53 protein-coding genes and 1 riboswitch (1 of these 54 running past the window's edge) are annotated in these 57671 nt (G+C 47.8%); of the genes, 41 read left to right on the top strand and 12 right to left on the bottom strand.

The genetic code is table 11. The features are described 5' to 3' along the window. Nucleotides 1-63: 63 nt before the first annotated feature. The 12 genes from NG792_RS18685 to atpC all read left to right on the top strand — a co-directional run bounded on the left by NG792_RS18685 (nt 64) and on the right by atpC (nt 12933). The gene (locus NG792_RS18685) at nt 64-303 is read left to right on the top strand and encodes a hypothetical protein (protein WP_261236381.1); all 240 of its coding nucleotides are present in this window, start codon (nt 64-66) and stop codon (nt 301-303) included. 34 nt (nt 304-337) lie between these two features. Then, nucleotides 338-1048 carry a hypothetical protein gene (locus tag NG792_RS18690; protein ID WP_261236382.1) on the top strand — a complete coding sequence of 237 codons (711 nt, stop codon included), beginning with the start codon at nt 338-340 and terminating at the stop codon, nt 1046-1048. A gap of 132 nt (nt 1049-1180) precedes the next feature. After that, on the top strand, nt 1181-1900 hold the full coding sequence (locus tag NG792_RS18695) for a hypothetical protein (protein ID WP_261236383.1): 720 nt from the start codon (nt 1181-1183) through the stop codon (nt 1898-1900). A gap of 183 nt (nt 1901-2083) precedes the next feature. Beyond that, nucleotides 2084-3433, top strand: a complete 1350-nt coding sequence (locus tag NG792_RS18700) for a four-carbon acid sugar kinase family protein (protein WP_261236427.1) — start codon at nt 2084-2086, stop codon at nt 3431-3433. Between the two features lie 103 nt (nt 3434-3536). Further along, nucleotides 3537-5306, top strand: coding sequence for a glycosyltransferase 61 family protein (locus NG792_RS18705; protein WP_261236384.1), 1770 nt, complete (start codon nt 3537-3539; stop codon nt 5304-5306). A gap of 186 nt (nt 5307-5492) precedes the next feature. After that, nucleotides 5493-6452, top strand: coding sequence for a septum site-determining protein MinC (gene minC, locus NG792_RS18710; RefSeq protein ID WP_261236385.1), 960 nt, complete (start codon nt 5493-5495; stop codon nt 6450-6452). A 172-nt stretch (nt 6453-6624) separates the two neighbouring features. After that, nucleotides 6625-7422, top strand: coding sequence for a septum site-determining protein MinD (minD, locus tag NG792_RS18715; protein WP_261199038.1), 798 nt, complete (start codon nt 6625-6627; stop codon nt 7420-7422). A 33-nt stretch (nt 7423-7455) separates the two neighbouring features. Beyond that, nucleotides 7456-7851 (top strand): cell division topological specificity factor MinE, encoded by a 396-nt coding sequence (minE, locus tag NG792_RS18720; RefSeq protein WP_261236386.1) that lies wholly within the window; start codon nt 7456-7458, stop codon nt 7849-7851. Nucleotides 7852-9172: 1321 nt separating this feature from the next. Beyond that, nucleotides 9173-9352, top strand: a complete 180-nt coding sequence (locus NG792_RS18725) for a hypothetical protein (protein WP_261199036.1) — start codon at nt 9173-9175, stop codon at nt 9350-9352. Between the two features lie 255 nt (nt 9353-9607). Continuing rightward, on the top strand, nt 9608-10507 hold the full coding sequence (locus NG792_RS18730; RefSeq protein ID WP_261236387.1) for a choice-of-anchor L domain-containing protein: 900 nt from the start codon (nt 9608-9610) through the stop codon (nt 10505-10507). Between the two features lie 465 nt (nt 10508-10972). Continuing rightward, nucleotides 10973-12421 carry a F0F1 ATP synthase subunit beta gene (gene atpD, locus NG792_RS18735; RefSeq protein ID WP_261199034.1) on the top strand — a complete coding sequence of 483 codons (1449 nt, stop codon included), beginning with the start codon at nt 10973-10975 and terminating at the stop codon, nt 12419-12421. A gap of 104 nt (nt 12422-12525) precedes the next feature. Next, on the top strand, nt 12526-12933 hold the full coding sequence (atpC, locus tag NG792_RS18740; RefSeq protein ID WP_261199129.1) for an ATP synthase F1 subunit epsilon: 408 nt from the start codon (nt 12526-12528) through the stop codon (nt 12931-12933). 99 nt (nt 12934-13032) lie between these two features. Here the strand turns inward: atpC and NG792_RS18745 are convergent, their stop codons facing one another. The 4 genes from NG792_RS18745 to NG792_RS18760 form a co-directional block, all read right to left on the bottom strand. Further along, entirely contained in the window at nt 13033-13338 is a 306-nt protein-coding gene (locus tag NG792_RS18745) for a DUF7734 family protein (protein WP_261199033.1), read from the bottom strand. Between the two features lie 10 nt (nt 13339-13348). Beyond that, on the bottom strand, nt 13349-13480 hold the full coding sequence (locus NG792_RS18750) for a hypothetical protein (protein WP_261199032.1): 132 nt from the start codon (nt 13478-13480) through the stop codon (nt 13349-13351). 8 nt (nt 13481-13488) lie between these two features. Beyond that, nucleotides 13489-14106 carry a DUF3177 family protein gene (locus tag NG792_RS18755; RefSeq protein ID WP_261236388.1) on the bottom strand — a complete coding sequence of 206 codons (618 nt, stop codon included), beginning with the start codon at nt 14104-14106 and terminating at the stop codon, nt 13489-13491. 176 nt (nt 14107-14282) lie between these two features. Then, entirely contained in the window at nt 14283-14504 is a 222-nt protein-coding gene (locus NG792_RS18760; protein WP_261199031.1) for a Calvin cycle protein CP12, read from the bottom strand. Nucleotides 14505-14779: 275 nt separating this feature from the next. Here NG792_RS18760 and NG792_RS18765 point away from each other — a divergent pair, with 275 nt between their 5' ends. The 4 genes from NG792_RS18765 (at nt 14780) to NG792_RS18780 (ending at nt 19531) form a co-directional block, all read left to right on the top strand. Then, the gene (locus tag NG792_RS18765) at nt 14780-14923 is read left to right on the top strand and encodes a hypothetical protein (RefSeq protein WP_261199030.1); all 144 of its coding nucleotides are present in this window, start codon (nt 14780-14782) and stop codon (nt 14921-14923) included. 51 nt (nt 14924-14974) lie between these two features. Beyond that, on the top strand, nt 14975-16195 hold the full coding sequence (locus NG792_RS18770; RefSeq protein WP_261199029.1) for an FIST signal transduction protein: 1221 nt from the start codon (nt 14975-14977) through the stop codon (nt 16193-16195). A 606-nt stretch (nt 16196-16801) separates the two neighbouring features. Next, entirely contained in the window at nt 16802-17812 is a 1011-nt protein-coding gene (locus NG792_RS18775; RefSeq protein ID WP_261236389.1) for a hypothetical protein, read from the top strand. A gap of 21 nt (nt 17813-17833) precedes the next feature. After that, nucleotides 17834-19531: a hypothetical protein gene (locus tag NG792_RS18780; protein ID WP_261199027.1), complete on the top strand. Its 1698-nt coding sequence runs from the start codon at nt 17834-17836 to the stop codon at nt 19529-19531. Between the two features lie 314 nt (nt 19532-19845). Here NG792_RS18780 and NG792_RS18785 read toward each other — a convergent pair whose 3' ends face one another. Further along, nucleotides 19846-21006 (bottom strand): metallophosphoesterase family protein, encoded by a 1161-nt coding sequence (locus tag NG792_RS18785; protein WP_261236390.1) that lies wholly within the window; start codon nt 21004-21006, stop codon nt 19846-19848. A gap of 211 nt (nt 21007-21217) precedes the next feature. Here NG792_RS18785 and NG792_RS18790 point away from each other — a divergent pair, with 211 nt between their 5' ends. Then, nucleotides 21218-22822 (top strand): hypothetical protein, encoded by a 1605-nt coding sequence (locus NG792_RS18790; protein ID WP_261236391.1) that lies wholly within the window; start codon nt 21218-21220, stop codon nt 22820-22822. A gap of 99 nt (nt 22823-22921) precedes the next feature. Here NG792_RS18790 and NG792_RS18795 read toward each other — a convergent pair whose 3' ends face one another. Then, complete coding sequence (locus NG792_RS18795; protein ID WP_261236392.1) at nt 22922-25009, bottom strand: NAD(P)/FAD-dependent oxidoreductase; 2088 nt, start codon at nt 25007-25009, stop codon at nt 22922-22924. A 152-nt stretch (nt 25010-25161) separates the two neighbouring features. On the opposite strand from NG792_RS18795, the gene NG792_RS18800 reads away from it, so the two are divergent. From NG792_RS18800 to NG792_RS18810, 3 genes are all read left to right on the top strand, one after another. After that, on the top strand, nt 25162-25395 hold the full coding sequence (locus NG792_RS18800; protein WP_261201692.1) for a hypothetical protein: 234 nt from the start codon (nt 25162-25164) through the stop codon (nt 25393-25395). A gap of 326 nt (nt 25396-25721) precedes the next feature. Further along, nucleotides 25722-26276, top strand: a complete 555-nt coding sequence (locus tag NG792_RS18805; RefSeq protein ID WP_261201694.1) for a TRAP transporter small permease subunit — start codon at nt 25722-25724, stop codon at nt 26274-26276. Beyond that, nucleotides 26260-27600, top strand: coding sequence for a TRAP transporter large permease (locus NG792_RS18810; RefSeq protein WP_261201695.1), 1341 nt, complete (start codon nt 26260-26262; stop codon nt 27598-27600). Before NG792_RS18805 ends, NG792_RS18810 begins: the two co-directional genes overlap by 17 nt. Nucleotides 27601-27694: 94 nt before the next feature. Here the strand turns inward: NG792_RS18810 and gifA are convergent, their stop codons facing one another. After that, on the bottom strand, nt 27695-28156 hold the full coding sequence (gene gifA / locus NG792_RS18815; protein ID WP_261236393.1) for a glutamine synthetase inactivation factor IF7A: 462 nt from the start codon (nt 28154-28156) through the stop codon (nt 27695-27697). 40 nt (nt 28157-28196) lie between these two features. Then, a riboswitch (Glutamine riboswitch) is annotated at nt 28197-28285 on the bottom strand. A gap of 213 nt (nt 28286-28498) precedes the next feature. Then, on the bottom strand, nt 28499-28621 hold the full coding sequence (locus NG792_RS29175; RefSeq protein ID WP_494337210.1) for a DUF8629 family protein: 123 nt from the start codon (nt 28619-28621) through the stop codon (nt 28499-28501). Nucleotides 28622-28663: 42 nt separating this feature from the next. Between NG792_RS29175 and NG792_RS18820 the strand changes: the two genes are divergently transcribed. Next, nucleotides 28664-29257: a DNA-3-methyladenine glycosylase gene (locus NG792_RS18820; protein ID WP_261201697.1), complete on the top strand. Its 594-nt coding sequence runs from the start codon at nt 28664-28666 to the stop codon at nt 29255-29257. A gap of 119 nt (nt 29258-29376) precedes the next feature. On the opposite strand, the gene NG792_RS18825 is transcribed toward NG792_RS18820, so the two are convergent. Then, nucleotides 29377-29919, bottom strand: coding sequence for a GerMN domain-containing protein (locus tag NG792_RS18825; RefSeq protein WP_261236394.1), 543 nt, complete (start codon nt 29917-29919; stop codon nt 29377-29379). On the opposite strand from NG792_RS18825, the gene NG792_RS18830 reads away from it, so the two are divergent. The 9 genes from NG792_RS18830 (at nt 29918) to NG792_RS18870 (ending at nt 41363) form a co-directional block, all read left to right on the top strand. Then, nucleotides 29918-30910, top strand: coding sequence for an aspartate carbamoyltransferase catalytic subunit (locus NG792_RS18830; protein ID WP_261201699.1), 993 nt, complete (start codon nt 29918-29920; stop codon nt 30908-30910). The genes NG792_RS18825 and NG792_RS18830 overlap by 2 nt on opposite strands. A 57-nt stretch (nt 30911-30967) precedes the next feature. Then, nucleotides 30968-31462 carry a molybdenum cofactor biosynthesis protein MoaE gene (locus tag NG792_RS18835; protein ID WP_261201700.1) on the top strand — a complete coding sequence of 165 codons (495 nt, stop codon included), beginning with the start codon at nt 30968-30970 and terminating at the stop codon, nt 31460-31462. 662 nt (nt 31463-32124) lie between these two features. After that, complete coding sequence (locus NG792_RS18840) at nt 32125-32781, top strand: sigma-70 family RNA polymerase sigma factor (protein ID WP_261201701.1); 657 nt, start codon at nt 32125-32127, stop codon at nt 32779-32781. A gap of 165 nt (nt 32782-32946) precedes the next feature. Beyond that, nucleotides 32947-34929, top strand: coding sequence for an anti-sigma factor family protein (locus NG792_RS18845; protein ID WP_261201702.1), 1983 nt, complete (start codon nt 32947-32949; stop codon nt 34927-34929). 1544 nt (nt 34930-36473) lie between these two features. Beyond that, on the top strand, nt 36474-37019 hold the full coding sequence (locus tag NG792_RS18850) for a COP23 domain-containing protein (protein WP_261201703.1): 546 nt from the start codon (nt 36474-36476) through the stop codon (nt 37017-37019). A gap of 113 nt (nt 37020-37132) precedes the next feature. Then, nucleotides 37133-37669: a COP23 domain-containing protein gene (locus tag NG792_RS18855; protein WP_261201704.1), complete on the top strand. Its 537-nt coding sequence runs from the start codon at nt 37133-37135 to the stop codon at nt 37667-37669. 404 nt (nt 37670-38073) lie between these two features. Beyond that, complete coding sequence (locus NG792_RS18860; protein WP_261201705.1) at nt 38074-39066, top strand: S1 family peptidase; 993 nt, start codon at nt 38074-38076, stop codon at nt 39064-39066. Nucleotides 39067-39107: 41 nt separating this feature from the next. Then, nucleotides 39108-40949, top strand: coding sequence for an iron uptake porin (locus NG792_RS18865; RefSeq protein ID WP_261236395.1), 1842 nt, complete (start codon nt 39108-39110; stop codon nt 40947-40949). Between the two features lie 12 nt (nt 40950-40961). Continuing rightward, nucleotides 40962-41363 (top strand): hypothetical protein, encoded by a 402-nt coding sequence (locus NG792_RS18870; RefSeq protein WP_261236396.1) that lies wholly within the window; start codon nt 40962-40964, stop codon nt 41361-41363. A gap of 306 nt (nt 41364-41669) precedes the next feature. On the opposite strand, the gene ilvA is transcribed toward NG792_RS18870, so the two are convergent. Further along, nucleotides 41670-43181, bottom strand: coding sequence for a threonine ammonia-lyase, biosynthetic (gene ilvA / locus NG792_RS18875; RefSeq protein WP_261236397.1), 1512 nt, complete (start codon nt 43179-43181; stop codon nt 41670-41672). Between the two features lie 255 nt (nt 43182-43436). Here ilvA and NG792_RS28985 point away from each other — a divergent pair, with 255 nt between their 5' ends. From NG792_RS28985 to NG792_RS18900, 5 genes are all read left to right on the top strand, one after another. Then, entirely contained in the window at nt 43437-44726 is a 1290-nt protein-coding gene (locus NG792_RS28985; RefSeq protein ID WP_261236398.1) for a Tudor-knot domain-containing protein, read from the top strand. Between the two features lie 451 nt (nt 44727-45177). Continuing rightward, a complete protein-coding gene (locus NG792_RS18885; RefSeq protein ID WP_261201710.1) occupies nt 45178-45945 on the top strand; it encodes a hypothetical protein in 768 nt (255 codons plus the stop codon). 371 nt (nt 45946-46316) lie between these two features. Further along, nucleotides 46317-46775, top strand: coding sequence for a deaminase domain-containing protein (locus NG792_RS18890; RefSeq protein ID WP_261201711.1), 459 nt, complete (start codon nt 46317-46319; stop codon nt 46773-46775). 20 nt (nt 46776-46795) lie between these two features. Then, nucleotides 46796-47704 (top strand): hypothetical protein, encoded by a 909-nt coding sequence (locus NG792_RS18895; protein WP_261201712.1) that lies wholly within the window; start codon nt 46796-46798, stop codon nt 47702-47704. Between the two features lie 20 nt (nt 47705-47724). Then, nucleotides 47725-48114, top strand: a complete 390-nt coding sequence (locus tag NG792_RS18900; RefSeq protein ID WP_261201713.1) for a hypothetical protein — start codon at nt 47725-47727, stop codon at nt 48112-48114. 227 nt (nt 48115-48341) lie between these two features. Here the strand turns inward: NG792_RS18900 and NG792_RS18905 are convergent, their stop codons facing one another. Beyond that, nucleotides 48342-50816 carry a CHAT domain-containing protein gene (locus tag NG792_RS18905; protein WP_261236399.1) on the bottom strand — a complete coding sequence of 825 codons (2475 nt, stop codon included), beginning with the start codon at nt 50814-50816 and terminating at the stop codon, nt 48342-48344. A gap of 97 nt (nt 50817-50913) precedes the next feature. On the opposite strand from NG792_RS18905, the gene NG792_RS18910 reads away from it, so the two are divergent. From NG792_RS18910 to NG792_RS18920, 3 genes are all read left to right on the top strand, one after another. Beyond that, the gene (locus NG792_RS18910) at nt 50914-51555 is read left to right on the top strand and encodes a sigma-70 family RNA polymerase sigma factor (protein ID WP_261200515.1); all 642 of its coding nucleotides are present in this window, start codon (nt 50914-50916) and stop codon (nt 51553-51555) included. A gap of 169 nt (nt 51556-51724) precedes the next feature. Beyond that, on the top strand, nt 51725-52672 hold the full coding sequence (locus NG792_RS18915; RefSeq protein WP_261236401.1) for a DUF1822 family protein: 948 nt from the start codon (nt 51725-51727) through the stop codon (nt 52670-52672). 179 nt (nt 52673-52851) lie between these two features. Further along, on the top strand, nt 52852-53238 hold the full coding sequence (locus NG792_RS18920) for a four helix bundle protein (RefSeq protein WP_261200517.1): 387 nt from the start codon (nt 52852-52854) through the stop codon (nt 53236-53238). On the opposite strand, the gene NG792_RS18925 is transcribed toward NG792_RS18920, so the two are convergent. After that, nucleotides 53204-53443 (bottom strand): hypothetical protein, encoded by a 240-nt coding sequence (locus NG792_RS18925; RefSeq protein WP_435387591.1) that lies wholly within the window; start codon nt 53441-53443, stop codon nt 53204-53206. The two genes, NG792_RS18920 and NG792_RS18925, sit on opposite strands and share 35 nt — an antisense overlap. Between NG792_RS18925 and NG792_RS18930 the strand changes: the two genes are divergently transcribed. The 3 genes from NG792_RS18930 to NG792_RS18940 form a co-directional block, all read left to right on the top strand. Continuing rightward, the gene (locus tag NG792_RS18930; RefSeq protein ID WP_261236403.1) at nt 53406-55730 is read left to right on the top strand and encodes a CHASE2 domain-containing protein; all 2325 of its coding nucleotides are present in this window, start codon (nt 53406-53408) and stop codon (nt 55728-55730) included. The genes NG792_RS18925 and NG792_RS18930 overlap by 38 nt on opposite strands. 177 nt (nt 55731-55907) lie before the next feature. Continuing rightward, nucleotides 55908-56702, top strand: a complete 795-nt coding sequence (locus NG792_RS18935) for a DUF928 domain-containing protein (RefSeq protein ID WP_261236404.1) — start codon at nt 55908-55910, stop codon at nt 56700-56702. A gap of 524 nt (nt 56703-57226) precedes the next feature. Further along, a protein-coding gene (locus NG792_RS18940) for a DEAD/DEAH box helicase (protein WP_261236405.1) crosses the window boundary here: on the top strand, nt 57227-57671 show its start. Its footprint extends 1736 nt past the window's final position; only the first 445 of its 2181 coding nucleotides appear in the window; it begins with the start codon at nt 57227-57229; its stop codon lies off the right edge, out of view.

Raw genomic sequence — 57671 nt, forward strand, 5'->3', positions numbered from 1 at the left:
CTCACCTTCATGCTCCAGGGCCTTGATCTAGAGATTCCCCCCAATAGCAGTTAAATTTTCAAAATGAGAATTGCTGAGAAAATTGAGGCGGAAGAAACTATTCAGGGTTTATATCAAGTCAGGGACGGGAGTTTGAAGGCATGGGAAGCTCCGGCGGGTCTGTTTCTCGCCGTTAAAAATTATTGCAACTTCACCCTAGTTATTGCGAGTAACTCTCAGGGGTGCTTCAACGAAGGAACTCGGCTCAAACCCCTCGGTTTATGCCAGAATAAAACAGGCGATCGCCTCATGGAGCATCCATGATCCTGAACTATCTACAAGATAGGGAGATTCTACCGTGCGACCGGACCTTAAAGAGTTGCCCATCCCCAAAATTGAACTCAAACGATTGACTGGTTTAGATATTGAAGCGGTTAACCACTTTTCTATGCCGACCCTACTCAGTTTAGATCCCGGACCGGATTCCCCGAGTTTAATTCGGTATTTACCGTTTCTGTTCGCCTTTGCAGTCGGCTTAACCTATCCCCTGGCGATCGCAAGTTTAAATCTCACCTTTCCTTTCGAGTGGTTGTTCCTGAGTACCCAATTGGTTGTGGGGTTATTTCTCACAAAGCTAGTCCAGTTTTTCTGGGTGAAAAAACACGTCGGCCAATCTCTCCCGGGATTGTTGCATGAAGTGGAGCGATTTAATGATATAATCCGCGTCATTGATATCAACGATCGCCTCGAAGAAGTGGGAAATCCCGACGTTCATTTACGCGATCGGGAACAAGTTATAGAAGCCCTCCAATTAACCAAAGAAGATTTAATTCGCGCCTTAAGAACCGAACGAATCCTCCGAAAACATAAAACTTTCATCGCTCGAAATCCTGAAATCTTTGCCAACAACTTGACGGCTTTAGCTGCCTTGCAAGTCGCCGATAAAGCCAGCGAACATGGACGCCTGCTCAATGAAGCCTTGCAAATTGCTCTCAGTGCGAATGAGGAAATCGGCAAATTATCCCCGAGACCCCCATCCCCTTCTTCTCAAAGTCCAGACTCCACCTAAAACCATCTGACATCCGCTAGGGAAACCCACTCCCTGAGTTTGTTAAGATAGCGACAAGTCCAAGGGTACTCGGAACTAATGGCCCTGACTGGGATGAAAAAGTGGCAATTCTATCCATAGGAGCATCAAACCGTGCGACGAGATTTACAAGGCTTAGAAATTAGCAAAGGAGAACTCCGACGCCTCAGCGGGGTGTCCGTAGAGGAGTTAATTCGACCTTCGACGATGGAAAATCCTAACAGAAGGTCAAATTTTTTATATAAAGAGACGTTAGTCATTAGTTGTTTAACGATTATTTTATTTGTAGCCATATTAGCTCTGGGAGATTGGATTGCCTGGGAAATTAGAGGAGTTCCCATTGATTTAGCTTTTAATAATGCCCCATCCTGGCTTGTTTTGGGAACCCTAGCGAGTACCACCTGTCTCGTAGCTATCGCCACCCGGTTTATGTGGTTGAAAAATAACACCCGTAAGGGGGATTCTCTTCTGGGGCTTCTGGATGATGTCGAAAACTATAATGATTTAATAAAGGCGATCGAACTAAATGACTCCCTGGAAGATGTGGGAAATCCAGGAGTGCGACTGAGCAACCGAGATGATATCATTGATGCATTGAAACTCACCCGCCAGGATTTAATTCGCGCCTTAAGAACGGAACGCATTTTAAGGGAAAATCGCAACTTTATAGAACGCAATCCCGAACTGTTTGCCAATAATTTAAACGCGATCGAAGCTTTGCAAGTTAGCGATAAAGCCAGTGAACGGGGACGATTGCTCAATGAAGCCTTGCAAATTGCCTTAAACACCCAAGGAGAACTCAGAAAACTGCAAGATAGACGGCATCATTATTAACAGTTTTTAAATACATATCCCAGAGACTCGCCATCTAAAACCCGTGGGTTTGGGGTGCTTTTGGGTCGATCGCGTTGGAGGGGCTCTCCTACTTTCTCCCCAAATTGCCTCCAGATGGAGTTGAATCGCGATCGCCAGTTCCCCGAAGATGAGAAAATGGGAACAACCGCGTCAAAAGTAACCATGAACACTCAACCGAAAATTATCGTTCTCGATGACGATCCCACGGGTTCCCAAACCGTACATAGTTGCCTGTTGCTGACTCAGTGGGATGTGGAAACCTTGCGCCTGGGGTTGCGCGAGGAAGTCCCCATTTTCTTCGTTCTCACTAATACGCGATCGCTGACGCCTGATCAAGCCGATGCCACCACTCGCGTTGTCTGCCAGAACCTCAAACAAGCACTAGCGGCAGAAAATATCTCAGATTTCCTGGTTGTCAGTCGTTCCGACTCCACCCTACGGGGACATTATCCCATCGAAACCGATGCGATCGCCGAAGAACTTGGTCCCTTTGACGCACATTTCCTCGTCCCCGCCTTTTTTGAAGGGGGACGCATTACCAAAAATAGTACCCATTATCTAATCATTGATGGGGTAGAAACTCCGGTTCATGAAACCGAATTTGCTAAAGATTCCGTGTTTGGATATCAATATAGTTATCTTCCCGATTATGTGGCAGAAAAAACAAAAGGACGAATTCCCGCCACAGAAGTTGACTGTTTTTTACTTCCGGATTTGCGTTCACCAAACCAGACAAGTACAAACCCTTCTCTTCAAGAACGGTTAATGCAATTATCGGGTAACCGTTGTTGTGCCGTGGATGCAGAAAATCAAGGGGATTTGGACTCTTTTGCTACTGAGGCGATCGCCGCAGCGAGTCAAGGGAAACGCTTCCTATTTCGGAGTGCAGCCAGTCTTCTCACTTCCCTGGCGAATCTAGGACCCCAACCTGTTCCGGCGATCGAGATGGGTCAATTTGTGCGAGAAGCAAAACCCGGTGCAATTATTGTCGGTTCTCACGTCAAAAAAACCACCCAACAATTAGAACGGTTACTCTTAGAAACCTCCGTAACCGGCATTGAAATTGATGTTTCTCATTTACTTGAAGACTCACCCACCCAACGGGAAAAATTATTACAAACCATTCTGGATAAAGTCCAGCAAGCGCACCAAGCAGGAAACACTCCCGTAGTTTATACCAGTCGCCAAGAACTTGCTTTTCCCGATGTTCAAACCCGCTTAGAATTTGGCGTCGCCGTTTCTGCCTTGTTAATGGATGTCGTGCGCGGTTTGCCCAAAGATATCGGATTTTTAATTAGCAAGGGAGGAATTACCTCCAATGATGTTTTAAGTACGGGATTAGCCTTAACTAGCGCCCGTCTCCTCGGTCAAATTATTGCCGGTTGTTCGATGGTTCAAACTCCGGAAAATCATCCTCTATTTCCGAATTTGCCCGTAGTTTTATTTCCGGGTAATGTGGGGGATGCCGATGGATTGGTGACGGTTTATCAGCGACTCACTCATGCTTCTTAGCGGGAAATAACGATAAAAGTTCCCAGACTAATAACTGCCGGGGAGTGAAATTCCCGGCAATTAATGCTATGAATTTTTTCCCCTCTGCTACTTTTTCATCCCTATGAATCGAATTAAGGCAATTTCTACAACTCCATCAGGACAACAAGCTGCTTCTCTCTATCAACAAGCACAAAGGCATCTCCAGGAAGGGAATTCCCACCAAGCTAGATCACTTTTTCAGGAAAGCATCAAACTCCAGCCGGATTTTGCCCTCAGCTACCAAGGGTTAGGACAAATTTGGCGATCGCAAGGCAAACTGTCATCTTCTCTGCGATGCTATCTGAAAGTCCTAGAACTCCAACCCGATTTAATTTCAGCAGATTTTTTCCTGGATTTAGGCAGTGAATTTGCTGAAAATAACCAGATAAATGAAGCAATAATATGTTATAATCAAGCCTTAAAAATTACACCAAACCATCCAAAATCTTACTTAAATCTGGGTGTGATGTGGCGAAAAAAAGGGGAGTTAGACAAAGCCGTGGCCTTATATCAAAAAGCCATTACTTTGGAGCCGCACTTACATTTAGCCTATTTTAACCTAGGCAATATTTTTTTGGAACAAGAACTGCTAAATGATGCAATTATTGCATATCTCCAGACATTAATGATTCACCCTTATTTTGAATCGGCTTATCGTAATTTAGGACAAGCCTTAATTCGTCTAGAGCGAATAGACGAGGCTTTTTGCTGCGCAATTCATATTATAACAGACTCGCTTTTAAAATATTTTATACCCTCTATTTCCCATGAGGATATTTCCTCTAAATTTACCACTTACCGCCATAGTAAATATATAGAAATAAATCTCAAAAGCTCAGTCAAGCTCTTGCCACCCAAAAACCCTGATAGCAGCCTTCATTCCTCTTTTAATTGGCAGGTTTATCACAATCCCGAAACCTTCGTCACCTGGATTCCTTCCGGACGCGCTTGGGGGGATTCCTACTCCACTGCGGCGATTAACTCCCAGGGTCGCTTCATCGACGAACTCTGTCAAGGCAGCGCCTCAACCCTCGCCATTTCCCAAAAATTACCCCCAGCCACTCCCCTAGAGGGAACCACCGCCTTTTTATCCGTTCGAGGAGGCAACACTTACTATCATTGGATGGCGGATTTATTGCCCCGATTAAAGTTATTACAGTTAGCCGATATTAAATTACCAGAAATCGATTATTTTGTCGTCAATAGTCGTCATTTGCCATTCCAGCGAGAAACCTTGGATTTACTCGGAATTCCGATTCACAAAATTATCGAAAATTCTCACTTTCCCCATATCCAAACCCCACACTTAGTCGTTCCATCCTTACCAGGAGACGTAGGATTAATGTCTCCCTGGACTTGTCAGTTTCTGCGAGAATCCTTTTTAGACAAAGCAGTAGCCCAGGGACTACAGACCCCAGAGCGCATCTATATCAGTCGTCGCCATGCCAGTTATCGCCGCATCCTTAATGAAGAAGAAACGATCGCCCGGTTATCCCCCTACGGTTTCGTTCCCATTGTCCTAGAATCCCTCTCATTTCTGGAACAAGTCGCCTTATTTGCCAATGCTAAAGCCATTATCGCCCCTCATGGAGCGGGATTAACCAATACCCTCTTTTGTAAGCCGGGAACTCAACTCATAGAAATTTTCTCCCCAGATATGGTGTCCGTCAACTATTGGTTGGTCAGTAATATTATCGGCTTAGGCTATTCTTATTTAATCGGAGAAAGCTTAGAAGAGTATAAAACTCACACATCAATCCCAAGACGGTATTACAATCATCCCCTCTATGAAGATATTGTGGTCAATCTCGATTCCTTGGTACATATCATGCACTTTTCAGGAATGATTTAGAACTTCCACCCAAGCGACTGCCACAGGACCCATTGCTTAGGGTGACCCCAATCCGTGGCGATCGCTCACAAAAGAAAGCCAACCCCGAACCCAAACCACACCCATTAAGTCCCGTTAAATATGTTAAAATCCATGCGGATCGAAAGTACAATCCCATTCACGGGATGGCAATAGGCAATATTTGGCATGAGTTCTGATACGTCACTCTCTTCTATCGAATCAACCGAATCCACCGAATCCACCGTTTCCGAGGGGGATATTTCCGCCAACGCGGACCAGTCCATCCTGTCTGAACAGGTAGAATCCAAAGAAACCCCTGCCGAATCCACCGTTTCCGAACAGGTAGAACCGAAAGGGACAGAAAGTACAGAAAGTGCAGCGATTTCTGAGTACAAGGCGATCGCCCCCAATGCACAAGTTAGATTTAAAACCCAAGAGGACGGCACCCTGTTACTCCTATTGCCCAACGAAAGTAGCAGTAACGACGCCAATACCACAACCCATGCGACTTGGACCGAAATTTTGCAACAAATTCGGCATCGGCTGAATGCAGGAGGGCGCTTTTGGCAACCAGACACCTCGGTGCATTTAATCGCCCAGGACCGCTTATTAGATGGCAGACAACTTCAGGCGATCGCCGAAGCACTAGGCGAATCTAAACTAAGACTCGAACGGATCGAAACCTCTCGCCGTCAAACCGCCGTTGCCGCCGTCACCGCCGGATACTCCGTCGAACAACGCACCACCGTTACCCCCTTTAATCCCAACCCCGTCGCCACCGTTCAAGCCCTCGCCGACCCCCTGTATCTGGAAACCACCTTGCGATCGGGCGTTGAAATTCGTCATCCCGGTAACGTCATCCTCGTCGGCGATGTCAACCCCGGCGGATCCATCATTGCTGATGGCGATATTCTGGTTTGGGGACGCTTGCGTGGACTCGCGCAAGCCGGTGCCAACGGTAACGAGCAATGTATCGTCATGGCACTCCAAATGGAACCCACCCAAATTCGGATCGCCGACTGGGTAGCGCGATCGCCCGAACCCCTCCCGGAATTTTATCCCGAAGTCGCCTACGTCTCTCCCGAAGGAATCCGAATAGCCAAAGCTGCTGATTTTTCTAAAGCCCAGTTGGAACTAAAATCCTAAAGAGATCGCATTCCAATCAACCAAGGGTTGCGCGATCGTGCTAAATTAAATCGGCTCGTTCGATCGTGAAAGCCTTCCAAAAGGTCCGTCGCTTTGCCTCTCTTCTTTAACCCGGAGAGTCAGACACACCAACCGATCCAATAGCAGTTAGTTGTAGAGTCGTCTTCATTACATGAGTCGCATTATAGTCATCACGTCCGGTAAAGGGGGAGTGGGCAAAACCACCACCACCGCGAATCTAGGTATGGCTCTCGCAAAACGGGGCCGCAATGTTGCTGTAGTGGATGCCGATTTCGGCCTGCGAAATTTAGACTTGCTTCTGGGATTGGAAAACCGGATCGTCTACACTGCCGTCGAGGTCCTCTCCGGTCAATGTCGGTTAGAGCAGGCATTAGTCAAAGATAAACGGCAGCCCAAACTCTCATTGTTACCTGCCGCCCAAAACCGCATGAAAGATGTAGTCACCGCCGATCAAATGAAGCAAATCGTCGCTCAATTAGTCGGAAAGTATGACTACATTGTGATCGACTCTCCCGCTGGGATTGAGATGGGCTTTCAAAATGCGATCGCCGCCGCCACCGAAGCCATCATCGTCACCACCCCCGAAATCGCCGCCGTTCGAGACGCCGACCGCGTTGTAGGCTTGCTCGAAGCCAATGGGGTCAAAAAAATTAACCTCATTGTCAACCGCATCAAACCCGCAATGGTCGAAGCTAATGATATGATGTCCGTCGAGGACGTTCAGGAAATTCTCGCCGTTAACCTCCTCGGCGTCATTCCCGACGATGAACGAGTCATTGTTTCCACCAATCGCGGCGAACCCTTAGTATTAGCTGATCACCCCTCCGTAGCTGGAGTTGCCTTCGACAACATTGCTCGTCGCTTAGAAGGTGAAAAGGTTGAGTTTCTCGATATGCGCGTTCCTCAAGAGAACTTTTTTAGTCGTCTGCGGAAACGTTTTTTCGGGTAAGATAATGTCAGGCTCTACCACACCCCAAGCACCATGATTAGCGAACTTATCGAAAGACTTTTCCCTCGAACTGGCGACGAAAATAGTCGTGAGGAAGTCAAGCGTCGTCTGAAACTGGTGCTGGCTCACGATCGCGCTGACCTCGACCCCGATACCGTAGAAGCCATGCGCAAAGAAATACTCCAGGTAGTCTCTCGCTACGTCGAACTCGACCTCGAAGGGTTGGATATTTCTCTGGAAAACAACCAGCGTGCCACAGCCTTAATTGCTAATCTCCCCATCCGCCGAGTCAAAGAGGAAAATCCATCCCTCTCCTTTACCCCACCCCTTCCATCTCCTGAATCTCTTCTATCTCCCGAACCCCCCCCATCCCCCAAATCTCCCGAATCTCCCGAATCTCCCGAATCTCCCGAATCTCCCCCATCCTAATCCAACCCTCTCCCCCCTAATTCAGCGTGGCGATCGCCTCCGCCTCCCCGTTGGCCTCCTTCTAGAGACCTGCTTTTTTTTAATCCCTACCCCCATCATTCATTATTCTCTATCTCTTTCCCATCCCCTTAGCTTCTGATGACAGTCTTTACCCACACCGTCTCATCCCAAATGCGGTTTATATAGCCCCTCTTCCAGCAGTCTGACAATACAATGCACCAAGGGCAAGCATCTTGCTCCCTATCAGCCCAAGGGTCTAATTCCTGTAAGACTCCCTCTATCGGTTTGTTTTAACATCCTCCCCAAAAGCCCATTTAGTCTCCGACTCGGGATGTAACCCCATTTTATTTCAGCCTCACCCCTCCCTTGAGCGTATAATATCCCCTCCGCTGGACTCATAAATCACCCAGGTATAGGCAGTCTAAATCATTCCCAGAATTAATCCCTAGGAGCATCTTGCTCCCTGATAACCGTAGGGAGCAAGATACTCCTACAAACAAAAGAATTGTCCACTTCCTCTCTACCCCCTATATTTAGAGCTAAAACTCAATCAAAATTCGCCTCATACCCAATCCAATTGCCAAAAGTCAGTTTTCTCTTGTAGTGCGCGGCGGCAGCCTACCCTTCACCGAAGCCGCAGGCCCCTCTACCTCAGTGGACCCCCACCCTTGAGGCTGTGGGTTTTTATAGACCTTTAAAAACCAGATTCCGTATCAGTTCTATTTAATTGAGAGTCTCATCGCCAATCTACCTACCAAAAGGTTTTACAAAATGGCCACAGCATAGGTGGGCCTTGTTTATCTAACCCCTTCTTTTTCCTTTACGGTCATCCTATTTAATTCCGAGAAAATTACTCAAACAAATCCCTAAATAGTCCCCTTTTTATTTCTCGTATTCCCCGGATTTTTTCAGCATTCCGTGAAGACTGTACATCACCCTTTTGATGAAAATAGAGGGACATTAAACTACCGCCAGGGCGACTCAGAGAGGCCCGGTCACCTCCTTTTATAAAGTTTTGATGTTGGTATTATATTTTTTCTGTAAAGTTACGACCAAAAAACCCGGACAGGCGACTCCGTGTTTTTTCGGAAATATGAAGAAACGTAAATTTTTCCAGACCTATTTTTTTTTTCCATTAAAAGGAAACTCCCTCAGAGCCTTCTCACTGTAGGGTTTGAACTGAAATCCCTCAAGAGGGGACAGTTTGAGTTAGGATCAATATGGGAAACAATCCATCCCCGCTTTAATTCTCAATCTCAATCCACCAAGGGTGTGTCAACAGGTATCCCAGGTTTCTGTGAGTTGCCACACATACTATCTGATGCTTCCACTTTTACTATCTACCTGGCTCCTGATGGGTTTGGGGGTAGATGAACCCAACATCAAACTCTGCTGGTCCAATTGGCATCAACCCCAACTGGATCACCCGTCATCTTCTCATCAGTACATCGAAGAACCCATTTCGTCCCACTATCGCGGCAGTGCTAGGGATCGCGATTAACTTGCCTGTTTTACCGCATTTCGGTCTTGTTCCGTCGAGTATCACCCTCAAAAATCCGCCCGGTTAACCCCTTTTCCCAGCGGCCACATCCCTAACACTGGAGGCTTAGAATCGGGTTACCCTGACATTAGCGCCAATGATAACTTGACCAACCCAGCTAACCTGTCTCCCTTGTTAAATTTTCAGTAGATCTATTGAGTTTGAGGTAAACTAAAATTAACCCAAACGTGAGTAATCTCTTCTCCCAATCCGAGTATGAATCTTTACAGAAACTTTACAATTGGAGCAGCACTGACATCAGCCGCTGCTATCACTCTTGTTAGCCCATCGGCTATAGCGTTTACTATTACCCCGACTAACAATACCCAAACTTTGCTGAACGCACTGCTTGGAACCAGCTATGGATTGAGTCAGGTTTCAATGACGATCAACGGCAATGCAAAAGCAATGGGTCTATTTGAAAATGACCCCTTTGGCTTAGGGTCAGGCATCGTCCTCAGTACGGGTGAAGTGATTGAAATACCCGGAAAAAATACTCTAGATGGGGGAACTATCCCCGAGTATCCTTCTATCACTGACCTGAGTAGCGAGTTAAAGGCTGATAACAACACCTCTGACTCAGTTTCTCTGGAAATTAGCTTTAATGCTGACCAGAGTGCCAGTAAGTTGTTCTTTCAATATGTGTTTGGTTCTGAGGAATTTGTAGAATTTGGAGGGACTGGCTTCAATGATTCCTTTGAGTTGTTACTTAACGGAACCAATCTAGCCAAACTGAGTGATGGTCAAGAGGTCACTATTAAAAATCTAGTGCCTAATCCTAAGGGGCCTTTTCACCCCGACTATCTCAACAATCCGGTGGGATCTAGCATCCCGACTAAATTGGATGGCTATACCCGAACCCTGACCTTTGAGGGACAGCTTCTGCAAAATGCGAGAAATACTCTGAGGATTAATATCACCGATGTCGGTGATAACTACTTAGATTCCGTTGTTTTCTTGAAGGGAGAGTCTTTGGGCACCGCTCTACCCCTGCACCGGGACTCGGAGAAAGTTCCGGAACCCGGTTTAGCGATCGCCTCTTTAGTTGTGGGGGGTCTCATCCTCCGCAAGGGTCGCCAATCCTCATCCCGTTCCCGGGACTCACATACTCCATAAAATTGACTTGACGGTTAACGGTTAAATCCACTACGGATTGTTCCGGCTATCAGGGTGCCCAAAGTATTCAGGGGCCATTCGGCTGAGGGTTTCAGTTCAGGGCGATCGCACTCCTTCCCATCCGCTCACATTCCAAATCACTGTTCCCAAAAAACTATCATCCCCCACAGCAATATCTAGATGCTCAAAATCTAACCTCAGATTTTCTCTATTTAACCTATTTATTGACTTCTTATATTTCTAATTAACAATTTGCAATAATTGAGTGCGACCCCCCGAAATATGCCCCGCCCCTTGCTCCTTACTCCGACTAAAAAAGTGACTTTAATTCGCCAAAAATATCACCAAAAATAGAAGTGTCAGGCGATCCCAATTAGTGATACCCTTGAGGATGGCAAAAATAACGCTAACTCAGAGCGTTCAGAGCGGATCCCTTTAGCTAGAATTATCGAGAAAGACCCAAGCATGGTAGCCACCGCAGAAAAAACCAACGTAGGACACATCACCCAAATTATCGGTCCCGTTATAGATGCAAAATTTCCCGCCGGGAATATGCCACAGATCTACAACGCGCTGAAAATTACGGGCCAAAACGACGCCGGACAAGAAGTTTCCGTCACTTGCGAAGTGCAACAGTTACTTGGTGACAACCAAGTTCGTGCCGTTGCTATGAGCGGAACCGACGGATTAGTGCGCGGCATGGAAGTCGTGGACACCGGCAAAGCAATCAGCGTTCCCGTGGGAACCTGCACCCTAGGCCGAATTTTTAACGTTATTGGCGAACCCGTAGACAACAAAGGGCCAGTCAATGCCGAGCAAACTTTATCCATTCACCGTTCGGCCCCCGCTTTCACCGAACTCGAAACCAAACCTTCGATTCAAGAAACGGGCATCAAAGTGATCGACTTACTCGCCCCCTATCGTCGGGGTGGAAAAGTCGGTCTGTTTGGTGGAGCCGGAGTCGGCAAAACCGTGATCATCCAAGAGTTGATCAACAACATCGCCAAAGCCCACGGCGGCGTATCCGTCTTTGGTGGGGTGGGTGAGCGCACCCGTGAAGGAAATGACCTTTACAACGAATTTATCGAATCCAAGGTTATTAATATCGATAACCTCCCCGAATCGAAAGTGGCCCTGGTATATGGTCAGATGAACGAGCCACCGGGTGCCCGGATGCGTGTCGGTCTCTCTGCCCTGACGATGGCGGAATATTTCCGTGACGTTAACAAGCAAGACGTGCTGTTGTTCATCGATAACATCTTCCGCTTCGTGCAAGCTGGTTCGGAAGTGTCCGCACTGCTAGGCCGGATGCCCTCTGCTGTGGGATATCAGCCCACCTTGGCCACCGAGATGGGTGAACTCCAAGAGCGGATTACCTCCACCACGGAAGGTTCCATCACCTCGATTCAGGCGGTTTACGTCCCTGCGGATGACTTAACTGACCCTGCACCGGCAACCACCTTTGCTCACTTAGATGCTACCACCGTGTTATCTCGGGGCTTGGCATCCAAAGGGATTTACCCGGCTGTGGATCCGTTGGATTCTACCTCCACCATGCTGCAACCCAGCGTTGTGGGTGCAGAACACTACGATACCGCTCGTGCCGTGCAAGCCACCTTGCAGCGCTATAAAGAACTGCAAGACATCATCGCCATTCTCGGTTTAGATGAATTGTCTGAAGATGACCGCTTGACTGTGGCGCGGGCTCGGAAGATGGAGCGTTTCTTGTCGCAACCGTTCTTTGTGGCAGAGGTGTTCACCGGATCTCCCGGTAAATATGTGAAACTGGAAGACACTATCAAAGGATTCCAGATGATTCTGTCAGGAAAACTGGATGACCTGCCGGAACAAGCTTTCTATTTGGTGGGCGATATTAACGAAGCGATCGCCAAAGCCGAAAAAATGAAAGGCTAATTGCTCCAACGGGCACTCTTGCTAGTGGTTAATAACCGTTAGACGCTATTAACCATTAGCTCGGGTCAATTCGCGAGTAAATCTTGACAATTGAAAACTGGAATATGACATTAACAGTTCGCGTGATTTCCCCAGATAAAACGGTCTGGGATTCTCAGGCTGAGGAAGTGATTCTGCCAAGTACCACAGGGCAACTGGGTATTCTCAGCGAACACGCTCCTTTGCTAACTGCCCTCGATGTGGGTGTAATGCGGGTTCGTGCCGATAAAGAGTGGGTGGCGATCGCCCTGATGGGTGGTTTTGCTGAAGTGGAGCAAAACGAAGTCACTATCCTCGTTAACGGTGCTGAACAGGGCGACAAAATTAACTTAGAAGAAGCTAAAAAAGCCTATTCCGAAGCAGAAACCCGTCTGAATAGCTCGACCACGGGTAGCCGTCAAGAGCAAATTCAGGCCAAACAAGCCCTTAAACGAGCCAGAGCTCGGGTCCAAGCCGCAGGCGGCATGGTTTAACGGTTTAATGGTTTAACTAATTCAATCAAAATCGATTGGGGTGAAGGCGGCAACAGTAATGACTGACTGCTTCACCCTTCACCTTTTTTATACCCTAAATTAAACTCCAACACGGTCGAGTAAAGGCTGAATCGTCTCCCAAGTCAGTCCTTGCTCAATATAGTCGGGTTTTTCTGGATTCAGAGGGCTTTTAATGCGATCAATTTTAATAATTTTACCCGAGTCCGGTAAGATTGGCACATCGGGGTCGAAAGCCGTGGGACGGGTTAAAGAACTGGAAAATCCCTTAAAAATGGTAATTTCATCCAGTTCTTGATCAATTTCTGCCGTCACGAGTAAGACTTCCTGGGGACGTTTTTGAGTATATTTTTCGAGACGTTGGCCCATAGAGGGAGTGATTGCCATCGTTCAAGTTTCAGTCGAGTTTAACATCAGTGGGGATTTCAGAATTATCTGGGGTGAGTTGAAGGGGCGATCGCTCCTCAATTGAGCTAACTAGATTAGCAGGCGATCGCCACTTCACCTCAACGGAGGTAAAGAAGAGCAAAAACAGTATTATTGTCCCGTTGCCGATCGCCCTTGCTTACCCAGACGAATTAGGACAAAGTAAGCAAAACAAACCACATAAATCACTAAACCTACCACTCCCCAAAATCCTAATAAACCGGCGTCGGCATTGGGATGTAAAATTTCTTTAAAACCCCAGGGGGGGTCGAGCCAAACTCGACATGAAGAGTTATTCAGGAGTGCAGATTGACTAGAGAAAGCACAGCCTAAAAAGGGAATTTGAATTAAAGTGCCGACTGCCATATAAATGGAAATCGCCCAACGCCAGGAGGTAAAAGCCAGCTTTAACGGAGACTGGGGGCGATCGTCCACATCTTCATTCAGATCCACCCAAAACCACAGAGAAAGCGGAATCAAAAAGCGAGCTACGAACGCGGAAACAAAGCTCAGAGGGAGAGCACCAATCATCAGATAGACCGTAATGGCAAGTAAGCTCGAAACTCGCCAATAAATCATTAATAACCGCTGAATTGAATCAACATTCTGAGTCAAAGACCAGATGAGTAGAATCAGCGGCAGGATTACTGTAAATAAGACAGCTAGTCGGTAATCCATCCAGACTAGCGATTGAAACCAAGGTTGCTCCATTGTGGATTTGATGACCATCGAACGTTAGCATTGTACAGTTGGTCAATAGACGACCCCGGGCGATCGGCTATTTTGACAACCAACCAGCACAAGCAACTGGACCCTCTGATGAGAGAGTTCCAGTTGCCAAAAAAAGAAATTGCAATCGAGGTTAAAGCCTGTTATCCAGAGTTATTCCCTGGCTGCATTCTTATTTATTCGTCATAGATCCGGCATTCAGCAGCATCCGGGTTGTCATCACAATATTTCTCTAACGAGCTCTTGGGTTTGTTTTGGCGCTGGTGGGCTGCTTCTGCTTGCACTTCTTCAACCGCATCCCAGGCGGCAGCACACTCTTGGGAGTTGGCTCCGCTGGTATCGCAGACAGCGCGAGCATTTTCAAGCTCTTGTTCGATTTGTTCTTTGATATTGCTCATAACTTTTGTTTTCTCAACAACTTGGGCACTTTTGGCACTATGGAAAAGGTTTCCGCTCAATCTTAGCGCTAACTTCTTGGAGTGGGTCTAGTAGAGGGTCAGGGACCAATAGGGGACCACAGAAGGGGCCCGGTTGGGACAGAACGCTAATTTCTTTTACCAGAGATACAGGAAACCCGAGCGGTAGCATTGTATCCGTTGTTATTTTTTAAGATTCTGCGGTCTTACCCAGTCCTCCCCCCTTCGGAGATACTCTACTGTCTTCTTCCCTAGAAATGTTAAATTATTTTAACACAAGCCTCGATAGCCGTGCAGATCTGGGCTTGGAGGGGGCGATCGCCACAGAGCAGGTGGGTCCTACACCTGCATCGGGGCGGGTGGCAACCCCTCAAAATCAGCTAAAAAATAAATATCTTTAACACTCAAAGTTTTAGCACTCTCTCAAAAAGGTGGAACCCGTGGCAGACCAGATGAAGTGGGCAAATGCATTGTCAACCCGTCCTTCATTGGAAGGGGCAGTATTCGAGGTCGTAGAGCGATCGCAGCAGCTATTATCAGCCCCAGCCGATCTTGGCTTTGTGTTTATTTCCTCAGCTTTTGCCAGTGAATATTCCCGGCTGATGCCCTTACTGCAACAGCAGTTAGGAGTACCCGTTCTCATTGGCTGTTCCGGTAGCGGCATTATTGGCATGGATGGACAACTCGCCGCCCGAGAACTCGAAGAACAGCCCGCCTTGAGTCTAACCTTAGCTTGTTTGCCCGGGGTCAAAGTCGAAGCCTTTCATCTGCATGGGGAAGAACTGCCGGACTTAGATAGTCCTCCCGATGCCTGGGTGGAGACCATTGGGGTCCCCGCGAGCAGTCACCCCCACTTTATCCTGCTGGCGGATCCGTTTACGTCAAAAATTAATGACTTATTGCAAGGGCTAGATTTTGCTTACCCAGGGTCAGCTAAAGTTGGGGGATTAGCCAGCGGGGGAGCAATGGGAAACACCATTGCATTATTTAGCGGCGATCGCCTCTATCGAGAAGGAGCCGTTGGGGTGGCTTTGAGTGGGAATATAGTCTTAGAAACCATAGTTGCTCAGGGTTGTAAACCCATTGGGCATCCCTTTACAGTCAAAGAGTGTGAGCGCAATATTCTCCTGGCCCTAGATGCCGAACCCTGCGGTTCGGGGGTATCCCAAAGACCCCTAGAAGCCCTCAAAACCGTGATTGAAAGCCTCAGCGAATCAGACCGGCAGTTGGCCCAGCATTCCTTGTTTATTGGCATTGCCCGGAATGAATTTAAAGAGGAATTGGAACAGGGGGACTTTTTAATCCGCAATGTGTTGGGGGTGGACCCCAGAGAAGGAGCCATAGCCATCGGCGATCGCCTCCGTCCGGGCCAGCGCATCCAGTTCCACCTGCGGGACGCCCAAACCTCTGCGGAAGACCTAGAAATGCTCCTGCAACGGTATCAGAGTAATTTTTCTGCGGCAAATTCTTCCGTAGGAGCATTAATGTTTGCCTGTCTCGGGCGCGGTGAACAGCTTTATGGTGAGCCTGATTTTGACTCTCGTCTGTTTAGGCAATATGTCGGGAACATCCCCGTGAGTGGCTTTTTTTGCAACGGTGAAATTGGCCCAGTGGGGGGTGGAACCTTCCTTCATGGATACACGTCCGTATTTGGAATATGTCACCCACTCTAAAAGCTATCGATTAACAGAGTGTTCGCTCACCCCTTCGGGGAAACGCCATTGCCGTTATCGATTTCTTAAATGCTAACTTGGGCTGACCCTTATTGCCTTCCTTATAAGGAAAGCAACTGCGGCCCATTGCAGCAATTCTTTCACCTCTTTTCTAAAGGGAAGTTGGAAAATTAAGAACCCGAAAGGGTTTCGACACTATGTCGGGGGAAGTTTTTACTTTTTTAAGTCTCTATACTCGGGATAAAAAAAGAAAAACTACCTAAATTTACGGAAATTGAGGAGATAAAAATTAACAAAAATTTTCAGGTTAAAAAATTACATTAGGTCCATTTCTTTTGTGGTATGTTAGCGATTAGCAGATAAAAATTTTGCTAATTTCAGCTTCGTCTACGCAACCCGCATTGATCCGGGAGTTTAAGTTTAAAAAAATAAAAAAACTCTAGGATTGGCATCCAGTTAATGGATCTGTGGCTTTTTTTCCCATCCATCCCATTCAATGGATTTGTCTGTAAACCATCCCTCTTTAATGCAAACCTAAGCGGGTGACACCGATTTCCAGACAATCCAATGGGAAACAAATGAGCAAGTTTCCTCATCAAAAATTATATGAAGATTTGCCCTGTCCAACCGGCGATTCTCGCGATCGCATTATTAGGGCCTCTGGGGTGGGCTACCGGCGCGATCGCTCAAACCCTAAGTCCCTTAGACCTTGACCCTCTCACCCAGGACTGTCAAGCCTGCTTACTCGATCGCCCGACAACTCCCACCCTGGGTTTACCCCTTGCACCCAATCATACAGAATCATCCTGGAGGGATCCGGAGATGATTTCCCAAACCTCTGATAATCCCACCGGGCAAAACATCAGAGCACAAACCCAGCAACTCCAGCAGCGCCTACAAACCCTGCAACAAGTGCCACTGCAACAAATCTATCTGGGCGCACCAGGAACCAGTTCCAATACCCCCACCGCTTATGGGGGACGCTTTGGCAGCGTGGGAGTTGGCTTTAGCTATCAACAGCGAACCCGGTACACCGACGAAAGCGATGGCACCACCGGACTCGTCATGAGTTTTGGAGACCCCCAGAACGTCGTCGGGTTAGATGTCGGGGTAACCCTGTTGGACTTATCCAGCATCAACGATCGCGGAAGTTTTGGCGAACGCGGCTCCTTTAACTTCAAAGCGCACCGTGCCTTTCCCGGTGACTTGGCCGTCGCAGTGGGACTGGAAAACGCCTTAATCTGGGGCTTTTCCGATGCCGATACCAGCCTTTATGGAGTCGTCAGCAAGCGATTTCGCCTCAGCGAAAATAGCCAAGACCCTTTTAGCCGACTGTCCGTCTCTGCCGGAGTCGGGAACGGACGCTTTCGCACCGAAGACCAAGTGCAAGACGACGAAGGGAGCATCGGCGTATTTGGTAGCGTTGCCGTGCAAGTCATCCCCCCGGTCAGCGTTTTCACCGAATGGACCGGCCAAGACTTAAACATTGGAGCATCAGTCTTGCCCTTTCGCAACCTGCCCCTTGTGATTACCCCAACCCTCAGCGACATCACCGGAACCGCCGGGGATGGCACTCGCTTTACGTTAGGAGTTGGCTACGGAATGTCCTTTTTTTAACCCAAATTCAGGAGGGTGAACGTGAAAGTTCTCTATTTCTTACTCAAAACTGGTCTGTTTCTAAGTCTGCCTCTCGGATTTTCCCTAGCGGCCACTCTGATTGCCCCGAGTTCAGTCCAAGCACAAACCAATCAATCCGATATTACCGGCGACGGGGGTGGAAATTCCAGCACCATAATCAATAGCAACTCCAATATCAAAGTCACCACCACCATTATTACCAACCAATCCGATAGTACCGGGGGAGTCATTGGCGGCGGGGGTACGATTATTCGAGAAATTACCGTCTCGATTACCCGCATTTTAATCGACAGCAATTTGGCGAACATGACTGCGTTTCTGACGCCGACCCCTGGCGGGGAAAGCAGCGCAACGCCAACGCCAACTCCAACGGCAACACCTACTCCGCCTCCGACTATCGAGCCGGTTTCTAGCCCGGAACCCGCACCCGTTCAGGAATCTGCTGCTCCTCAACCCACACCTCTACCCCCACTGCCAAGCGCCCAACAGCCCGGACCCCAACAATCTGCTCCTGTTTCCACGAATCAATCGGATTCCACGGGAAATACTCCGATACCAACCCCTGGACCCGGAGCAGGGGGTCCCCAAAACCCCGCGATTCAAATTGTGGAACTGCCTCTAGGACCTCAACGGTTTGTCATGCTGGTGCCTTCAGGTAACAATGGACGGGGCAATGGTATTGGGACCCTCGTTGCATTGCTCAACTTAGGCGAACAGGCTCAGGGTCGCGTGCGCCTTTTAGCAAGTTGGAACTGGGGTAGCTGGGGCGGAATGCTCGTGCGCATCGGCAATCAGCGCGTGTTTATTAGCCTCGCTGGGATTTCTCCGGGTTCCTCTCAAAATAACCCTGTGTTACCTGGTGGGATGGCAAATGGAGCCTTTAGCTTCGTGGGCGTCGTCACAGGGGCCTGGGTTGACCCTCCGATCGCTGAAGGATTCCGCTACACCATGAACTCGGATTCTCTGTTTACGGAGATTCAAGACTTCCCCACAGGTTTCCCCAATCCGTTTACCGTGTCTGTCAACGGTCAAGAACTGGGTGAATTTGGTCCTGGCGACTCGGTAGATTTTACCCAGTTTCCCGGTGGTGGCGTCAAAGAGTTTACCATCACGGGTTTAACGCCCTTAGTCGATCCAGAAAACCCGATCGCTTTCCCCTTGAAAGTTGGGTTTAATACCGAAACCGCTGATTTTACAATGGGTGCGATTCTCGATCCCGAAGCGGTGGCGTTCTATGAGGAAAATCCCGTGGGACCGGAACCGTTCACCTTTAATATTCTCAGCGATGGCGGAACGATGGAAATCGTCCCAGCTTCTACATCGGAAGTGTTGCGAGAAAATGCCGATCGCGTTGCTGAGGGAATTTCTGACCCAGGCAAACGTCAGCAGTTCTTAAACCAAGTCGCAGCGGTGGAAACCGATTTGAACCAATTATCCTCCAAGTTCCAATCCTTACTCCCAGTTGGTGGCGGACTGAATGCGACGGGATTAAATCCATCGATGACTTCTGTGGAAAGTCTGCGGCAGTCCCTACCTTTGTTGCTGGAAGAGTTGGACAATCTCTCGGATAATGCTTCTGAATCTGAGGCAATGCCGATCGCCAATCTGATCAACGAAGTTGAAGGCATGACCAGCTTACTAGAAGCAGTCACCCCCATGCTGTCTCAGATGCGAGAGTCCCTTGCTATTGCTCGCTAGGACAAGAAACTAGGTTTCTGTACCAGAAATACAGGATTCTAGGGTTAACAAATCCGCCGATGAACTGCTTTTCCCTAAAAAGTAGGTTCCTCGGCGGATTCTGTGTAGAGTCTATAAAAACCCGCACCCTCAAGGGTGGGGCTACACGGACGAAGCCCGCCTGCGCGGGCTAAAACCGAAAACCAACTTTTTACAACTGGATTTGGTCTGATACTCCATCCGGTTGTCAGAGATTTACTTTACTCCTCAGCCTGCGTAGGCAGGCTTTGTCCGTGGAGCCAGACCCTTGAGGGTGCGGGTTTTTATAGACAGACTCATTTCGACAAGACTAGGGTTCCGTGGTTGTCCATCGCCAGAGGTTGTTGTGAAGAAGCCCGATCGCCATTTTGGGAATTTCCCCCTGCACTAAAGGTCTGAAAATAGCGGCGGACCTGGGGGGGAAACTCGGGAAAATCAAAACTCCCATCTCCACAAGCAATATCCGCCCAAAAATAGCGTAAAGTTGGGGCGAGAATTTCCGCTTGAGACTGAGGCAGATTTAACGGGGAGGCCATGAGTAACTGCATCATAAACGAATGAGAGCGATCGCCCATCCACTCTCGCGACAGTTGCAGTAACTGCGGCCATCCCGGGACCGACTCAATGCGATGGGTGCGAATATCTAAAAAATGCTGACCTTCGATATCCGTGCGATAGTGAAACACTCGGTAGGGGTGAGGATGACTCACTAAAGAGCCGGTCGTGATATCATAGATGCCATGATCCGAGGCTACATCCTGGACGTGCAAATGTCCCGTCAACACAAGCTGTACCCCTGCCTCCTGCAACATTTCCACCAGAGTGGGTGCATTGTCTAACATATACCTCCGTCCCATCGCGTGTTGGGATTGTCCCGGTAAATGTTCTAAAACATTATGGTGAATCATCACCATCACTTGTTCATCGGGAGTAACCTGATCCAATACCTCTTGCAACCATTGCAATTGCTGTAAGTCCATCCGCCCGAGTTGCTTGCCATTTCCGTCAAATTGGTTAGAATTAAGACCAATGAGCCGAACTCCAGGTAAGACTTCATGGCTGTAGTAAAGTTGCTCGGGATTTTGATAACCAAATTGACGATAATAATAGGGAAAATCGGCCAAACCAATCGACTTTTTATCCGCGATCGCCACCGGCACATCATGATTTCCGGGAATGACATAAGCAGGAAATGGCAATTTTGTCAAGCGGTCTGCTAACCATTCATGATTAGCCGGTTCTCCATGCTGAGTTAAATCCCCAGGTAGGAGTAAAAAATCAATATCCAGTTGAGCTAAATGGGCCAGGGCAGCTTCTAAAGCCGGGATACTCACTTCAACCAAATGAAACCGGCTGAGGTGATCTAAAATCGTTTCTGGGACCGCAACGTGCGGATCGCTGATGACGGCAAATTTAAAATCGCGAACTGTTTTCTTTTTCACAAATTTCACAGTCATAAGTTATAAAATAAAAAACACAGAGTTGAAAAAGAGAGGGAATCAAAAAATGGCTATCACGTTCATAAAGGATTGACCTCTAATTCAGGTTTCTCAGGACCATTAAAATTCGGATTCCCAGGCCCAATTCCGTTGTTTTCCTCTAGGTTTGATAGCCTCCATGAGGAGTTCAACTGGAGTCTAAACTGTATTTAGTTTACCAAGGAAAGTAATGAGTGACGCTGAAAATCCCACCAACAATAAAAAGGAACCGATCGCACCCCAGGAATTGAGGCAGATAGAACCGGCGTTTCAACCGGCGGAGCCCATTGTCAAGCCGGAGATATCCCAGGATTTAGGCCCAGAAGAAGACTGGGAAACGGTAGAATTTCCCTATGCCATCAGTATTGATGCCTTATTGGTAAACAGTGAGGAAGAAGAACGAAGCGCCGCGATCCTGAGAAATACAGAATCGATTGGGGAGGCGATCGCCCGCATCAACGCCCCCACCCTCTCCTCAGCAGCGTCACCAGAAGCGATACTTTTAGAACAACTGCAACAGGAAAACTTGGAACTCGATGGGAGAGTTGAACAACTCGAAACCCTGCTGCATGAATGTAGACAATCCTTGCAACAGCAGCGATCGCAAGCCTTAGATCGCCAAAAACTATTAGACCGGCGTACCCTAGAACTCAAAAGTATCACCGGACAAATCGAGCAGTTATCGGAACATATCCACTCAGCGACCAAACAAATCCAACAGCAGCAACAACAAATCGCCGCCCTAGGGACTCAACTGCAAATCAGCCAAGAAATTAGAGCACAACTGGAACGGGAATGCGCCCTGACCCAGCAACGCTATCACGAACAATCCCAGATTTTAGTTCAAACCCAAACCGCCTGTCAGGACCTGCGAGCTCGCCTGCATCGCCAGCAACGCCACACCTTGCAATTTAAAGCGGCCCTGGAAAAATGTATTGAGACCCCGCTAGAAAAAGCCAGTGCGATCGCCTCCCTGCGCCAGTCCACCCTAGAAGAACCCACGGAGGTTGTCGAAACAGGCGCAAAAGAAGCGATCGCCAACCCGAATCCCGCCAACACCACCCTCTTCCCGAAAGCCGACCCCATCAAACCTTGGTCCCTTGCGGATTCCGATCAAACCGAACCCAGGCAGCAACCCGTCCCCGAAGTGAAATCTGGGGCCAACTTATCAAAAATTCGCCTGCCTTTGTCTGCCAGGGGAGAGCATTTACAACCCTTTCCCTCCCATATTCCAACCCAGGAAACTATCCCAGAGCAACCTTCTCCTAAAAACGAAACCCCATCCAAAGACTCGGAAAATCAGCAACCCGTCTGGGAAGATTTAGACTCCTTGATTGAAAAGCCCCATTTAGAACCCAAACGCGATCGCCCGGTGATTTTGGCCCCGGCGACTCCCGTCTTATCCCTGCATCTCCCCTCGGCCCCCGTTGTTTCTCCCTTAACCGACAGAATAGGCGATCGCACCCTAGACCCTAGCATCCAGGGCGAGCAAACCCCCGCCCCTGTTCAGCGCGAACCCCTGCTCACCGGCAACAGCGAAGTGCAACTGTTGTTACAAGCAAAAGCCTTCTCCCAACAACCCCAAAGCCCTACTCCTTCCCCCATCCAATTGCCCGGGGAACCCCCTCAAATGGGGCAGCTACAGGCCAATTTAGAGTCAAATACCCCTTCCCCCAGTGGCGGGTCAAACCCATCCCCTTGGCCTGCACCCGTCGTCTATCCCGTGCGATCGGCCCAGAAAAAACGCAACTCCTTCTCAGCGGTAGAATTACCCAGTTTCTCCAATAAAAAATAAACTGCCTCTTGTCCCCTCCCCTGATTCTTGGGGAGGGGACAAGAGGCAGTTAAGCGGAAAAAATCTACTCCTGTAAGGGGTTCAAATCCCCGTCAATTTTTAACCACTCACCCCTTCTTCTACCGTGTGATTTTTTTTGCCCAGATTCCAGCGCTTTAACTCACCCTGTGGGCGTCCCAGTCCATCGGTTAGGGCATAACTTTTAGCCAGTAACCACAGCCATAACCCAGGAAATCGGGGTTCTAATCCCGGTTGAATATTGCGGACAAATCCAGGCAACCAACCCAACACCCAACCCAAGAAAGAAACTAGAGTAAAGTACAGATAACTGCCCACCCAGCGCAGCATATCTTTCGGGCCCGCTAGTTCCCAAATCCACAACAACAGGGAGGGATTTTGCCAAGCGGCTTTCAGGGCCAATCGATGAAAAGTCAGCCAGTCTACGCGGTCTTTAATAAACGTATCAGCCACGGGTCCGGGTTCATCCGCTAAGACCCCAAAAAATGTATTCAGCATGGAATTAATCCGTTCGGGGGGTAAGAACCGACCCGTGGGAACCATCATGCCTTTAGAAAAGAGCCAAGTTACGGCAACATTGCTTTGAAAGGCGCGAATTTGGTTTAAGTGGCGCGACTCCAATAAATCATGTTTGAGGGCAGTATCTAGCAGAGTGGTTAACCGGGCCATATTGCGGACCAGGGAACCAAATCCGGTGAAGACTAGGGGAGATTGTAAAGACGCGGCATCCCCGATCGCCATCAACCGATCAACTGCTACCCGGCGATCGTGACTTGCCACACTAAAATATCCCGGAATATAGCCAAAAGTGGCTTTTTTCCACTCTAGGCGATCGATATCGCACCGTCGATACTCCGGCAGAATGGTAAAAAAGTCCTCATACATTTCTAGTAATGAACCCGGGTTATCGGGGTGAACCTGATGGTAGTGGAATAAATAACAGGTGAGTTCAGAACCCGCCGCCGGGAATAACTCCCAAATCAGTTGTCGTCCCCGGGAAATGTCCCCATGACTGTTGAGCACATCTCCATATTGCGAATCCCAAACTCCAGGTTCAAACCCATCGGCAATCACTGCCCCCACCGTGGGACAGACACTATCAAAGGTGCGACTGCCGTTAAGTTGCCAGGCGATCGGGGAAGCCGTTCCCATTGCATCCACCAACAAGCGACCCCCAGCCACTCGGTCCTCCCCCGTGGGGAGATGTTTTGCCTTGACCACTGCTTGCTGGGGTTCAATTTCAGCCGTAAGAAATTCCGTCTCATCCCAAATTTCTCCCCCCGCTTCCCGGAGTTTTGTGCCACAAAGTTTCAGCAGTTTTTCCGCATCGATCGCAATATTCAGAACCGTAGGCGTATGCAAAATTGCGGCTTTACATTGGGGGGGATTGTTGGCATCAAAGAATTTATGAAACCCATTTTTATATTCACAGGCAATCACACTTTCAAATTCTGCCGGGGTAAATAAACCCAAGTCAATCAAATTTTGAAATTCCCCCCGGGAAATATTCCATTCCCGGTTCATTCGACCAAACGGTAAGCGTTCCAACAGCAGAACCCGATACCCCAGTCGCGCCATGACTGCAGCATGAATCACCCCCAAGGCCCCGCCAATATAAATTAAATCGTAGGGGGGAGGTGTAACAGATTCACTTTGGGGTTTTTCAAACAGCACCTGTTTGGGTTGCTGGGGATTGCGCACTCCTTCGCGCCATCGTTGTTCCCACCAGTAAACTCGCTTGAGGTCGTATTCTCCATTGGGTATTTTTTGAAAGTATTTAACCGTGAGGGGGTAATCCGAGGCTAAAGCTTCAAAGATAGTTTGTTTAGATAAGTTGATTTCCGGGGGTTCCGGATAGTGGCAGGGAAACCGATCTCTGATTTGGCGAGTCAACCGGGCTATGATTTGTTTTTCCTGTGCAATGGGTCGTTCAGACCATCGGAAAACTTTCAGGTAGGCGGTTCTCTGAACGGTCCAGGCAAAGATAGAGAGTTCCGGCGCACCTCCCGGTCCAGGTTTGGATGGGTCTGGCTCTTGACAAAATTCGATTCTTATGCCATCACGAGTAAGGAGTTTTTTTCCAAGGTCCGGAGTGAAGTCCTGGTGCAACCAAGTCCGAACGGCTTCGATATCCGGTGTGGGAACTTCTAAATAGAGGATTTCTTTCATGATGAGCAAGATTTACTCCGATAAATCGGCTAAAAATAGGGTTGACAAGGGGGAAAAGTGCGCTAAGATTCCGGTTACAGAATTAAAATTCCTTAAAAAAAGTTAAGAAACTCATCATATTGATTGATACCCAGGAGATCTGCGGATTAACCATGAATTATCCCATTCCCACGAATCCACAAGAACTGGTTGCGCTGCGGCAACAACCCATTGATGAAGAATTAGTGGCATCGGCGATCGCGGGGGTGATAAAAATTGCACGGGCGCAGGGCAAGTCTTTAGAGGAAGTGACGGCAGAAGTTTTAGCCGACGACTCCCTACTCGACTTACATCAGCGGCGGTGGCTGAGTGAATTAGTCTCTCAAGCCTGGGATAGTCTAGGGTAGCCAGAAATAGCACCCATCCTTACCCTATTCTAGGTCGCAGGATGAGCGAGGCTCTCCCCCATCGGAGCCGGGATGTCCAGAGGGTGGCACCCTGCTACTTCCCGTTTCCCGTGCAGTCGCCCTGGCCTTCTTCCAGGATTCTGCTCCGTTAGAATAGCTGACTCTAGTTGATTGAACAGACTTCTGGGTTCGGTGTCAACTGCAACAGGCCACAGTTCGCCACAATACCCGCGATCGCAGCGTAATGGCGATCGCGGGTATAATTTCATCCCCCATTCAGCATAAAATCATCTCCAGTTCATTCCTTCATTAGACAAGATCTGACCTTGGATAAACTATTACGCCTATCCACCCTGATCGATCGCCTGAATGAATATATCGGACGGTTCCTGAATTGGCTGGTCCTGCTGATGGTCCTCGTGGGCGTCTGGAACGTCATCGGTCGCTTTCTGGGGCGTGCAGTGGGTCAAAACTTGACCTCCAATGCCCTGATCGAGACCCAATGGTATATTTTTGACCTGATTTTCCTCTTAGGTGCAGCCTATGCCCTCAAGCATGACGAGCACGTTCGAGTTGACGTTTTCTATAGCAGTTGGTCACCCAAATGGAAAGCCTTATTAGACTTAATCGGCACCCTGTTATTCCTAATTCCCTTTTCGATTTTGGTGATATTTTTCTCCTGGAATACCATTGCTTCATCCTGGGCGATCGGTGAAATTTCCCCAGACCCCGGGGGCTTACCCCGCTACCCCATTAAAACGGTTATTCTAATCAGCTTCTTCCTGCTCATTCTCCAAGGAATTTCCGAAGCCATTAAAAAGTTTGCGATTTTCCAAGGCTGGCTACCCCCCCACGAGGAACGTCATGAATCTGAGTTATGACTATCAATGGCTAGGCCCTGCCATGTTTGCCGGTGCCTTAGTCCTCTTATCCTTTGGCTATCCCGTCGCCTTTTCTCTCGGTGGCGTCGCCATCATATTTGGTCTATTAGGGATGGCTTTAGGTGTTTTTGATCCAGTCCTGTTAAATGCGATGCCCTTGCGAATCTTTGGCATCATGGAAAACTATACCCTCCTCGCCATCCCCTACTTTATCTTTATGGGGGCGATGCTGGAAAAATCCGGCATTGCCGAAAACCTATTAGAAACAATGGGGATTCTGTTCGGGCGGTTGCGCGGGGGATTAGCCCTAGCCGTAGTCTTAGTCGGGGCCTTATTAGCCGCCACCACCGGAGTTGTGGCCGCAACTGTCGTGGCGATGGGATTAATTTCTCTGCCAATTATGTTGCGATATGGCTATAACAAACAACTGGCAACCGGAGTAATCGCCGCCTCGGGAACCCTCGGACAAATTATCCCCCCTTCCGTTGTATTAGTGGTGCTTGGGGATCAGTTAGGGGTTTCCGTCGGGGATTTATTTATCGGGTCATTAATTCCCGGATTAATGATGGCCGGGGCTTTTGCCTTGCACGTGGTCATTATTGCCTTTTTACGGCCTGAGTTAGCCCCTGCATTGCCCTCAGAAGTTCGCACCATGACTGGGACAAAATTGTTAATTCGGGTCGTCACGGTGATGATTCCCCCGACCCTGTTAATTTTACTGGTTCTGGGTAGCATCTTTTTTGGAATTGCTACCCCCACCGAAGCCGGGGCCGTCGGTGCATTGGGTGCAGTCGTCCTAGCCGGGGCCAACCGCAGACTCAGTTGGGCATCCGTCCAAGGGGTCTGTGATATTACCCTCCGAACCACCACAATGGTGATGTTCATCCTCATTGGATCGACCGCATTTAGCCTAATTTTTCGAGGCTTACATGGGGATAGTTTCATGTTTGATTTACTCACTAACTTGCCTGGGCAAACCACAGGCTTTTTGTTCGTCAGTATGCTGACGGTTTTCATACTGGGGTTCTTTATCGATTTCTTTGAAATTGCATTTATCGTGGTTCCCCTATTTGTCCCCGTCGCCCAAACATTAGGCTTAGATTTAGTGTGGTTTGGCGTAATTTTAGGCGCGAACCTCCAAACCTCTTTTCTAACTCCTCCATTTGGTTTTGCCTTATTTTATCTGAGGGGAATCGCCCCACCGGAAATCACAACGCGGGATATTTATCTTGGGGTCATCCCCTTTATTTTGCTTCAGCTTTTGGTTTTGATTCTGCTGATTGTATTTCCGGGGATTGTCAGCTTTTTACCCTCTCTCTCTTGAGCGCTTAATCCTGAACTGGAGGGCACAAAAAAACACCCCCAAAGGGGTGTTTAAAACTGTTAAAAATTGCTGAGTCTAGTTCAGGAATCTTTGATTAACTTAAGGAAGCCGAACTGCGGGAATAGGAAGCTCGGAAACTGGGATGAACTTTGCCTTGGATGCGATTCCAGTAGTTAGAAATATCGCTAGACAGTCCCACTTCAGCGGCCACTCGACCGAGCATAGCCTGTTGACGTTTCTTGATGGCAAGGCCATTGGAAAGGGTCAAAGCCCGAGCTTTTTCCTCTAAATTTGCGACCCATAATTGATCCACAGGTGCGGTAGGAATGCAGGGGGGAGTCTCATAGCTTTCTTTGACAACCACCTGGGCAGTGCCTGTAGAATAGGTGGCACCGCGATACATCAGTTCCGCCGTTGGTTCTTCCATGGGATACGTTAGGGCATTGCTCAACCGCCAGTGTACGCCTCGATATTGACCTGCCAGTTCCAGGGGGGTGATGTTGGGCGTGGGAACGGGGTTGGATTCATAGCTAATCCCACGATAGGTAAGTTTCATGCGCGTCTTCTACTCCTAAAACAGTGTCGTGATTGAGTAAGCCGCGTTCCTTCGGGACAACTCCCTACTTCCGTCCCTGCCGGGGACCTAACAATCAGGTAGTTCGCAAAGCCGGTAGAGATGAACGTATCTATAAATTCTGTATTCATTTTTACAGTTTTGCAAGTCGGTGTCAAGTATTTCAGGATACCTTTACAAAACTTGACGAGACCCGGTAGGGGGGAGAAAGGGAGCGATCGCGGATTTGTCCCGGCAAGCGCTTATTTTCCCGTTATTCAGCCGCAAAAAAGACACCCTTGGCAGGTGTCTTTTTTAAACGGCAATCGAAAGGACTCAGGCAAATTAGTGGGCTGATCCGTTCCCATGATAGTTATCAGAATCGTAGAAGCCGTTTTTGGTCCCAAAAAACAGGCAGGATACGATAAAAACAATGCTCAGAATTGGCAGAATTAATTTGATATCCATAAATTTCCACTAACAACAAAACCAGGATGAATGAAACCAAACATGACTATTGTAGAACCTGAATGGCTGGCCCGTCCATCCACAGAAGTCGCACCGGCTTTAATTGGTTGCGCTTTAGTCCGGCAACTCCCGGATGGTCAAAGAATTCTGGCTAGAATCGTAGAAACTGAAGCCTACCAACCGGGAGATCCAGCCAGTCATGCCTCCCGAGGCCGCACCCCGCGTAATCAGGCGATGTTTGGGCTACCGGGAACGATTTATGTCTATCTGATTTATGGGATGTACCACTGCCTGAATATTGTCTGCGATCGCCCAGGGGTTGCCAGTGCGGTCCTGATTCGCGCCTTACAACTAGATGTCATGCCCCCCGGGATCCAGAAGATCGAAAAGTTATCTCGGATTGCTGCAGGACCGGGGAAACTCTGTCGGACCCTGCAAATCGATCGCAGTTTGAACGATCGCCCTTTACAACTTGGGGGTCCCCTGTGGTTAGAACATCGGACCCCAGAATTTCAGCAGCAGTTAGACCAAGGAACCCTTAGCTTAGTTCAAACCACCCGGATAGGAATTTCCTTGGGAACTGATTTGCTTTGGCGTTGGTACTTGGCAAACAGTCCATCCGTCTCCAAATTTTAAAGATTTAATGAAGAAGCGGACCGCCACAAAAAAACCGGGTTTCTCCGAAACCGGGTCAGTGACTGCCCCAAATCTCGCTTCAGAAACCCGGTTTCGCGGTTTATGGACTCGCGTGAGTCTTAAATATCCAAGGGTTCTCCGCGCTCCGTAAATTCCACAGTCTCGATCTGCCACTGGGGATTTTCCGTTAAGGTTCGTTCCAGACTGCCGAAGAGGGAAAACCGCTCACAGCTAGACAGAGAGACAAATTGCCGTTGAGAATTTGGATCCGCCCGCAGATCCACCGTGGCAACTCCCGTGGTGTTATCCACGGTGACCCGATAACCGACGATATTAAAATCAACCGTCCCGGCATTTTGGATGACTTGACCCACTGCTGCCTCAATCGGGCGATCGCTGGGAACTGACACCGTTTGGGGCAGCAATTCTTGACACTGGGGGTCCGCTTCGTAAATCGTTACGTTCGCCATTGCCACCGACTGGGGTTGTTGCGGTTCCGGAGAGACCGCCCCATTGGAAGGGGATGAGGGCATCCCCGGGTCCGTGGTAGTCGGTGGGGTCCCACACCCCGTCACGGACAATAAAATCACGAGAGTGATGCCAAGGATCGGCTGGGCTATATATTTTTTGAGGATAGAATTCGAGTGATAAACTTCTTGCATGGCTACTACCTGGACTCGCCGCCACATTATTTCTCTGGCTGATTTTGTTTCTTCAGAATACGATACGGTGCTGCAAACTGCCGCTAGTTTTGGGGAGGTCCTCTCCCGACGCATGAAAAAAGTGCCGACCCTGCAAGGGCAGGTGGTGGCTAATTTATTTTTTGAACCCTCAACTCGCACCCGCAGCAGTTTTGAACTGGCGGCAAAACGACTTTCTGCAGATACCCTGAATTTTGCTCCTGGCTCCTCTTCCCTGACGAAAGGGGAGACGATTTTGGATACGGCTAAAACTTATTTAGCTATGGGAACGGATTTGATGGTCATTCGCCATCGGGAGGCGGGAGTCCCCCAGGCGATCGCCACGGAAATGGACCGACTGGGCTCCCGAGTGGGGGTACTCAATGCCGGAGATGGGCAACATGAACATCCCTCCCAAGGATTGCTCGATTTGTTTACCATCTGCTCCTTGCTGGATCGGGAGCGCCCTCGCCTGGAACTGCTTCAGGGTAAAAAAATTGCGATCGTCGGGGATATTCTGCATTCGCGGGTGGCGCGATCGAATATTTGGAGTCTGACGGCAGCTACGGGGGCTGAACTGCATCTGGCGGGACCTCCAACCCTCCTGCCGCAACTGTTTGCAGACATGGGGGTGGGCAGAGCTGGTCAGTTATCGTTACATTGGACGGTAGAAGAAGCCCTGGAAAATGCTGATTTTGTGATGACTCTGCGATTACAAAAAGAGCGCATGAGCCAGCATCTCTTGCCGAGTTTGCGGGAGTATCATCAGCACTATGGGATTACCCGCGATCGCCTCAAACTCTGTAACCCGAATGTCAAAGTGTTACATCCGGGTCCTGTGAATCGAGGGGTAGAAATCAGTTCCGACCTGATGGATGACCCCCAGTTTAGCCTAATTTCTCAACAAGTCACTTCCGGGGTGGCGGTGCGCATGGCTTTGCTGTATTTGATGGGGGGCGGCAAGGTTCAGTAGAATGGACGGGGGGATTTTAAACTGAGTTGTCACTGACCTTACAAAAGTGCATTAACCATGACCAACCCAACGTTATCAACCCCGGTCCCGGATGCGAGCGCTTCCCCAAAAGGCGATCGCTTTGCCCTAACTTTTGCCCCCCTTTCCCTACAGGAAGTTTATGCTCTAGCTGATGACCCTGGCAATGGGGCCGTGGTGGTCATGAGTGGCATGGTTCGCAATCAAACCGATGGGAAACCTGTGGTTGCCCTAGAGTATCAAGCCTACGCACCAATGGCAGTGGCGATTTTTCAGCAAATTGCTGCCTCAATCCGGTCCACTTGGCCTGATGTGAAGCGGGTGGTGATTTTTCATCGAACTGGGCGCTTACAAATTGGTGAAATTAGTGTATTAGTGGCGGTGGGTTCTCCTCATCGCCGGGAAGCCTTTGAAGCCTGTCAATATGCGATCGATACTCTCAAACACAACGCCCCCATTTGGAAAAAAGAACATTGGGCTGATGGTTCTAGTTCTTGGGTTAGTATTGGAGCTTGTGAAACCCAGGAGGAATAATTAGAAATCCAGTGTCGGTCTAAATGGGTAGCTCCGAAAATTAGACCTCTTACAAAATAACGGATTGCTCTCCCCAACCCCCCATACTCAGGGGGGCTTTTAGAATTTTGCCAGAAGTCTATTATAAAACTTTGTCCGTGGGAGGATCTTGCTCCCGAGGTCTACCCGTTTTTTAGAGGCCTCTGTGGGCTTAGAATGTTGACGAGCGATCGCTGAAAATTAAAAAGCCGGGGAAACAATTGACCTGTTCAGGAGTCTTGCACTCCCATAAGGACAAACCCAAAAGTGCCACTTACCCACCTCCCGGAAACGGGAACTTTTGCTAGGATAAAAGGGTCTCCAGTGCCTGGAATGTTATAAAACTCATTCCCACCCCATCAGCACCCTTTCGACTGAAAGGGGCTTCGGGCAATCATCCGGAACTTAAACGCTGACACTGCCAATCATCCCGTTACTGGGTAGACAGTTGAGGAATACCCCCGTAATTCGGATGATATGAAAGTCTGAATTGTCAGACTCGTCTAAAAGGCAAACATCAGGGTAGGGGTCGGCACACAGAGCACCTAGGGGTTTCGGAGAGTTCCAGCGGATATTATATCCAGGAAAAAAAACTCTCCATATTCTCGCCGTAAATGACGGGGTTTCCGACCCGTTTTTAATAGATGAGTTACACTCCTTCTACATCCTGGCAAACGGGTGAGGCCAATCATTCTCAAGCCTCAGTGCAACCAGATAAACTGTCAAATTACGATTTAGTCCTGCGCTGTCAGGAGGGCCTGAGCCCTGACCGTTCTGCGTTTGCTGAACTGCTACGCCGTTATCAGTCTCATGTGGATAAAATTTTGTACCACTTGGCTCCTGATTGGCAAGACCGGGCAGATTTAGCACAGGAAGTTTGGATTCGGGTTTACCGGAATGTCAAACGGTTAAACGATCCGGTTAAATTCCGGGGTTGGTTGAGCCGAATTGCCACAAATTTGTTCTACGATGAGCTTAGGAAGCGCAAGCGGGTGCGCGACCCCCTCTCTTTAGATGCCCCTCGGATGTTAGAGGATGGGCAGATGGATTGGGAAATAGCTGCGGATGAACCCGGGCCCGAAGATGACTTGACCACTCGCGAATTTTACGACCAATTACGCGCCGCGATCGCCGATTTACCTGAAGTATTCCGCACGACTATCGTCCTGCGGGAAATTGAAGGGTTAGCTTACGAAGAAATTGCTGAAATTACCGGCGTTTCTCTGGGCACAGTAAAATCCAGAATTGCCCGCGCCCGTCAGCGTCTGCAAGTTCAACTTCAAACTTATTTGGACAGTTAGGCGTCGGGTGGCGGTGTTTTAAACGCCAGTTTCTCATGTAACTTAACGTTGTATTTTCAACGTTAGACGCCCAATCTATTCAGATATGATTATTACTAAACAAGCTTGCAGTTGTGATTATTATTCAGGGTGCATTATCCAGTTTGATTTGGTGGTGGTGTTGACATGAATCCTAACTATGAATCCCATCACGCTCCCCAAAAACCAGCCCTAGGGGGTTCACGATCTTTTAACTTAAGCGATCGCAATCAGCCAATGGCACTATGGAATTCCGTGACCCCAGATTCAGCCGAACTCGACGATCTGTGCGCCGATAAATTTGAATTACTCAGCGCTTACCTCGACGGCGAAGTAACTGACAGCGAACGTCAGGAAGTTGAGGGCTGGCTAGAACATGATTCCTCACTCCGAGACTTACATTCGAGACTCTTAATCCTGCATCGGGGATGGACTTCCCTCCCGGCACCGCTGGAGAGCCAGCCTGTAGAGGTCTTGCTCAAGGGTGTTTTTAGTCGGATTGACGAAATAGAACAACCAGAAGCCGTCACCCCCATCGTTACGGCTCACACGGTTGCCGCTATTTCTGCCGATCGCGTTGAGCTGCTCAGTGCTTACCTCGATGATGAGGTTACTGAAACTGAACGTCAGCAAGTGGAAACTTGGCTCTCCAGTAATGCCTCACTGCGAGACTTACATTCCAGACTCTTAACTCTGCATCAGGGATGGACTTCCCTCCCGGCACCGTCGGAGGCGCAACCTGTAGATGCCTTACTTAATGGGGTCTTTAGTCGCATTGATGCCATCGAACAACCAGAAGCCGTCACGCTTCGGGTGGGCGATCGCGCCGTTGCTGCGATTCCTGCGGATAGATTTGAGTTGCTCAGTGCCTATCTTGATGGTGAGACAACACAGACTGAATCGGAACAAGTGGAAAGCTGGCTCTCCAGTGATGCTGCACTCCGAAACGTCCATTCGCAACTCTTAACCCTGCATCAGGAATGGGTTTCCCTCCCGGCACCGTCAGAGGTGCAACCTGTAGATGCTTTGCTCAATGGCGTCTTTAGTCGCATTGACGCCATCGAACAACCAGAAGCCGTCACGTCTCTAGTGGGCGATCGCGCCGTTGCTGCGATTCCTGCGGATAGATTTGAGTTGCTCAGTGCCTATCTCGATGGTGAGACAACACAGAGTGAATCGGAACAAGTGGAAAGTTGGCTCTCCAGTGATGCCTCCCTCAGACAGGTCCATTCGAGACTCTTAAACCTCCGTCAGGAATTAGTTTCCCTCCCGGCACCCTTAGAGGCGCAACCTGTAGACGCCTTGCTCAATGGGGTCTTTAGTCGCCTTGACGCAATCGAACAACAAGAAGCCGTCACGTCTCTAGTGGGCGATCGCGCCGTTGCGGCGATTCCTTCCGAGCAATTTGAGCTACTCAGTGCCTACCTCGATGGTGAGGCAACTCACGCCGAATCGGAGCAAGTCGAAAGTTGGCTCTCCCATGATGCCTCCCTCAGACAGGTCCATTCGAGACTCTTAAACCTCCGTCAGGAATTAGTCTCCCTGCCAGCACCCTTAGAGGCGCAACCTGTCGATGCCTTACTCAATGGGGTCTTTAGTCGCCTTGACCACCTCGAACAATTGGAAGCTAAAATTCCCGTGGTTTGTGAAGGTGAAGATGTGGCAATTGCTGCGGGGCGATTTGAATTGGTCAGTGCTTATATCGATGGCGAGGCAACTCAGAGCGAACGTCATCAGGTTCAAGAGTGGCTCGATCGCGATCCCGAGGTGAAACGCCTCTATTTGAACTTGATTAAACTCCGCGAAAGTGTGCAAGTTTTGCCAGTTCCGGCGGCGGTACAACCCGTGCAAGAAACGGTGCAGAACTTGTTCCGACGTCTCGATCGCCAGCGTCAGCGGCGGGTTTTATGGGGTGGCGTCGCGATCGCTGCCTTGGTGTTAGCGGGGCTATCGAGCTTAATTTTCCGAGATCGCACCTACAGCCCTCAAATGGCAACAGTTCCCACAGAAGCCCCAACACCTTCCGAACGGTTGATGATTGCGTTAAATGGTCCAGTTGTCGAGATTCCAGAAGCTCCGGAAGCCACAGAAACCAAACCCATTGAATCCCGCGCTCTGTTTGTGGAATGAGGGGATAAACTCCATCGGTTGAGTTGAATGTTTCCAGGGGATGATCAACATCAGGGAGCAGACGGTTAAGGGTGAACTGGATTACTCTTGGGATGGGGTCTAGTTGATGTGAACCGCGCAAAGATCATACAAAAATACCAGACATTGGGTGAAAAGAACAAATAAAACAGGTGTTCCGATCGGCGATCGCCCATAGCTAGAGCTACTCCCCTCTCCAAAGGATGGAAATAGACAAAAGCTATGGGCTTTTGCGTGAAACCCTTTATACCCCCTCTCAATCCCAGGGAAAATTCGGGAGGGCAAAAAATGCTCCTGAATTAGTAGTAACAATTTGATGCCAATCACTTATACCAATGATTTAAACTGCTTATGAGTTCCGTTTCTGCCCAAGTCTAAGCGGCTTGATGTTTTTTATAGCACTCTCAAAAAAGAAGAGTTTTTCCTACAGTTATAACCGAATCTGATACGGGAAACCGAACTATTTATCTAGGCTATCCCTAGAATCTTGGCTCCCAGTTTGGGGGATGAAACTGATGGATGAAAGCCCAAAAGTGTGGTTGAAAACTGGATTGCTGATTTCTACGACCTTTTAAAATACGGATGAGCGAGGGAGTCAGGACATTAAAGGTTAAAAACCCTATTTTTTTTACCGAGTCTCTACCCATTCACCACAAAATAATACTAGAAAGCCGCTTTCTGGTCCTCTGAATTAAAGGAGCCCAAATTAACCCTTTTGGGCATGGGTTTAGCGGTTAGAAAACAGGTGTCTTAACTGGGTCCTGAGCAGCTATAGAGGGTTTTTTATCCGTAATTTCACGCAACCCCAGCGCTCCCGGAACCAGAAGTCTAAACCGACTCATGGGGGTCCATAGAATCCGGACCCGGGGAACATTCCCCCAGAGCTTTCCGCTCTGGAGATAAAACTTTATCCAGTTTTTATCCTTCCGGCTTATTGGCTTATTGGTCCTTCCAGGGCAGGGTTATATAAAATTTTTAGATGGAATCCATAGAGCAGTAGCTTTACTAAAGATTTACACACATTTTCCTGTTATCTAGGGAACAATAGGATTGATATCATATCAATGACTTTATAGCATCCTCCTTTAGAGAGAACCTCTCAATGTGGATTGCACCCATTGTAGATGCTCTACAGGGGATGACGAGACCCGCTCTTGAATCCCATACTTTAAGAAAGCGAAACCCTTACACAGGTTTTCCGTCTTCGAGCAGGGAGGGGGCATTTAGGGGTGAGTGGATTTCCAGATATTCCGTTTGTGGAGGGCTGGAGAGTCATAGAGTCATCGAAGCCTAACCCGCCTGATTCAGAGTTACCGGGTTACATCCAGCGGTTTAGAAGCCCTTCCTCCCCCATAGAGCAATCCCTCTGGCGATCGCGATTATTCCCTCGCGGACAAATTTTTTGAGGGGGCTTCATAAAAGTTAACCTCGGGTTGAGGAAGGCGGGAGAAATGGATGGGTGAAATTCAGGATAATTTTGAAGCATTTAAACGTCATTCTATTTAGTCTATACAGGAGAGGAACCCATGAATCTTAAACAACTATTACAAGTCGCGATCGCTGGCGTTGTAGCAATCTCTGTTCCCCTAATCAGCACCCAAAAATCTGTCGCCCAGTCTGCAGCACCGCTGAGTTCCTTTCAGTGTCAGATTTCTGAGGATCAACTCTTCGTCACCCTAGCCGTTCGCCAAAATGGACAGGTGTCCGACCCGATGATTGTCTGGAAAACCGAGGAATTTAGCGGAGCAGGATACACCCCGGAACGCCGGTGTACAGAGGTCACAAACCGTCTCAATAGCTTGTTACAGGAAAATAACCAGAGTTTGAGCGGACTGTACATGACCGCTGGATTAGTCAATGGTGAAGCGGTCCTCTGTGCTGTGAGCAGTACCCGAGCCGGTTGTAATACCAGAAATGTGCTGTTTACCCTCAACCATGCCAACCGCCGCAACCCGAGCCAAATGTTAAGAAATCTGGCCAGTGCTGGCGTCGTGGGGAGCGGGAGCGCGATTCAAGAGTCGGGAGGACAACCCTACGTTGATTTAAACGTCTTAGTCAATCAACTCTTCTAATCCTCCTATCCTTGGAAGTTGTACAAAGCATTTTGCTGGAAATCGCCGATGCTTGGCGAGCTGGAATGGCAAGATTTCAGTGGATTGGTCCAGTCAGGAAAGAGAACCGAATTATGAGTCTGAAAAAAATGGGCCGATGGGTTGCAGCCCTTTTACTGGCAACCCCAGGAAGTTTACTCCTCTCCCCCAGCAGTATCGCATCATCCCCCAATAATTCAGTGGTGTCCTTTGAATGCCAGTCCTCGGAGAGCTTTTATGCGATTCGAGCGGTCCGAACTGATGGTTCGGTATCCGAGTCGATGATTTCTTGGAGAAATCAAGGCTATCAGAGTTCCGATGACTCTCTGGCGACCTGTCAGCAGGTGTCGAACCAACTGAATGCAGTATTGCATAACAATGGAAATAGCCTCAGTGGGTTATATCTCACTGTAGGACGAGTCAATGGGGAGATGGTGGTTTGTGCGGTGAATGGGACGGATATCGGCTGTAATCGCGAGAATGTTTTGTTTAGCTTCAATGGCAATAACCGAGCCGAACCCGCTAGATTGTTGGCGGGATTGCTGGGGACTGATAGCTTAATTAACCTAGTCGTAGTGGGGAATTTGTTGCAGGATTTTTCCCCCCTGCCTACGCTAATTTTGACCGGGTAGTGGAGATTCTGTTTGAACCGCAAGGAGAAAAGAAGTGAGGAAAGCTTATGAGCTTTATCAAGATAGCCCGCGATCGGTGCGGAACGCGGTGCGATCGCGAAGCTTTGCACCGCCCGATCGCGCCGGTTGCCCACTCCTTGATAGTGGAGATTCGTAAATAACCTAGAGAGAGGCGAAACTTTCTCTAGGTTTTTTATTCAGAAAAATAGAGAGAAAATATCACAGGTTACCCAAGCAATCCAGGCTCTAGGCAGATCCCATCACAAAAGCTCTATCATCCTTCCGGGTTGACCCGGATTAAAATTCGAGGGCCGGGGTCTAACCTATCAGGAAAACACGGGCTTGAAGGGTTAAAATTTCTTCCGTCAACCCGCTCGATTCAAAACTCTATATTACCCATTTTTATGCTATTATTTTGTCGATTTCCGACTTATTGGGTCGCCACAACCGGAGCAGTGGCGATCGCCTTGGCGGTGCGGATGACCCTGGCCCTGCCCGTGGTGGCGAGTCGCTCCTTAGCTCCGGAACAGGTGAATGCGATCGCCTCCCAAACTACGGTGATTATTGCCCAAGGATTACAAGAAGGAGACATCGAAGCCCGCCAAGAATGGAATCCCGGATCTGGGGTGATTGTCGCCCGGGATGGCAATACTTACTCGGTCTTAACCGCCCTCCATGTCGTCCGAACCCGAGAAGTGGTTTATGGGGTCAGGACCAGTGACGGCAAAGTGCATCAAGTTGATGATGTGGAGACCCAAAGTAATATTATTCCCCTGGGAGAAGAACTAGGGGAGTTCGGCGAGACGATTCAGGGACTCGATCTGGCGATCGTTACCTTTAACAGTGATCAAGACTATCCCATTGCGGTGATGGGAGACTCTCCCCATATCGATCGCGGCGCACCCGTCTATATCTCCGGTTGGCCCAATCCGGAAGACGAAAGCGCCCGCCGAGTCCGCGAGTTCCGGGAGGGAAACCTTACGGACATTGCCAATCCTCCCTCGGATGATGGGGGATACAGCTTGCTCTATACCAACGAGACAAAGCGGGGGATGAGCGGGGGACCCGTTTTTAACCAAGAGGGCGAGTTAGTCGGGATTCACGGACGGGGACGCGCTCAGGAAGACCGCTATTGTGTCGATCCCGAGTTAAGCCAAAACAATAGTTGCGGGATCCAAACCCTGCATTTTATCGATCGCGTCCAACGGGAGCAACTGGCCCTCTCGTTTGCAGAACCTCCGGTGAATCCAGAGGTAATCTCCCACGGGATAACCAATATGGAACAGGCGGACACGATTGAAGATATTTATAAAGATTTTACTTTCTTGCGATCGCTCCTGCGGGATGGCCCCTCTGGGGGTTGCTCCAGCCTCTTACTCGGAGAACCCTGTAATTGAGGCGCCCTTAATTTCCCCATTTGGGGACCGCTTCCGAGAGAATGAGATGGGAAACACCCTACCCCGTTTCCCTCCTTGATGTGGCATTTTATCCCAGAGACCTTATCCACAGCTTGTTTTATCTGACTCGCATGAAAACCGCTATTGCTGGTGTTGTCGTCTTTCTCGTCACGGTGTCGTCCATGAGGGCGATCGCTTCTCCTGCCTTGATGCTCAGGGTAGAACCCTCCCAGGCAGAGGACCGGCAACGGATTGAACCGACCACAGAAAGTCCCAACGCCCTAGCAAACAGCCGCACCCTGAAGGGTGGGGCTATACAGACGAAGCCTGCCTACGCAGGCTCATTGAGAAAACAGGTCTTTGATACCCGCATTTGGGAGCAACTTCCCCCCTCCGGAGATTTCAGGATTCCCTCCCCGGACCTGGATACGGACCCAATGGCGCAAACGACCTCTGTCTCGCAACTCTCGGATGTGCAACCCACGGACTGGGCATTTCAAGCCCTTCAATCGTTGATTGAGCGCTACCGTTGTATTCAAGGGTATCCAGATGGGACGTTTCGGGGCGATCGGGCTTTAACCCGCTATGAGTTTGCTGCCGGGTTGAATGCCTGCCTGGAACGGATGAATGAGCGAGTCGCCAGTGCCGGGGAACTCATTTCCCGGGATGATTTAACGGCCCTCGAACAATTGCAACGGGAATTTGCAGCAGAATTGGCAACGTTACAAGGGCGAGTGGAAAATTTAGAGGTGCGAACTGCTGAATTAGAGTCTCAGCAATTTTCCCCCACGGCAGTGTTTGGGGGAGAAGCAATTTTTGCCTTAACGGGAGGAAGTGGGGGAGAACCGCCAGGAGAGGGAGAGAATAATCTGGTGTTTTCTTATCTGGCTCGCGTCGGGGTGGTGGCTTCTTTTACGGGGAAAGATCGACTCCGACTAGAGTTATCTTCGGGCAATTTTAGCGATCGCGGTTTTGCCAATCCGGAGTCGTTTAATACGGATATGGCATTGCTGTCTTATCAAGGGGGATTTAGCGATCGCCTGGTCTTGGATAAGTTAGAATATCGCTTTGCCCTTAGCGATCGGGCGGTGGTTACGTTGCGTCCGGTTGGCTTTAGTTTAAGTAGTGTTCTTACCGCTAACTCCGGCTATTTTGATGCCGGTCGAGGTGCACTGTCCCGGTTTGCTGAAGCGAGTCCAATTTTTAAAATTGGCAGTCTCGATGCTGGTGCTGGGGTGGATTGGCTACTGAGCGATCGCGTGCGACTACAGGCAGCTTATGGCACTCGCAATAGTAGCAGTCTGACTGAAGGTGGCGGGTTTGTCGGCGCTGATCAGAGTGCGGCGGGGATACAACTGCTACTCAAACCCACTAATACTGCGATCGCCGGTTTAACTTATGTGAATGCCTACGCCAAAGATGGCCGCCTGGATACTTTCACCGGCAGCTTTCTGGCGGATACGGGCGGAATTATGGATGAACCGGCCCAGATTAATGCGATCGGGGGTTCCCTGCAATGGCGCTTTCATCCTAACCTCACTTTTGGTACCTGGGGAGCCTGGATGTTCACCAACTCCACTGTTTCCGATGCCTCTGCTACCACCACTACTTACTTGTTTTCCCTAGGATATTCCGACCCCTTCGGCAGACCCGGAGATTTACTCGCTTTACTCGTTGGGCAACCCCCTAAATTAGTGGACGGCACCGATTTATTTCTAGGGGAAGACCCAGATACCTCTTTGCATTTTGAAACCTTTTACCGCTGGCGAGTCAGCGATCGCATTTCTATTACCCCGGGCATTATGTACATCACCAATCCCGAACATAATGCTAATAATGAAGATATTTTTATCGGCACTATTCGCACCACCTTCCGCTTTTAGGAGACTCATTTTATGTCTGAACAAACTGCAAAATTAATGATTTCTCTGGCTTTATTCCCCATGCTGTGGGGTGTCATTTCATCGGCGAGGGTGCTTGCCCAAGAAACCGAACCCTGTCAAGTTGAAGCTAGACCCGGGACCAGTCCCGTCCCCGCTTGTCCCCCCACACTCCGCACCCCCATTCAACCTACTTTTTCTGAAGAGGAAAGACGCGGATTTGAACAGCGCGGATTTGACAATTTTTTACGGGATGCCCTGAATGGGAATAGTGACCCGATGGGTGGTGGAACGATTGGTGGTGCAGTGGAAAGTGATGCGGGACTTGTACCGATTTCCCCTGAAGTTCGCGGGATTGAGCCGACTTTTGACCCAACTGATGTGATTATTCCTCGCGGTGGGGTGAGGGGTCAATGAGATTTTTAACCACGGATTTCACGGATTTTCACTGAGGTTTAGAAAAATTTAGGGATTTTGCGCTGAAAATAAGGGAAATAGGCTTGACAGGGGGGATTGACTCTGATAAATTTAGATTTATAATGGGAGGCTTTGCCAAAATATTATTAGCGTCAATATCCGATTATGAATATAATATGGCATCTAGTCAAGAAATGCAATACCCCTGACGGAAAATTTTTGGCGGCGCGTTCCAGTGTAGGGGAGGAGGATGAAGGGAAAGCTTCTAGCTGCTGAGACCTTCATCCGGAGAAGAATTAATTTGTGCTATCCCAAAAATAGCGTATAAGCGGGATTTTGATTTTCATCCCAGTAGCGATAGCCGACATTATCAAGAAATGCTTGCCATTCCTGCATTTCTTCGGGGGGAACTTGCATTCCCACGACTATGCGCCCGTAGTCTGACCCGTTATTCCGGTAGTGGAACAAGCTGATATTCCAGTTGCGACTCATGTGACCGACGAATTTCATTAAGGCCCCGGGACGTTCGGGGAATTCAAAGCGGTAGAGTAATTCATTATGGGCGAGGGGGGAATGTCCTCCGACCATGTGCCGGAGATGTAACTTAGTGAGTTCGTCATCGGTGAGATCCAGGGTTTTGAATCCATTGGCCTCAAAGGTTTCTACCATGTTAGCGGCGTCGGCGCGGTTGGCGATTTGCATTCCGACGAAGATATGTGCTTCTTTTTGGTCGGCGATGCGGTAGTTAAATTCGGTGAGATTTCGTCTACCGATACAGTCGCCAAATTTGCGGAGACTTCCCGGTTCTTCGGGAATGGTGACGGCAAAGATTGCTTCGCGACGTTCCCCAAATTCGGCACGTTCGGCAACGAAGCGGAGGCGATCGAAGTTCATGTTGGCACCGCAGGCAACGGCAATTAAGGTTTCGCCTTGGATGCCTTCTCGTTCGACATAAGCTTTCGCACCGGCGATCGCCAAGGCCCCGGCAGGTTCTACAATCGATCGCGTATCTTCAAATACATCTTTAATGGCAGCACAAGTATCATCGGTGCCGACGAGGATAATATCATCTACATATTGTTGGCACAAGCGGAATGTTTCTTCCCCGACTTCTCGAACTGCAACTCCATCGGCAAATAATCCCACTTGAGATAAGCGCACTCGATGTCCTGCGTGGAGGGATTGGGACATGGCATCGGCATCCACGGGCTCAACCCCGATAATCTTAATTTCTGGACGTAAGCGTTTGACATAGGCGGCAATTCCCGCAATTAATCCACCCCCCCCGATCGCTACAAAAATGGCATGAATTGGTTTCTGATGTTGCCGTAAAATTTCCATGCCAATGGTTCCCTGTCCCGCAATCACATGAGGGTCATCAAAGGGATGAATAAAGGTTAATCCTTTTTCCGCCTCCAATTCCCGGGCATAAGCATAAGCATCATCATAAGTATCCCCATGCAACACCACCACTCCCCCACGGGATTTGACTGCATCCACCTTGACTTGAGGCGTTGTCACCGGCATGACGATAATTGCCTGGGTTCCTAGACGGGATGCACCGAGGGCGACCCCTTGGGCATGGTTGCCTGCGGAAGCAGCAATGACGCCTTTTGCCAGGAGTTCCGGGGGCAGTTGCGCCATTTTGTTATATGCGCCACGCAATTTAAAGGAAAACACCGACTGCATATCTTCCCGTTTGAGGAGGAGTTGATTATCTAGTCGGGCAGAAAGATTCGGGGCATACTCTAGGGGCGTTTCTTGGGCAACATCGTAGACACGGGCGGTCAGGATTTGGACCAGGTAATCGCAATACATGGGGTCAGGGGGTTGGTAAAAACGGGATAATCTTTTATTCTACGCTACGGGTGTGATCGATAAGGAGTCTCTGAGCAAAATGAGTCGGTTTAGGGCTAGTGGCTCCAACCCCCGGCGGGGGCGAAAAAAGCCCGGATTGGAGCAGTCACAATATTTTCTGGGTGGCAAGATTAAGTTTCCCTAAAGAAACCTACCATTTTAAAGGGGAAAAGCTATGATTGCAGACAACCTTTTATATGGTGAGGATTCCGAATTGTGGATAAGTCCATTATTCAGTTAGTTGACGAGCTACCTACTGATAACATTACGGTAAAAGTGTTAAAGGCATTGGATTATTTGATGCCCGGTCAGTGGGATAATCTAGTTGGTTTTGACAAGAGTATCCAAGCCATTACTGGAGAAAGTGACCCCCAGGTTATACAGAAGATTCGCGATCGGGCTGTGGCTTTGTATCACGACCCGAAGCGAGGCTATCAGACGGCTATCAAGCTTTATCAGACGATTGACCGCGCTGATGCAGCGTTAGCCACTGCAGCTTTAGCTAACAAGGTGGGAGAAAAAATCAGCTTTCTGTCATTTTTGAATACAATGACGCCGAAAGCAGATACGACACAAACCATTGATTTATTGCTGAAAGTTGTGGTAGAACTGATTGCCTACTGCAAATTGAATGGTTTGCCGAATCCCAATCCTCAACAATTTGCCACGGCTTTGGCGAATAACTATCAAGATGCGGCGTTGATGCGGATGATGGCATTAGTCTGCATTGATGGCCTGTTGCCGCTAGGTCCGAATTTTCTGGGTAAGATTCACGAAGTGATGACGGGGACGGAGGGGAATATCATCACTGGAAATCCTGTATTTGTAGCGGTGAATAATTTTATTCCCGGAAACAGTCCCTCGGATAAAGTGGGATTTATTAATCAGGGTTTTGAGGCCGTAGAAGGGTGGATGAATAACCTGGTGGCTAAAACAGGGGTGACGCCTCAATCTATTCTACAAAGTTTGGGTAAATTCATCCAAATTGCGGATGATAACTTAGACTTTGTGGCGGTGTTTTTAGACCAAACGACTAATTACTATGAACATACGGGCATTCAATCGGTAGCCCGAAAATTGATTTTGGATGCTCAGAGTTCGGCCAACTTAGGGGAACTACCCGCTGCGGGAAAAATTTCGGCAGGCGGAAAAATTTCGTCTGGGTATGCGGTTGGTCAGACGGTAGAAGTTTGGGATGGAGAAGACGAAGATTGGTATGAGGCAACTATCCTCAAAATTAAAGAGGATGAATATTTTGTGCATTATGTGGGGTATGGTTCCTCGGATGATGATTGGATAGAGGAAGAAGATCTGCGCGATCGCAATTATTCGCCCTCAGAGGACTATGATTATGCGGTGGGTCAAAAGGTGAAAGTTTGGGATGACGAAGAGGAGGAATGGTACACTGCCATCATCCAGGAGGTTAAACGCAAGAAATGTTTTGTGCATTATCTTGATTATGATTCCTCTTATGATGAATGGGTGGATAATGATGAAATCAGTTAAAAGATTGCACGGAGGAATCAGGTAGAGAAACTTAATATCCGGGAAAGTTGATTACCGATAAAATCTAGGGTGAAGGTGGGTTGAACAAGTATCACCCACCTTTTTTATGAAATGTATCCTAATATTATGTTGGCTCGATCACCCACCGTGACCTAACCCTCTTCTCCCCCATCCTTTGCAAGGATGGGGGAGAAGAGGAAGAAATGGGTTTTTTAGTTAATCCACCGGAATTGATATTATATTTTACCTGGCTCTCTTGACGGATGTCATTATATCTGAGATAATTAAAGGCGATCGCAACTGGGGACAAAAAGAGGCGATCGCGCTCATGGATGACCGGAGCTGGATTCGATAAACTTGATGATTCAGCGCGGCTATTCTCTCCACCGAGAGGGAAAAGTTTATGGGAATTATCCCCCTCCTCCAACAACAGTAAAAAAAAGTGAATTTTATGGTACAATATTCTTCAAATAAAAAATTGCCTTTATTAAATAAAATCCCGGAACCTCTCAAAAGCTTAATCAACAAAATCAGGGAGGAGCGTTACACAGCGCTTTATGAATCCGAAGCTGATGGAACAGCTTCCCTAGACAATGCCTTAAACGATATCTTAGACGTTTTTCAAACGAGCGGTAAGACATTGTGTCATTTTCGATATGTCTGGTTAAGCTTGATTTTGGTTTTAGTCGTCGAGCCAATCGTAGAATCCTATCAGGCTCAAAATAATTTCACGAAGTCCACCCTAGAATTGCTAGAGCGGGGGATATATTCGCAAATTGACTCTGACTTATCCTCGAAAAAATTACATTTTGATTTGCAACAAGAAATTGACAATTTGGAGGCAATTTTTTCCCAACCAATTGAGCCGATCAAAAATAAAGGTATAGCCAATTTACAAATTATTTCAGAATCCAGAAAGGTTTTTAGAAATGCCCTCCGAGTGCTAGACCGGGAGCAAGCGAAAGAAGCAACGTTAGAAATATTAAAAGATTGTCTGGAAGGATATGCCATTTTCCCCGGTTCTTCGGGCCGACGAGATTTGTTTGACTGGTGGTTATTAGAAGTAGTTCCAGCTAGTTGGTATTTATTATCTCCCCGGACGCTTTATGTAGGAGAATGGGTGGAAAATCCAGAAGAATTTCAGGTGGAAGGAATCAAGAAACTCCAGGAAATCAGCAGTCAAGTGAGGTCGATTTTTACCAAAAATTCCAGTACCTAGACTTTGGGAAGGAGATTGAGTGAGGAGCAGGATTGTTTAGGCGATCGCCCGTTCCCCTGACATCCTCTCCCGCCTCTAGCGAAATTCCTGGACAGTAGAGCAGATTTCAAGTTATAATAGAACTACCGCCTTGCTTACTGATGTGGTCCTGGAGGTACAACTGAAGATAAGTTCTGATATAGCGACCCTAAATGAAGTGGAGAATGGATTTTAACCCGAGAACCTTGCAGTGCAGTAAGCTTTCGCCTGGGCATCTGGCTTTGCGCAGTAAGCTTTCGCCTGGGCATCTGGCTTTGCATCGGACTTCGCTATCTTTATATCAAAGTGATTTAGACTGGCTAGATCATTCACTTATTAAGAATGAATGAAAGGTGTTTTCAGAAGTAGAAACCCTAGTCAAGGAGCGTTTGCAACAGGGTGCTACCCAAATTCGAGATAGATACCTGGACAAACCCTTTCCTAAATCGAATGTTGCGATCGCTGAAGTCCATCTAAACAATGAAATACTGTTTTGTGTAGGAGGCACATCAAAAGGAAGAAAAAAAAGCCCTATTCCTAAACCCAAGTCTAAGTCAGAAGGGGGACAATTTGATCCAATTCAAGATTCTCGTACTGCAAGGGTAATGGATACAGATGCCGAATATAAAGTATTATCAGAGATCGGCGATGTATTGGACAGCTACTATTCTCTTCAGGTAGAAGGAAAAGTTTATCTTTACACCGAACTAGAACCTTGTCAAAGTTGTACCCATATCATTAAGCAGTTTGAGCAAAAATTCCCGAATATAGAGGTCAAACTCTTTTGGGACCATCCCTATTTACCCAATTGATAGTAATGGAGGCAATGTTTATGGTCCAGTCACCTAACTATTTTTCTAAGAGAAAGTTAACACTGTTAGATAAGATACCTGACCCTCTTAAAGCCTTGCTGAACAAAATTAATCAGGAGCATTATGAAGAACTTTATGAACCCGAGGCAGATGGAAGAGTATCTCTTGAAGATGCCTTAAATGAAGTTTTAGATTTTTTTCATGAAAGGGATAAGACATACTGTCAGATCCGTTATGTATGGATGACCCTAATTTTTGCTGTATTAGTAGAGCCAACCGTAGAATACTATCACCCTGAAAATGGTTTTACAAAGCAAACAATACATCTTATAGAAAAATGGATATTATCCAATATAATCGATCCAGTAGCTAGTTCAAGAGGTGTTAATTATCACTTTCAGGCAGAAAAGCTTAAAAACTTAGAGGATCTTATATCGGAAAAAATTAATTCCTCTAAGTGGAATAAGATGGCAAGTTTACAAATTATCTATGAAGCTATAGATGTATTTAAAAATTCCATCCGAGTTTTAGATTACCACCAATCAAAAGCAGCCCTTTTAGAAATTTTAGAGGATTGTTTAGAAGGATATGCGATTTTTCCAGGTTCCTATGGAAGACGAGATTTATTTGATTGGTGGCTACTAGAAGTTGTTCCATGTAGCTGGCATTTAGTACCTCCAACTTCGCTCTATATAGTAGAAGGAGTACAGAATAAAGACCAAATACAGTTAGCTCAAGCGAGTAAATTACAGTATCTTAGCGAAAAAATACGTTTTAAAAGGGTTCTAATAATAAAAAATATAAATAAACAAAATACCTTTAATAATAAAATTGAAGGAATGGAAATTACCTTTAATACTTCTATTCCTAGTAAGGCCATACCAAACAGCATTATATCCTCTGAATACAAACCATCTATTATTGTGTAGTAAATTAAGGTAATATACCCATGAGCCATAAATCTGATATCGACCAAGAGTTAAGAGAAAAACAAGTAGAGTTTTTACTTGGAGAAGAAAATTTTGATGAAGAAATAGAAAATTATGAAGATGATTATTTTGTTAAACTGCAAGAATCTTGTTTAAGTTTTTTAGCAAAAGAGTCTTTTAAAGTCGGACAAATAGTCCGGTGGAAAAATAATATGAAAAACAGAAAATTGCCTTACAAAAATCAACCAGCTATAGTTGTGGCTGTTTTGAATGAACCAATTATTAATAATTTAGAAGATTCAGGAAGTCCTTATTTCCGGGAAAATTTAGATATTGTTTTAGGAATTTTAGTGAATCATAATACTTTTTTAACTTTTTATTATGACAGTCGAAGGTTTGAGATGTATTAGCTAAAATAGTAAGGCTGTTTCCTTCTAAAAATTTAGGCTTGCCAAAAACCATGAGAGGGAGAAAGTTTGACCCGTTTTTTTGCCCTCCCCCCCATGAGCTGAAGGCAAAAATGGCGCTGGCCTGACTACAAGGGGCTTTATCCGTGACCTCCGGTGGTTTTTGGCGGCTAAAATGAAACAACTCTAGCGCCCAAAAGTCGCCTATGGTGAACGCCGATCGCCAGGTCTCACTGACTCGCTGATTCGCCGATCAGCATAAAGGCTCCCCAGTCTCTCACATTTGGATAGTCGGGCAGGGTTGCCAGCATCGCTTGTCGCAAAGCTACCGCCCGATCGCCGGTTTGGGGGAGAACCCGATAAAACTCCTCCATCAATTGTGCGGTCGCCTGATCGTCCGCTTGCCATAAGGAGACGATGACACTTTCGGCACCGGCACCGATTACGGCGCGAGATAATCCAATAATGCCATCGCCGGTGATGCTTCCTCCACCTGTACTGCAAGCACTCAATACCACTAAATCCGCATTCAACTCCAACCCGATAATTTCTTCAGAAGTGAGCAATCCGTCATCGCGATCGCTCGGTGCTAAGGCGATCGCCCCCAACAAACCCGACTCGCTAAAATCATCCAGTAACCCGTGGGTTGCCAGATGGACGATTCCGGCGGAAGTGATCCGTTCTACTACTGCCGTCTCGGTTGCCTCACTTCCGATTAATGGTTGAGTGTTTAGCATCGCGGCAATGGCAGTCGCTTCTTGTTCCGCACCGGGTAAATTTTTTAATCCCTCTGGTTCTTCTCCCGGGTTTCTTTGGAAAATCGGCATCACGGGATTACCGACGACTAAAGCACCTGCGGTTTCCCTGGGGCGATCGCGTTTCGCGATGCGCGCGATTTGTAGCAATTGAATCCCTGGCGCTGTGAGAATAGTATGTTTTTCGATTAAGTAGCGATCGCTTTCATCAATTAGCGCGGGAAAGGGCACAAAAAATAACTCTTTGTGAGGAATAAATATTACTTTTTCTTCGGGATTTGTGGGAAGTAAATCCGCAATCGGATTTATCAATAATTCATGCAGCTTTTTCAACTTTCTATTGCTAACTTGTCCCGGGGAAATGGTGGGGAGCGTTTCCGTGATGGAAGAGCGACTGCCTCGCACCAATGCCGTTAATAAAGGTTCGGGTTGGGCGTCGGTTTCCTCCCCGACCAAAAACTGGACTAAATTATCTCGAAATCCTTCGAGTAGACTTAAATCCACTTCCCGAAACGCGATTGCACCTGTGGGTTTCACCACCCAAATTAACAGAGAAGAATTTTTAGCAGAATTATCGACTACAATGGAATATTCAACCAAAGTCGCATTTTGTTCTGCTGCGACTTGCTGAATGTCTTGAATTGTGGGGGGAGGAATTTGGCGATCGCTAAATTCTTGCGCCGCTTCTGGCGAAAGTCGTTTGGCAATTAACTCCACAAAAGCCCGAGCGCGACCTCTTTCCGCCACAGTTAATGCTTTCTCGGGTTGATTTTGGGCAATTAATGCTTTTTGTAAAATGCTATAAGTGGACTGATATTTATCGAAAATAGAGACTTTATTGAGATCGCTTAATCCCGGACGTAAGGATTCTAAAACATCTATTCCTGCATATAATGTTTCCGTAGCCTCGGGAAGTTTTCCTGCTTCAAATAAGGCCAATCCTTTGTTCTGGAGCGTCACAGCCATGCCTGCTCGATTGCCGATATTTTCCCGAATCTCTAAGGCGCGTTCATAGAATTCTAAGGCTTGAGAATATTCCCCCATCCGGCGATGAACTGACCCCAAATTGTTGAAGGCTTGTCCGATAGAATCTAAGTCTCCTAGTTCCCTCATCACGGCTAATCCTTGCTGATAGGCTTGAATGGCTTGGGGATAATCGGCTAATTTTTCATAAATTGCGCCGATATTAATCCAGGTTTGACCGATTCCGAGGGTATCTTGGACTTCGGTGGCGATCGCTAAACTTTTTTGGTAAAATTCTAAGGATTGGGACAATTCACCGAGAGCATCATAAGCCGCTCCAATATTTGCAAAAGCGATACCGATCGCCCACTGGTCGCCCTCTTTTTCAAACAGGGACAGAGCATTCTGGAATGAAGCAAGTGCTTTGTTCGGTTGTCCTAACTGTCTGTAAAGTTCTCCCATATTTGTGAGGATTACCGCTTCCCCATCCTGTTCCTGCTCCCCTTGAACAATTGGCAAAGCTTGCTGATAAAAATCGAGCGCTTGGGGATAGTCGCCTAGAGATTGATAAACGGCACCGAAATTGACGAGAGTTTGTGCAATTCCCGAGCGATCGTTAATTTGTTGGCGCAGGGTAAATGCTTGGTTTAAAAATTGCAACGCTTGGGGATAGTCGCCGAGGATGCGATAAACGACAGCAATATCATTTAAAATAACCCCTTCAAGTCGGCGATCGCCAACTTGAAGCGCCATTGTTAAAGCGCGATCAAACGTCGCCAGTGCCTCCTGAAATTCCCCGCGATCGGTCTGTTCATAACCTAGTTCATACAATCGCCGCGCTTCTTGAGCAAGACTTTCTTCCCCCGTTTGTGCCAATACCGGCAACAGTCCAAGTTGACGGGAAGGAAATTTGATAAACTGGGTTTCATCATTCAACAGAATAAAGCCAACAAGCAAAAGGCAGGACGAGATATTTTTTAGACGCATTTTAGTTACAGGAAACAGAGAATAGGGAATAGGGAAAGAAGTAAGAGGAAAACGAACAACAAAGGACAAATGAGCAATGACCAATGACCAACAACCAATGACTACCGACCCCCTACAATCCCTGATTGAGGAGACTTGTCGTCACCCTCCCCAAACTGTCGAACGCCAGCGAGGATTGACTCAACTCTACCGGCTGATTGTCAAATCAGGCAAGCTTTGGCGAGAATATACTCCCTATTATGAAGAAGTGTGGCAACAAACATGGCTGTATTTTTGCCTAAATTTATGTGAAGCAACCACCGCCAAAGATAAATACGACCCCGATCGCAGTCTGGTCACTACTTGGCTCAATTTTTACCTCAAGCAGCGACTCAAAGATCGTGCCATCAAAGCGCAATCCCTGACAAATCAGATGGTTTCAGCATCACAATCTGTCGATGATGACGACACCCTCACGTTTTTGGATAGGTTTGAGGCTCCTCGGGATATCCCCCCGATCCTGCAAGGGACCCGCGAGTGGGTGGAAACTGACCCCGATGGGGAATTGCAGCGGATCCACATTCGAGGTCGAAAAGATGTCACCTGTCAAGTGTTAATTCGGCGACGTTTACCCCCAGAAACCTCCTGGGAGGAACTTTCCGTAGAATTCAAATTGCCGGTTTCGACCCTCAGCACCTTTTATCAGCGCAAGTGTATGCCGCAATTGCGTAAATTTGGCGAATCCGAAGGATATCTATGAAGGAGGAGAGGGGATTTGTCGGTGGTCATTGGTCATTGGTCATTGGTCATTGGTCATTGGTCATTGGTCATTGGTCATTGGTCATTGGTCATTGGTCATTGGTCAAATCACAAAGGACAAATAACAAAGGACAAATAACAAAGGACAAATCACAAAGGACAACTGACAAATGATGACTAATCTTACCATACCGATGTTGATTGCTAGAACTTCCCGCCGCCTTGCGAAGCAGTTTGCACTTGAACAACCAAATCGACAGAAAGCTGAACAAGTTTATTTTAATACTTTGGCTATTTGCGTGGTGAAGGATTATTTGGAATGGATGGGAATTGCTACCGAAGTGAGTGCGGCAGAAAGTTGGAATGCGATCGCTCGTTTAGGAAGCAATGTTGCTGATTTACCCGTGACGGGATTGGGACGGATCGAATGTCGTCCCATGCGAGAACATGAGCCAAATTGTCACATTCCCCCGGAAGTTTGGTGCGATCGCATTGGGTATGTGGTGGTACAAATCCAAGACTCCCTGAAAGAAGCAACTATTTTGGGATTCATCAACCGGATTGATTCCCAACAGTTCCCTCTGAATCAGTTACAACCCATTGAAACTTTGCTGACAACCTTGGCAGAGTTGCGCCTTGGGGTTTCCTCTAACAATGCGATCGCCTCCCAATCTCCTGTGGTGTTACTCAGTCAATGGTTGCAAGGTTCCTTTGCCGAGTCATGGCAATCATTTCAAACCATTTTTGGAGAAGAAACACTCGCTTATCATTTCCGAAATTCTCCCCGCGAAGGGGATGGGGGAGTGGAACGCGCAACACTGATAGACTTAGAAATGCAGTTTGCCACCCAAGTGGTGGTGTTGTTGGTGGCACTCACCCCCGAAGGCGATCGCATTGCCGTGAGAGTCCGACTCTATCCCCCCGATGGAGAAACTTATTTACCGCCAAATTTGAGATTGGCATTGCTATCGCCGGAGGGGGAGGTTCTCCAAGACGTGCGATCGCGCCGCCAGGATAACTACATCCAACTTCCCCGCTTTACGGGTGAACCCGGGGAACGGTTTTCTATCCAAGTTGCGCTAGAAAATGCCACAATTGTTGAACAGTTTGAAATATAGTCATTTGTCATTTGTCATTTGTCATTTGCCAGATAAAGAGAAGGGAAAAAAGAGAAGAGATAAGCAAATGAGCAGAAATAACCTTTAAACTGATGAAATTGAGCTATAAGGCCCTTTTAACCAATAATCAAGTCCCACTAATCCGTCACTAACAACCAATGACCAAGGACCAATAACCAATGACCCACAACAAAAAAAACACAGACTTCAAAAACTTGCACGTTTATCAGTTATCAGCAGAACTAGCGGATTTAATTTGGGATATTGTTAGGGAATGGGATACCTTCGCTAAAAATACCATTGGTCAACAAATCGTTCGTTCTGCTGATAGTATAGGAGCTAATATTGCCGAAGGATGTGGTCGAGGTAGTTTCCAGGACAATCGACGTTTTGTCAAAATTGCCCGAGGATCTTTGAATGAAACAAGGCACTGGTTGACAAGAGCAGCTAAAAGACAACTGCTTACTGAAGAACAAATTAACCAGATTAAACCAATAGTACATGAATTAGCCCCCAAGTTGAACGCTTATCTCAACTCAATAGGCTCCCAAAAAAGTGATGATTAGACCCTTGGTCATTGGTTGTTGGTTGTTGGTCATTTGTCCTTTGTCCTTTGTCATTTGGATTAATGACCAACCAACAACAACCAATGACCAACAACCAATGACCAACAACCAACAACCAACAACCAATGACCAACAACCAACAACCAATGACCAACAACCAATGACTAATGACAAAGGACAAAGGACAAATAACAGTCGTTATCAATCTGGGATATGGCAATTTGCTCAGTGGTTTCCCCAACGTTACCGCGCTACTTTGGGAACCGGAAAATCCGCGTCCCCTGAAATTTATCGGTGCTTTACCTCCTGCGACTGAATTAGACGCGATTTATAGGCGATGGCAACTGATTTATCACGCACTTTATCGTACTCCCGGATGGCGTCCTCGCATCAAAATCGACCGGGAAGATATTACTAATGTTTCTCAAGTGGAGTTTGCGGATATTTGCGTTCAATATGTGCAACTGATTGATGAATGGTTGAATGCGGAGGAATTTAGAAATATCGATCGCCAGTTGAGATCGCATCTTCACCATTCCGATGAAATCCAAGTGATTCTGGAAACCGATGACGATCGCCTGCGTCATTTACCCTGGCATTTCTGGAAGTTTTTGTCCGATTATCCCAAAGCAGAACTCGCGTTAAGTGCTCCTCAATATCAACGGGTGGAAAAATCTCATCGCCGAGAGCAAATGAGAATTTTAGCGATTTTGGGAGATAGTAACGGCATCGATATCGCACGAGATCGCTCTACTTTATTGGAACTTTCCGACGCGGAAACGGTTTTTTTGGTGGAACCTTCCCGGCAGGAGGTTGATGAACAGTTGTGGGACGATCGCGGGTGGGATATTTTATTTTTTGCGGGTCATAGTGAAAGTCAAGAAGAGGGAACCCGAGGGTTAGTTGCTATCAATCCCCGCGATAAATTGGGTATTTATCATCTAAAATTGGCCCTGAAAACAGCAATTGCTCGCGGATTGCAGTTGGCTATTTTTAATTCTTGCGATGGATTGGGATTAGCGAAAGAACTGGCCGATTTACAGATTCCTCACATTATTGTTATGCGAGAATCGGTTGCCGATGGGGTGGCGCACCTATTTTTGGTAAATTTTGTTAAAGCGTTTTCTAGCGGTTCTTCCTTTTATTTAGCAGTGCGACAAGCGCGGGAACGGTTGCAAGGATTAGAAGATCAATTTCCTTGTGCGAGTTGGTTGCCAGTGATCTGTCAAAATCCTGCCGAAGTTCCAATGCAGTGGCGATCGCCACCTGTAGTAGAAACTCAGCAATCCTCTAAAGTTCGCGATCGCTGGGTGGGAGTCATCCCTTTGGCAGTCACCTTGATTCTGCTTCTGATCCGCCAGTTGGGACTATTGGAGGGATGGGAACTGAAAGCGTATGACCACTTCATGCGATCGCGTCCATCCGAACCCCTAGACTCCCGGATTTTAATCGTAGAAATTACCGAATCAGACGTACAATCGAAGGAAGAATATCCAATTTCCGATGCCACATTAACCCAATTGTTGCAAAAATTAGAACTGCATCAACCGCGAGCAGTCGGTTTAACCCTGTATCGCGATTTACCCGTTCCTCCGGGTCATGCGGAATTAAGGGTTCAGATGCAGCAGCAATCGAATCTGGTGGCAGTCTGTAGCTTTGACAAATCCTATGGAGGACCAGTGCGATCGCCAGTGGGAATCCCCACCAACCAATTAGGATTTGATGATGTACTTATCGATCCTGATGGAGTATTGCGCCGTCATCTCTTGTTTATGAGTACCACCTCGGAATGTAACACTGGCTTTTCCTTGAGCTTTCAATTAGCCCAAAAATATCTGGCTGCGGAGAAGATTTTCCCCAACAATCAAGGAATTAAAGACAACCCATTGCACCTAGGTAAAGCAATTTTAAATCCCCTGGAACTGAATAGCGGAGGATACAAAACCCTCCCCCAGGGAGGCTGGTATGGGATGTTAAATTATCGTTCTTTTCCCATCGCTCAAACTCTCACCCTAACGGAAGTCTTAAATGGAGAATTTAACCCCAATTTGGTGAAAGACCGAATTGTCCTCATTGGGTTGACCAGTAAAGTCAACGCTAAAGCTTTTTTCACCCCCTACGGCGTCGGAAAATCTCCCTCGGAAAAAGTACCTGGCGTGATGATCCAAGCACAGAAAGTGAGTGAGATCCTCAGTGCAGCATTGGATGGACGTCCGATGATTAAAGTATGGAGTGGGTGGGGAGAAGTGATCTGGATTGGACTGTGGTCAGGGGTAGGAAGTGCGATCGCCTGGTGCATTCGAGGGAGACTCCGCAGAGTCAGTGCCATCCCCCTGGCGATCGCATTTCTCTATCTCCTCTGCTATCTGCTATTCCTCCAAAGCACCTGGGTTCCCCTCATCCCCCCAGCATTGGCATTAGTCATTGGTCATTTGTCATTGGTCCTTGGTCCTTTGAGAAGGAACAAGGGACAAGGGACCAATGACAATTGACAAGGGACAAGAGACAAACAACAAGGGACCAATGACAATTGACAAGGGACAAGAGACAAACAACAAGGGACCAATGACAAATGACAAATGACAACTGACAAATGACAACTTTGCGTAAATTTATCCCCAAACTGCGATAGGTAAACAGAATGTCAACCTGTATGGAGGAGTAGAACCTTGTCACATCCTTTGGGGAAACCATCGAACCCGGCCAAATTGCCGATCGCGATCGGTCTGATTGTCTTCACCGGCATCGTACCCGTCACGAGAGTTTACGGCACATCTGGCAGTGAATTACGCCAGGATCTTCGTCAAGTGCCATCACCCAACGCGGCGATCGCCACCGTATTTGAACCCCCCGATCCTGACCCACCAGAGGATCGCGAAGGTTCTGGGAGTCGCACCTCATGTCCGCCAGTGGATAAACCCTTGACCGGATTAATCGCTTCTCAAGTCAATTATACTCTCTCGGGACATCCCACATTCTGGTTCTACGTGCCGTATCCGTCCAGTCTGGCGCGTGAGGTAGAGTTCGTCCTTCTGGATGAAGAAGAAACCGAAGTCTACAAAACCGTCGTCCCGATTTCCGATACCCCAGGGATTGTCAGTTTCCGCTTACCGGAAAACATTCCTGCCTTAGAAGTCGGCAAACAATACTTGTGGCAATTCTCCTATCGATGCAATCCCAGAATTCGTGCCGAAGATGACTATATAGAAGGAATGGTCCAACGAATTGCAGCAGATAGCACACTCATCAGTCAGCTAGAAGCTGCAACAACACCGATGCAGCGCGTGGAACTCTATGCAGCGAATGGGTTGTGGCATGAAACCCTCACAACCCTTGCGGAACTTCGCCGGGATAATCCAGGGAATGCAGAAATTGCCGCTGAATGGACGGAACTTCTCGAATCCATTGGATTGGGTCATCTAGCCAATGAGGCGATCGGGGGGTGTTGTCGTCCCTTGCAGTAGGGATTAGTCATTGGTCCTTGGTCATTTGTCCAGGGACCCGTGACCAGTGACCAGGGACCCGTGAACAATGACCAAAAACTTTTTTTCCCAATTTGCGTAAAAGTTGTCCGCTACAACGATAAGTAAGTGTAACCCGCGATTTCAGGAGTTCTACTGATTGTCAAGCTACGGATTGGTGCGCGATCGGGCCTTGCCATCCCTGGGGAGCCAATATGGATCCCTCATCTGTCAACAAAATCCAGTAAAAATACTGATGCCGGGAAACATTAGAAAGGCTTTAATTGGTAATTAGCAAAACTTATTATTGACGATAAAAAGCGATCGAAGTTCCCAGAGCCTCAAACTCATTTAGCCACCCCTAGCCAGGAGTACCCCTTGTGCCGATCCTGTAAATCATCGTTATAAAGTTATGAAATCGCTGGAAAAAACTCCCCGGTAATTCAACAGCAATGATTTTGCTGGATATCCACAGCTATGCCATAGACTTGCTATTCACCTCAAAGGAAATAAGGATAAAGACTTTCATGAAACCTCAAAAATTTATCACCACTGAGCCAATCAGTGAAAGTGGCAAAGATTGCGAACTCAAGGTATGGAATGCCGCCAAAAGTGCATTTTCGGACAGAGACTGTATAGGATATTGGCGGTATCCTCTGTTTGCTAAAGTCGGAGAAGTTCGTAAAGAGCCTGATGTACTCATTGCCGATCAAGAATTGGGTGTGATCCTGATTGAAATTGCTTGTGTCACGATTGACCAGATTGTTGCCGTCAATGGGGAACAGTGGCAATTCGAGACTAGCAATATAATGTTAGGAAGTCCTGGGGAGAGAGTAAATCGCCAACTGCAAGCGTTACTTGGGTATTGCGATCGCGAATCACAGATTTTTCGGAAAATTACGGGTCGAGGAATTGTGGCTTTGCCTTTGGTTAAACAAGAAGAATGGCAACAGAAAGGCTTCGATCAGCTAC

Origin of the sequence: Laspinema olomoucense D3b, from assembly GCF_025370785.1 — a bacterium.
Taxonomy (GTDB): Bacteria; Cyanobacteriota; Cyanobacteriia; order Cyanobacteriales; family Laspinemataceae; genus Laspinema; species Laspinema olomoucense.

Coding starts and splice junctions, on each gene's coding strand:
- NG792_RS18685 (WP_261236381.1), top strand. CDS start 64: ATGAGAATTGCTGAGAAAATTGAGGCGGAAGAAACTATTCAGGGTTTA.
- NG792_RS18700 (WP_261236427.1), top strand. CDS start 2,084: ATGAACACTCAACCGAAAATTATCGTTCTCGATGACGATCCCACGGGT.
- NG792_RS18705 (WP_261236384.1), top strand. CDS start 3,537: ATGAATCGAATTAAGGCAATTTCTACAACTCCATCAGGACAACAAGCT.
- minC (WP_261236385.1), top strand. CDS start 5,493: ATGAGTTCTGATACGTCACTCTCTTCTATCGAATCAACCGAATCCACC.
- minD (WP_261199038.1), top strand. CDS start 6,625: ATGAGTCGCATTATAGTCATCACGTCCGGTAAAGGGGGAGTGGGCAAA.
- minE (WP_261236386.1), top strand. CDS start 7,456: ATGATTAGCGAACTTATCGAAAGACTTTTCCCTCGAACTGGCGACGAA.
- NG792_RS18725 (WP_261199036.1), top strand. CDS start 9,173: ATGCTTCCACTTTTACTATCTACCTGGCTCCTGATGGGTTTGGGGGTA.
- NG792_RS18730 (WP_261236387.1), top strand. CDS start 9,608: ATGAATCTTTACAGAAACTTTACAATTGGAGCAGCACTGACATCAGCC.
- atpD (WP_261199034.1), top strand. CDS start 10,973: ATGGTAGCCACCGCAGAAAAAACCAACGTAGGACACATCACCCAAATT.
- atpC (WP_261199129.1), top strand. CDS start 12,526: ATGACATTAACAGTTCGCGTGATTTCCCCAGATAAAACGGTCTGGGAT.
- NG792_RS18745 (WP_261199033.1), bottom strand. CDS start 13,338: ATGGCAATCACTCCCTCTATGGGCCAACGTCTCGAAAAATATACTCAA.
- NG792_RS18755 (WP_261236388.1), bottom strand. CDS start 14,106: ATGGTCATCAAATCCACAATGGAGCAACCTTGGTTTCAATCGCTAGTC.
- NG792_RS18760 (WP_261199031.1), bottom strand. CDS start 14,504: ATGAGCAATATCAAAGAACAAATCGAACAAGAGCTTGAAAATGCTCGC.
- NG792_RS18765 (WP_261199030.1), top strand. CDS start 14,780: ATGTTAAATTATTTTAACACAAGCCTCGATAGCCGTGCAGATCTGGGC.
- NG792_RS18770 (WP_261199029.1), top strand. CDS start 14,975: ATGAAGTGGGCAAATGCATTGTCAACCCGTCCTTCATTGGAAGGGGCA.
- NG792_RS18775 (WP_261236389.1), top strand. CDS start 16,802: ATGAAGATTTGCCCTGTCCAACCGGCGATTCTCGCGATCGCATTATTA.
- NG792_RS18785 (WP_261236390.1), bottom strand. CDS start 21,006: ATGACTGTGAAATTTGTGAAAAAGAAAACAGTTCGCGATTTTAAATTT.
- NG792_RS18790 (WP_261236391.1), top strand. CDS start 21,218: ATGAGTGACGCTGAAAATCCCACCAACAATAAAAAGGAACCGATCGCA.
- NG792_RS18795 (WP_261236392.1), bottom strand. CDS start 25,009: ATGAAAGAAATCCTCTATTTAGAAGTTCCCACACCGGATATCGAAGCC.
- NG792_RS18800 (WP_261201692.1), top strand. CDS start 25,162: ATGAATTATCCCATTCCCACGAATCCACAAGAACTGGTTGCGCTGCGG.
- NG792_RS18810 (WP_261201695.1), top strand. CDS start 26,260: ATGAATCTGAGTTATGACTATCAATGGCTAGGCCCTGCCATGTTTGCC.
- gifA (WP_261236393.1), bottom strand. CDS start 28,156: ATGAAACTTACCTATCGTGGGATTAGCTATGAATCCAACCCCGTTCCC.
- NG792_RS29175 (WP_494337210.1), bottom strand. CDS start 28,621: ATGGATATCAAATTAATTCTGCCAATTCTGAGCATTGTTTTTATCGTA.
- NG792_RS18820 (WP_261201697.1), top strand. CDS start 28,664: ATGACTATTGTAGAACCTGAATGGCTGGCCCGTCCATCCACAGAAGTC.
- NG792_RS18830 (WP_261201699.1), top strand. CDS start 29,918: ATGGCTACTACCTGGACTCGCCGCCACATTATTTCTCTGGCTGATTTT.
- NG792_RS18825 (WP_261236394.1), bottom strand. CDS start 29,919: ATGCAAGAAGTTTATCACTCGAATTCTATCCTCAAAAAATATATAGCC.
- NG792_RS18835 (WP_261201700.1), top strand. CDS start 30,968: ATGACCAACCCAACGTTATCAACCCCGGTCCCGGATGCGAGCGCTTCC.
- NG792_RS18840 (WP_261201701.1), top strand. CDS start 32,125: ATGAGTTACACTCCTTCTACATCCTGGCAAACGGGTGAGGCCAATCAT.
- NG792_RS18845 (WP_261201702.1), top strand. CDS start 32,947: ATGAATCCTAACTATGAATCCCATCACGCTCCCCAAAAACCAGCCCTA.
- NG792_RS18850 (WP_261201703.1), top strand. CDS start 36,474: ATGAATCTTAAACAACTATTACAAGTCGCGATCGCTGGCGTTGTAGCA.
- NG792_RS18855 (WP_261201704.1), top strand. CDS start 37,133: ATGAGTCTGAAAAAAATGGGCCGATGGGTTGCAGCCCTTTTACTGGCA.
- NG792_RS18860 (WP_261201705.1), top strand. CDS start 38,074: ATGCTATTATTTTGTCGATTTCCGACTTATTGGGTCGCCACAACCGGA.
- NG792_RS18865 (WP_261236395.1), top strand. CDS start 39,108: ATGAGATGGGAAACACCCTACCCCGTTTCCCTCCTTGATGTGGCATTT.
- NG792_RS18870 (WP_261236396.1), top strand. CDS start 40,962: ATGTCTGAACAAACTGCAAAATTAATGATTTCTCTGGCTTTATTCCCC.
- ilvA (WP_261236397.1), bottom strand. CDS start 43,181: ATGTATTGCGATTACCTGGTCCAAATCCTGACCGCCCGTGTCTACGAT.
- NG792_RS18885 (WP_261201710.1), top strand. CDS start 45,178: ATGGTACAATATTCTTCAAATAAAAAATTGCCTTTATTAAATAAAATC.
- NG792_RS18895 (WP_261201712.1), top strand. CDS start 46,796: ATGGTCCAGTCACCTAACTATTTTTCTAAGAGAAAGTTAACACTGTTA.
- NG792_RS18900 (WP_261201713.1), top strand. CDS start 47,725: ATGAGCCATAAATCTGATATCGACCAAGAGTTAAGAGAAAAACAAGTA.
- NG792_RS18905 (WP_261236399.1), bottom strand. CDS start 50,816: ATGCGTCTAAAAAATATCTCGTCCTGCCTTTTGCTTGTTGGCTTTATT.
- NG792_RS18910 (WP_261200515.1), top strand. CDS start 50,914: ATGACTACCGACCCCCTACAATCCCTGATTGAGGAGACTTGTCGTCAC.
- NG792_RS18915 (WP_261236401.1), top strand. CDS start 51,725: ATGATGACTAATCTTACCATACCGATGTTGATTGCTAGAACTTCCCGC.
- NG792_RS18920 (WP_261200517.1), top strand. CDS start 52,852: ATGACCCACAACAAAAAAAACACAGACTTCAAAAACTTGCACGTTTAT.
- NG792_RS18930 (WP_261236403.1), top strand. CDS start 53,406: ATGACAAAGGACAAAGGACAAATAACAGTCGTTATCAATCTGGGATAT.